The sequence below is a fragment of the Chryseobacterium sp. ERMR1:04 genome (genome assembly GCF_001297705.1).
In the GTDB taxonomy this organism is placed as follows: Bacteria; Bacteroidota; Bacteroidia; order Flavobacteriales; family Weeksellaceae; genus Chryseobacterium.
In genome coordinates this window covers 519,044-576,714 of record NZ_LIRF01000004.1, presented here as the reverse complement: position 1 = coordinate 576,714, position 57,671 = coordinate 519,044, and the positions used below count along the sequence as shown (strand labels likewise).

Genomic DNA, 57,671 nt, shown 5'->3' with positions numbered 1-57,671 from the left:
AAATTATATTGGTTTTGGGCCTACCTTCGAAGGTAATATAACGGATTATGGAGGTACTTTAGGCTTTAAAACTAAAACTCTTGATGGCTGGGCAATTGATATTAGCGCTACTACAGGAGGAAATGAAATTTTATATACCGTAAGAAATACCTTTAATCCTGAGATTGGGCTCAAGAGTCCCACCTACTTTAAGCCTGGCGGTTTTAAATTTAATAACTTGGTAGGAAATGTTGATATTACCAAACGTTTTTCTGATTTATTTGCTATTGCGGTGGGCACAGAAGCCCGAAAAGAATGGTATGAAATTTATGCAGGAGACCAAGCCTCTTACGATCCAATTCCCGGAGCTATTTCTTTCCCCGGAATGAATGCTGCATCCGCCGGAAGGTTTTCTCGTTCTAATATAGGTGTATATGCGGACGCGGCCATCGACTTTTCAGAAAGTACCACCCTGAATGCGACTGCCCGATATGAAAATTATAGTGATTTTGGAAGTGCTTTTGTGTGGAAAGGAAGCTTACGACAAGATATCATTGGTAAGAAATTGATTTTTAGAGCTTCCGCTTCTACAGGATTGAGAGCTCCAACATTGCAACAAATATATCTTTCTACCAATCAGGCTTCTTTTATCAACGGATCAGTATTTGTGGAGGGCTTATTTAGCAATGTTAGTCCAGAAGCTACCCAAGTAGGGATTCCAAAGCTGACTGCTGAGAAATCACTGAACTTTACTTCCGGATTTGGATTTCAACCCAATAAAAATTTTTCAATGACGATTGATGGATATTGGATCACTATTCGAGACAGAATTCTTTTGAGTTCCAGAATGAAAGATCTGGGAATACAGAATGTAGCTTCTGCCAGTTTCTTTATCAACGGTATCAATACACAAACTGTTGGAGCTGATATTGTAGCCAATTATAAAAATATTAGTTTAGGTAAAGGAAAGATGGCGCTTAACCTTGCTGCGAATGTAAATTATTCCAAGATCTTAAGAGAATCAAATATGCTCAATGAGCTCAATGCACACAAACAAGGAGGAGATCCTTTTTTCAATAGAATGGAAGAAGCTCTTACCACCACTTCAAGACCTGCTTTGAAAGGTGTTATTAGTATTGATTACAGTATTAAAAAATGGAGTTTTTCAGTAAACAATACGGTATTCGGGCCAGCCAAATTTGTTAATGATGGTACCTCTTCTGATGCTTATGCTTCATGGAATGCTCCTAACGAAGAGGCTATGGCTTATTTAAAGTTTAGAACTAGGATGACGACGGATTTGATGATTAATTATCATATCAATGATAAAAATACTATCAATATTGGTGTTGTGAATGCTTTTAATATCATCCCGAGTTGGAAACTCGTTAATGTATCTTCTGAAGATTATGAAAGGGCTTACAACGCGGTTACTTTCAATGGAAGATATTCTCAGTCTGCTTATGACTCTCAGCATTTTAGTATTTTTGGAACGAGATTTACTTTAGGGTATAATATAAAGTTCTAATATAGCTTATCTTTATAATTTACAGAAAACCTCTCCCAATGAATGGGGAAGTGCATTAGAAAGAGTAGCAAAGAGCAATACTTATTTCTGTGTCTATAAAATCCGAATTACATCAAGAACAAATGACTTTTCGAGAAGCAAATTATTATAAAGACAAAGCAAAACAACGCTCTAAAATAGAAGCTAAAAAAAGCGATTTAATCAATTTTGATTTAATCGCTTTTTTGTATTTAAATTGAAAAAGTGTAACCTTTTCAGTAGCCTCAAATGAATTGGGGACGTTTTAAAATTATATCTGAAAAGACATTATAAGTTTTCAATAATAAAATCGGTCATTTTCTGATACAATTGTGGTCTTGTTTGTCCACCATAAATTCCGTGGTTTTTATCAGGATAAGCCATGAAATCAAACTGTTTTTGTTTTGAATTAAAGCTTCTGAGAATTCCATAGAATTTTGAAAATGTACGTTGTCATCAGCTGTTCCGTGGATCAATAAGAATTTTCCTTTTAATAGATTGGCATATTCCGTAGGAGAGTTTTTATCATAACCATCCGGATTCTCTTGTGGAGTTCTTAAAAATCTCTCCGTATATACAGAATCGTAATACCTCCAGTTGGTTACCGGAGCCACAGCGATTCCAGCTTTGAAAACATCAGCTCCTTTTGTCATTGCTAAACTCGTCATGTAACCTCCGAAGCTCCATCCGAACATTCCGATTCTTGTTTTGTCGATGTAAGACTGGTTACCGAACCATTTTGCTGCAGTAATTTGATCTTCAATTTCATATTTGCCTAAATTCATGTAGGTTACTTTTTTGAATTTAGCGCCCTTGAAACCTGTTCCACGTCCATCAACACAAGCTACGATATATCCTTTTTGTGCTAACATTTCAAACCAAATTGCGTTTCCATTGTCCCAAGAATTAGCAACCTGCTGAGAACCTGGACCAGAATATTGGAACATGAACAATGGATATTTCTTGTTTTTATCAAAGTTTTTTGGCTTAATAATCCATGCATTCATTTGATCTCCGGCATCATTTGGAATCGTGATGAATTCTTTTTCAACAAAATTATCAGACTTTAATTTTTGAAGCTGATCATTATTATTTTGAAGTTCTTTTATCGTTTTACCGTTTCCATCTTTTAAAACAAAAGTGTTAGGTTTTGCAGCTGTAGAAGATGTTTCGATGAAATAATTGTAGTTTTTGCTAAAGTTGGCAGCATTATTTCCTTCTCCATTGGAAATTAACTGAGATTTTCCGTTTTCGATATTGATTTTAGAAACCACTTTGTTAATGCTTCCTTTTTCAGTAGTCTGAACGTAAATTTCTTTTGATTTTGGATTGAATCCATAATAATCAGTTACTTCCCAGTTTCCTTTGGTAACTTGTTTTTTTAGTTTTCCATCTTTATCATACCAATACAAATGGCGGTTTCCGTCTCTCTCAGAACCCCAAAGGAAAGAGTTGTCCTCTAAGAATTCTAATGTCGGACTATCTGTATCAATCCACTTATCATCCGTTTCTGTGAATAATTTTTGAACAGCTCCTGTTTTTGTATTGACTTTTAAAACGTCAGATGCATTTTGAATTCTTTCAGAAGTTATTAAAACAATTTCGTCAGGTTTTGCTGTCTGAACAACGTTTGGAATATAATAATGTTTGTAATTGTCTAAATTAACTGTTATTTTCTTTCCATCACTTAATTGATAAATGTGAGCCGAAACAACAGAGTTTTTTTCTCCTGCTTTTGGATATTTATAACGCATTTCCTGCGGATACAATGACTTTCCATAGATTGGAATATAGATTTCCGGAACCTCCGTTTCATCTAATTTAACGAAAACGATGGCGTCCGAATTTTTTGTCCATTCATACAATCTTGCATGACCGAATTCTTCTTCATATACCCAATCTGCTAGACCGTTTAAAATTTTATTTTTAACTCCGTGTTGAGTTATTTGTGTAATTTTTCCTGAATTTAAATCTTGATAGTATAAATTATTCTCAGAAACGAAAGCTACCTTGTTTGCGTCAGGAGAAAATCTTGGCTCCTGAACAGGTTTTCCATCATTTAAACTGATTACTTTCCCCGATTTTAAATCTTTAACATCAAATGTTCCTAAAAAAGAATGTCTGTAAATAGGCTGACTTTGCTTTAATAAAAGGATTTTAGACTCGTCATCCGAAAACTCATAGCTTCCAAATTGTCCGTCAACAATATTTCCTTCTTTTTGAGAGGTTTTGTAAGAATATTTGGCAATTCCGGTAGGTTCAATAACCAGATAATTTTCACCATTTTTCATAGATGTAATTCCGGCAATGCCTTTCCCGCGGTAATATCCTGAATATATTTTATCTAAAGTGATTTCTTGTGCTGAGTAACTTTGAAAAGCTACAGCAACGGTAAGCGTTAGTAAGAATTTTTTCATTTCAAATTTTAATCGATTTCAAATTTAATAATTCTTATCAAGATAACCATATAAAACTAAAAAACAGAGCAAAAGCCCTGTCTGTAAATGTATTTAAAAGAAATTACTCTTCAGGAGCGCATGTTGGATAGGTTGAAACTCCACATACATTGTCAAAACCTCCAATATATCCTACTGTTCTTGTACATGAAATTGGACTGATACATCTGATCATGCCAGGAAGAATTCCGCCCACTACGTCTTTAAGTTGTTCTCTTGAAATTTTCTTTAGATTTTTCATAGTAATATAATTTTTTTTGGTTTGAATTCTAAAATTAGTGAATTATTTCATATGGTAATTAAATTTCAAAAAAAAAAGCTGACATTGCTGTCAACTTTAATTCGTATAGGGTGAGGAATTATTGATTATTCCAATTATAAACGCTTTTTACATTCAATTGATTTTCACCAGATCTCCTTAAATAAATTACCCTGTCGGATTCAGGAATATATTGAAGTGAAGTCAAAATAGGATAGCCACTTTTATTTCCACTTTCGTGGTTGTTTAGGTTGATCACTTTATTTTTGTCTGTCATTGTATTGCCTACCTGGAAAGGGGTCAATCTGTTTTCTGCAATAAAAAAGTAATTTGTATTGGCTTTTGTGAAGTAGGCTACATTTCCGTACCCATTGGTTGGGGTAGAAGTTGCAGCGCCTTCAGAATTGATTGTAAACCAACGTCCACTTCCGTAAGAAATAATTGGATCTGGAAAACGGTTGGTAGGAGTAGATGGAGGCATTGTTTTGTTGACATCGTAACCATACAAATAAGTTTTCCCGTTTACAGATTGTACCAATGTAATATCTACACCGGACATGGTTGTATTGGATCTGAATTCCGGAAATTCACTCGTGGTAATATTTCCGTTTTGAAGATTGATGAATGACATATAACCAAAATCACTTTGGTTGATTCTTGCTCCCGTAAAATATCCAAAAGAAACCAAATAATCCTTATCATTAATAGAAACCGGGCTCAATGTTTTCAGGATCAATTTATCTTTTAAAGCAATATCCTGGTCTCCTTGAGCAGAAACATACACCAATTTTGAAGATTCTTTCCAACCGGTAGATTTTCTCAATATTAAAACTCTTCCTGAATTGGTAACGGCTGCGTCAGATTCCATATAGTCGGTATCTAAAGTGATTTCTTTGTCCCATTTTTTAGAAAGGGTAGAAAGATCAATCACAATATTGTCTATGGTATTCGCTGTTTTTTTAGATACAGATCTGTCGTTTACAATCGCAACGTATTTTCCGCTTTCGGAGAATCTAAGGAAAGTTGTTCCCTGTTTCATTCCACCTTCTGTGAAAAGCTTGGCAACGCTTGTTGTTGTGTAGTTTCCGTCTTTTTTATTGAAAACGTGTTGGAAAATTTCTTTTCTGTTGATTTTAGTTTCAATTTCTTCTGTATAAACGACAAACTTATCTTTATCAATTTGGATTGATCCTAAATAATTATGCAACACTCCATTTGTCTTATTTGCATAATCTTTAATGAATGTATCGATTAGGTTTCCATTTTGATCCAGCTTTCTCATCAAAATCTTTTTGTGAGGATATGAACTGTAGCCATCTTCGTTAATATCACTGAAGACATATTGGTTATAGTCGTCACAAAGAACTAGCTTAATATCTTTTTCGTATTTTGTATTGAATTCAAAAGAGTCTCCGTAAACAAATTTCTTTTGCCCAAATGCGAATGCACTGATGATGGTAAGAGAAACGATTAAAGTTTTTTTCATGGTTCTTAGTTGTAAATTATTTGCTCAAGTCCTTTTAGTTCGTTGTTTTGATCCCAAGATAATTTCATATCAACAAGATGTTCTTGCATTTCATTTAAATATTTTTCTGCTTCAGTTTTGTTTCCTAATGCAACATTCAAACGAATTAAATTCATATAAAGATACGTTCCTATTTTACCATTGTACAAGGCTTTTTTATCGTTGTAATCAATTTTTGAAAGCGTAGTTTTCCAGATTTCAACACCTTTGTTTAAGTTTTCAAAAGCAGCTTTATTAGGAGCATAATCTGGTTTCGCCTGCATCTTTTTAAGGTTTGTCGTTACGTAGATATAAGCTTTCTCCAAGTTGTCATATTCCCCTTTATTTTTTACAGTTTCTAATTTAACTGTTGAAATAATTTTTGAATAGGCAAAGTTATCTGCTAAGATGTCATTAATTCTATTAATTACTTTTTGAAGATAATTTTTTTCGTGAGCGCTTAAATTAATTTCATTGGTTGGGCTTGATGCAATTTCTTCAAAGTCTGAGAACAGATTTTTGTCGATTTTTACAGCACCATTTTGTTTTACAAGCAATTTTGTAGGTTGGCTTGCAAAAGATTTTCCTGCATTGTCTTGGAATGTTGTTCTTTCTGTATTTACAGAAATATCAATGTAATTTCCACCTCTGGAGAAACCACCGATAATAATTTGCGACGCTAATACTTTATTATCAACAATTAAAGCGTCTCTTAAATCGGGTTGATAATAAACCGGTTTTTGAGGAACGTTCAATTGCGGACGGGAAGGAATTCTCAAAACTGGTGGCAAAGCGTTCATAGCAATTTTTTCAACAGCTTTTAGCTTGTTATATTGCTCAGATTCAGTTTTATACTTTTCTGTTAGTTTTTTTACTTCTGCATCATATTCTTTTAGTCTTTCTTCATGTTGAAGTTTTGCATCTGCTACATTTTGATCGTAATTATCAACTTGTCTCTGAAAGTCTTCTTTAGCATCCTTCACCACATCTTCTTTTGTGATGTTATAGGGTGAGTTTACCAAAACCGAAAAATTTCTGTTTTGAGCTTCGATAGGGTTAGTGGGTTCTTTTAATATTTGAAAAGAAATATTTTCAGAATCAATTCTCTGAGCTTGCCCTAATACAGCCGTACAGGTTAGGAAAGTGGAAAAAATAAAATTTAATTTCATATTGTTAAAATTTTAGGTTGCAAATTTAATTTTTTTAATGAACATTATTGATTTATATATTTAATTTAATGTATATGGAATTATTACTTTAAAAATTAACAGGTAAGTGAATATTTAATAATCTTCTTATATTTTTAATAAATAGTAAGAAAATGTATGTTGTTTGGCAAAAAAATTGAATGTATTACTCTGTAAATCAAATTAAGATAATAATTATGGAAACGAATGCATATAACCAGAAATTAAACCGATACGTTTTGAGTGATCAAATTGTATATACAGGTTTTTCAAGTTTTAAAGATGCCGAAGAATGCTCACACAAAAAAAGTGGAACATTGGTTGAAGTAGGCTTTAAAGACGGAAATGATAATCCACAAATTACAGATGAAGCGGGACTTGTGGAGAAAAAACTTCATTTTTATGTAGATGCTGGTGATGAATATAAGTTTATCCATTCCTCAGATCCCGGATTTAGAAAATATGCTGAAGAATTACAGAAAATAAAGGCTCGTAATGATAAAACGAGTCCTGATGAAAGATATTTTGCCAATTTTGAAATTGAAAATATTGAAGATCCGATTATTGTTATTAAAAATGATCATTTAGAATCGGTAACTTCAAGAGAACGGTCAAAATATATGAAACACGCTAAAGTATATGAATTAGGAGTTTCTCTACCAAAATCTTAAAACCAAATATCATGAGCAAAACCAAATATTCAGATAAAGCTCAAGACAAAATAGGAGAGGTGATGCATGAATTCAAGGAAGGAAAATTAAAATCTTCTTCCGGAGAAAAAGTTACCAACAGAAAACAGGCTATAGCCATTGGTATTTCCGAAGCTAAAGAGAAAGGATTAAAAGTTCCAAAAAAGAAAAAAGATTAGCTAAAGAAAATAGGTTTGTAAAACTTACAAACCTATTTTTTATATATTTAAAGATGCTTCGACTCCGCTCGGGCATCTATAAAGCAAATATTTATCTAAAAATTACTCGTTGTAATTGTAAAGAATCCTGTAATATTCATCAGCCATTCTATCACTATTGAATTGATCTTTAACATCATTCATCGAATTGTGCTGAATTTTTCTCCATTCGTTTATATTATCATAATACGTAGGAAGAATTTCATTTTCAAGAATCTCATATAACTTATTCAGGTCATAATTATCCTGTTCATAAATGCTCATATTCAGGTAATCTGCTTTTGGAACAACAAAAGAGTTTTCTCCGTGTTTTGCAAATTCAGGAATCCATCCGTCATCTGTTGAAAGATTTACAGATCCGTTCATGGCAGCAGTCATTCCTGAAGTTCCTGAAGCTTCTCTTGGAACCCTTGGATTATTTAACCATAAATCAGAACCTTGTTTCAACGATTTACTTAATGAAAGTTCATATCCTGTAAGCACCGCCATATTTTTATGATTTTTACTTTCTTCTACCAAGGTATTAAAAGTGGAGATTGCAGAGTAATCCATTGGATAAGGTTTTCCTGCCCAGATAATTTGCACCGGATATTTTGGATTGTTTAATAATTTATAAAACCGGTCTTTATCATGTAAAAGTAAGTCTGCACGTTTGTAACCTGCAAATCTTCTGGCCCATACGATTGTGAAAATGTTGGGGTTAAATAAATTTCCTGTTTGGTCTGCTACAATTTTGAAAAGCCTTTTCTTTAAATGTTTTTTACGGTAATCAAATACAACTTCATTGTTTTCATCCTTAGAATTATAAAGCGGTTTGTCTGACCAGTATTTGAATTCCTGAGCATTGGTAATTGACGTTATTTCGCATATTCCGGGATATTTACTCCACATTGCTCTCGAAACGACACCGTGAAGTTGAGAAACTCCGTTGGCGACTTTAGCCATTTTCAAAGCACACAATGAATGATTAAAACGATCATCATCAAACCCTTCAATACTTTTTACTTCTTCCATACTGAAACCTGAGAAATACGACATGTCATAACATAACTTCAAGTTGTGCTTCTCATTTCCGGCCTCTTCAGGCGTATGTGTGGTGAAAACTAATTTTTCTTTAACCTTATGTAAGTCTCCTTTATATTTTTTCAATAAATGGAATGCGGCAGGAAGCCCGTGTGCTTCATTTAGATGGTAAGTGTCTCTTTCAATATTCATTTCATCCAACAATTTTGCCCCTCCTTTTCCTAATAAAATGTATTGTGCAAGCTTTGTAGATTCATTGGCGTCATATAGTTTATGACTGATTGTTTTTGAAATGTGATCATTTTCAGGAACATCGGTTGAAAGGAAAAACATCGGTGCGGTATGGAAAATTTCAGGATCTAAATACCAGACTTTCACCCAAACCGGTGCGCTATGGATTTCGATCTGAAATTTGATGCCTGTATCTTCAAGAAAACTATACATTTTCTTTGTCCACGTTGGTTGTAAAGTCTGATCGTGATTTCTTGCCTGATCGTAATATCCAAATTTCCAAAGAATCCCAATACCAATGAGATCTTGTTTTAGGTTGTAAGCACTTCTCATATGAGAACCCGCTAAAAATCCTAAACCGCCGGAATATATTTTTAAAACCTGCTCAAGAGCAAACTCCATGGAGAAATAGGCGACTTTTTTAGAATATTGAGGAGTAATACGGAAAGGTATTTTGAAATTTTTAAAATCCATACATCATTGTTTTATGATTGATTAAGTAAATGTATTGATTATGAAAATAAACTCTACATTAATTATATGATAAATTATTTTAAAAGTATGAGTTGGTTCGTTTTTTTCCTTACCTTTAGTTGTAAAAAATTGATAATCAGAAACTTTATTAATTAAAATGTAAGATTTATATACTGTTTAACATCATAAAAAGAGAAGTCATGAAAAAGGTATTTTCCGATGAAGATCTAATCAAGAATCTGAGCTTATATTACCTGAATCGACATTTGAAAAAAAAGCCGATGGCGAAGTATCACCGTACGATAGATGAATCGCCGCTTCATGACCGGGAAAAATATAAGAAGAAAGCTGAGATCTTACTTCTTAATTCTTTCATGCATCATTTCCCTGAAGTTAAATTTGAAAATCTTACCTGCGAAAGTCCAGACTTTATCGCCAAATTCAACGATAAAAAAATAGGAATTGAATTAACAGAAGTTATCAATCATCTTGAAATGAAGAAGATGGAGAGTAATTTAAACAAGATGTTCCGTCAGGCAGAAATATTATTAGAACAGGAAGACACTACGAAATATCGTGGTGTTTATTTTTTAGAATTCCTGCCCAATATAAAATTCGATAATCTGGAAGAACAGCAGGAAAATATTTTTAGTATTTATAAAAGTATTAAAAAAAATAAACCGAGTGGATGTGTGAAAAGTGTCAGAAAATCTTTTCATCGCAGGAATGTTTTCATTACCCACGAATACAGTATGAACTTGTTTGATGAGCTTTGTTCTGAGAAAATATTAGAATCGATTGAAAAGAAAAACGAAAAGTTTCCTTATTACGATACTTCTGTGGATGAATGTTGGTTGGTGATTGTATCGGATATGAATTCTATCGCTTCGCGCTACACTTTTATTCAGGATAAAGAACATTTAAATGAAGTGAAAAGCCCTTTTCATAAGATTTTTCACCTTGAGAATCTTTGCGGAAATATTACGAGTATAAAATAAATTTTATTATTTTCTTTTTTAAAGTGTGATAATTTTTAATTTTTCACACATAAATGTATTATTTGTTTTGAATATTGTTATTCGTGTTAGAAAAATGTTTATATTTGATATCCATGATGTTACATTCTTTTAATTAATAACCATTTGAAAACAATATATGAAAAAAACTCTACTCATTCTTCTCTTATTGATATCGCAAACATTTTTTTCTCAAGCAGATTGTACATCTGCCTTGTCGGTTTGTGGTAACTCGAGCATAACGTATTCTCCTTCAGGAATTGGCGCAGTCAATGAAAGTTTAGGAGGATGTTTGACAACCGGCGAGCATAATTCGATATGGTATAAACTTACGATTGCCACGGGTGGAACACTTACTTTTGATTTGGTTCCTAATGATCCTGCTGCAGATTATGATTGGGCAGTTTATGGGCCTAATGTTACCTGCGGAAGTTTAGGATCACCGATACGCTGTAATGCTGCAACTGTTGTTGGGGTTGGCGCTTCTACCGGATTAAATATGACAAGCACTCTTTTAAGTGCTGCTGGAGGTTCGTATACACCTTATTGTAAATATTTAGATGTTTTGCCAGGCCAAACTTATTATTTATATATAGATAACTGGGTGGATACTATTAATCCTACTATGGCTCCGTTTTCTTTAACTTGGGGAGGAACAGCTACTTTAGCTTCTCCGTTTACAGACCCAGCAATACAGCCTCATCCCTTTGTACCTCCTGGAATACCTGCAGCGAATCCTGCAAATCCAAGAGAAGTAATTGTATGTAATAATCCTGCAATTTTTGATTTTAGTAGCTTATCAGCGGGTATTCTTAATAATAATCCGAATTTCCTCATAAGTTATCATACATCACAAAATGACGCGCTTTCGGGAGCCAGTCCTATTTTGGCGCCACAGACTGTAAATACAACAACAACTTACTATTATAGTATTCATTATCTGGATCCTACAAACCCTAATAATCCTATTAACTCATGTAGGCAGGTGGGTACTTTTAAGTTTAAGATGGGAAATATTACAGGTCTTAATGTTAATTTATTTGCGTGTAATAACAACAATGCGGGCGTGGGAACTTTTAATCTTACAACAGCAGTGGTCTTTGGTGATCCTGCAGCAATAAAGAAATATTATCCTACTATCACTGACCTTAATGCAGGAACCAATGAGATTTTGAATCCAACAGCTTATATAGCAGCAGAAGGTACAGTTCATGTGAAGATAATATCTCCGTTTGGCTGTATAGGAACGGCAATAATTACGTTGAAATTTTTCCCTGTTGTCGTTGTAAATGATGCAACGTTGAGATCTTGCTTTATTGAAACAAACCCTTCAACAGCGTTGTTTAACCTTACCATAGCTTCGGTAACAACACAAGCAGGAACTACAAAAAAATATTATCCTTCATTAGCAGATGCATTAAGTGGAACCAATGAAATCGTGGCTCCTTTAACGTATGTTGCACCCAATGGGGTCGTTTATATAAAAGTAACCAACGGAAGTGGATGTTTTGCTATTGCTAAAGTGACCTTAACGGTAATAGCTCCGGTTTTCTCTACTGTTTTAAAAGATAAAACAATTTGTATGGAAGATAAAACGACGCTGGATGCCGGACCTGGATTTAGCTCTTATCTGTGGAGTACAGGTGCTACTACACAATCTATTACTAATGTTGGAGTGGGTACCTATTGGGTAAAACTAAAAACAGGAGATTGTATCGCCACACAAACTGTAAAAGTATATTCTTCTGAGCAGCCTGTTGTTTCCAGCATTGATATCTCAACAACTACTGTTACGGTGTATGTTATAGGCGGAACTCCTCCATATAAATATTCAATGGATAAAATTACTTGGCAGGATTCTAATGTTTTCACGAATGTTTCAAGAGGGAATCATATAGTGTATGTAAAAGATGTTTATGATTGCGAGCCAATTGAAATTACGATCGTTGTACCCAATTTAATCAACGTTATTACCCCAAATGGTGACGGTGTGAATGATGTGATAGACTATTCTGCATTAGCAGGAAAACAAAATCTGGTATTCAATATTTTTGACAGATATGGAGCCAAAATCTTCCAGGCAGATAAATTTAACGGATATAAATGGGACGGAACCACAAATGGTGGTAAAAAAGTTCCTACCGGAAACTACTGGTATTCCGTATCATGGAATGAAACCGATAAAAAGAATACGCCATTCAAATATACAGGATGGGTAATGGTGAAAAACAGAGAATAATTTAAACAACAATAAATAATAAAACCATCTTGAAAGAGATGGTTTTATGTTTTTGGAACTTTATTAAGTAAAAGCATTTGCGTAGGTTACGACCTCTATTTAAAATTAATTAAAAGCTTTTGTATCTTTAAAATAATCAGAGAGATAAATTATTTTTCCATTCTCTGAAAATTGGATGACAGTGCATATACTATTTTCATAAATATCTTTACCTACCATATTTCCGTAAGAAATCGTTTGATAAAAATATTTTTGATCTCCTAAAGGAAATATTTCAGAAACCTGCCATTCAATCTTTTCATAACGTCTGAAAATAGCTCTGAATAAGGCTAAAATTCTATTCTTACCAGAAATTTCATTAGAAGGTGGAATCCAGATTGTACTTTCGTCAGTGAACCATTTTTCAAGATGTTCAATGTTTAATGAATTCAAATCCTTCATAAAGTCACTTACTTTACAAATCATAACCGCAATTTAGACTTATATACGGTAAAAACGCTAAATTGGTTTTTTATTTTTATAGTATGAAAGACCTATTTATAAAACGTTTTGAGTATTACAAATCACTTGGCGACAAAACCTTTGAGCAGATTTCTGATGAGTAAATCTTTTGGAAATACAATGATGAAAGTAATTCAATCGCCATTATTGTAAAACACATTGCAGGAAATATGCTGTCGCGATGGACGAATTTTTTAACTGAAGATGGCGAAAAAAGCTGGCGTAATCGGGACGAAGAATTCGTGAATACTTTTACAACTAAAAAAGAAGTTATCGATTTTTGGGGAGAAGGTTGGAAGTGCTTTTTTGATGCTTTAAATCAAATTAATGATGATAATTTATATGCTACCCTGTATATAAGAAATGAACCTCAATTGGTGATAGACGCTGTTTTTCGTCAATTAGCCCATTATCCTTATCATATTGGTCAAATCGTTTTTATTGCTAAAATGATGAAAAATGAGGGTTGGAAAACACTTTCTATCGCCAGAAATGCTTCGCAAGAGTTTAATTCTGAGATGAAAACTCAATTTTCTGAGACCGATTTTAATTCGAATTCTTCACCGGTCTGCTTTCAAAATAGCCCGGAAGTTCGAGACGATTATAAACTATAGACCGAATCAATTTAGTATTCATATTTAAATTATTATCTTTGCACCCATAAAAATCAGGAGTAAAAAATGTCTCATTTTCATAGAACTGCCGCTTTTCATACACTCGGCTGCAAATTAAATTTTGCGGAAACATCTACTATTGCCCGCCAATTAACAGATGCAGGTTATGATAAAGTAAGCTTTGACGAAAAAGCAGATATTTATGTAATCAATACTTGCTCAGTAACTGAGAATGCAGATCGTGAGTGTAAACTTCACGTAAAGAGAGCGATGAAAGCCAATCCGGAAGGGTTGGTCGTAATTGTTGGATGTTATGCACAGTTGAAACCTGAAGAAATTTCGCAGATTAACGGAGTTGATTTGGTTCTTGGAGCCAAAGAAAAATTCAATATTCTAAGCTATCTTGATGATTTAGAGAAATCAGAAAGTGAGGGTATCGTTCATTCTTGTGAAATTGAAGAAACTGATTTTTTTATCGGAAGTTACTCAATCGGAGACAGAACCAGAGCTTTTTTAAAAGTTCAGGATGGCTGCGATTATAAATGTACGTATTGTACAATTCCACTAGCCAGAGGGATTTCCCGCTCAGATACCATCGAAAATGTTCTGAAAAACGCTAAAGAAATCGCCGGAAGAGATATCAAAGAAATTGTTTTAACCGGTGTGAATATTGGTGATTACGGTAAAGGTGAATTCGGAAACAAAAGACACGAACATACTTTTCTGGATTTAATTTCTGAACTTGATCAAGTAGAAGGGATCGAAAGAATCCGTATTTCTTCCATCGAACCGAATCTTTTAAAGGATGAAAGTATCGAATTGGTTTCTAAGAGTAAAAGTTTTGTTCCGCATTTTCATATTCCGTTACAATCGGGGTGCGATGATTTGTTGAAGAAAATGAAACGTCGTTATTTAACGAAGTTATACAATGACAGAGTCAATAAAATTCGTGAGGTAATGCCTGACGCAGCTATTGGCGTGGATGTGATTGTTGGATTCCCTGGAGAAACGGAGGAAAGATTTATGGAAACCTATAATTTTCTAAATAATCTTCCTATTACTTACTTACATGTTTTTACGTATTCTGAAAGAGAAAATACGGAAGCAGTAGGTATGGAAGGGGTAGTTCCGATCCCTGAAAGAAAAAAACGAAACAAAATGCTTAGAATTCTTTCTGAAAAGAAAAAAATGGCATTTTATCAAACCCAATTGGGAAAAACGCTTCCAGTACTTTGGGAGCACGAAAATAAAGACGGCAAAATGTATGGCTTCACAGAAAATTATGTGAGAGTTCAAAAAGATTTTGACCAAGCATCTGTAAACCAGATCGAATTTCTAAATTTAGAAAAAATCCTGTCAGATGGCACAGTTTCTGTGCAATCTTCTTATGAAAGTTTTTTAGCAAAAGCATAGTCTTTTTTGCTAAATTTCCACTAAATTTATTTTAAACTTTTAAATACTACATTCTATGAGAGATAAGTTTTTATCTTGGGGAATTGTATTAGTAACTGTTGCATGGATTGTAGCTTTACTAATCAGAGCAGATTATTGGATCCCCGTTCTATTATCTGCTTTCTACGCATTGGGCGTATATAACGCCTATCAGTCGAAACACGCTATTTTAAGGAACTTTCCTGTGGTTGGGTACTTCAGGTATTTCTTTGAAAGTATTTCGCCAGAAATGCAACAATATTTCATCGAAAGAGAAACAGATGGGAAACCATTTCCAAGAAATCAACGTTCTGCAGTTTACAGACGTGCAAAAAACCTGAGCGATACGGTGCCTTTTGGAACTCAATTAGAAGTTAATCATAGAAAATATGAAGGGATTAAGCATTCTATTTATGCTAAATCTCCTTCAGAAGAATTGCCGAGAGTTTGGGTAGGAGGGGAGCAATGTTCTCAACCTTATCATGCTTCATTGTTTAATATTTCTGCAATGAGTTTTGGTGCATTGAGCGACAGGGCGCAGATTTCGTTAAACAAAGGCGCTAAAAAAGGGAATTTTTATCACAATACAGGAGAAGGAGGAGTTTCTCCGCATCACTTGGAAGGAGGTGATCTTTGCTGGCAAATTGGAACGGGATATTTTGGATGTAGAGATGACGAAGGAAAATTTAACCCTGAATTATTTACAAAATACGCCACGCTTCCCAATGTAAAAATGATTGAGATTAAATTATCTCAAGGGGCAAAACCAGGTCATGGTGGGGTTTTACCAGGAGTAAAAAATACACCGGAAATTGCTAAAATTCGTCACGTCACTCCTGGAATGACCATTATTTCTCCACCTTCGCATTCTGCTTTTTCTAATGCAGCAGGATTGTTGAGGTTCGTACAGCAATTGAGAGAACTTTCGGGAGGGAAACCTGTTGGATTTAAATTGTGTATCGGAGATACCAAAGAGTTTGACGATATCTGTGTTCAGATGAATGTATTAAAAATCTACCCTGATTTTATTACAATTGATGGAGCAGAAGGAGGAACAGGAGCAGCACCACCGGAATTTTCTGATGGAGTAGGAATGCCTCTAGAACCAGCTTTGATCTTTGTCAACAGAACATTGAATAGCTATAATGTTAGAGATAAACTGAGAGTAATTGCCAGCGGAAAAGTCTTAACAAGTTTAGATATCCTGAGAGCCGTTGCAATGGGTGCAGATATGTGTAATAATGCAAGAGGATTTATGTTCTCTTTAGGCTGTATTCAGGCTTTGAGATGTAATAACAACAAATGTCCAACAGGAGTTGCGACACAGGATAAAATGCTAATTAAAGGGCTTGATGTTACCGATAAGGCAGAAAGAGTGTACCATTTTCATAAAAATACATTGCACACTTGTAATGAATTGATTGCAGCGGCAGGAAGAAGTTCTTATGAAGAAGTAGATGCTACAATGTTTATGAGAGGTGATGAGTTTGACCATTTGGCAGACCTTTATTTCCCTGATATTTTAGGGAATGTGAAACAGAAAGCAAGGTCATAAACTCGAATTTCAAAATAACAAAAGCCTCAATTAAAATTGAGGCTTTTGTCGTTATATTTTAATATGAATTAGTCTTGATCGGCAGGTCTTGCCTTTGTTCCATAAACTTGGAAGTTGAAAACAAAAGTTCTATTTCTAAAGCCAGTACTATAATAATTAGCATCTCTCGCATAAGCAGCTCTTGATGGTACAATGATTACACCTTGTAAGTTGTATGGACTTCCATTAGGAATATCAAATGCTTTGAATTTCTGTAAACCTTCTTTAAAACCTTCAATTTCATAATAATTTCTTTGTTTTGCTGCGTCAGTTGTAGCCTTGTTCAAAACAGTATTTGTCACATAATAAAAATACATTGGATCAGTGATAGGAGAACCTCCACCATCAATTGTATTGATGAAATCTGATGCTCCAATAAATGCTACGTTTCCATCTGTATTTGCGGCAAGATAAGTTCTAGCTCTCATCATTACTCTAAGGATGTCAGAAGAGCCAATAGTCGTTCCAGGATTAGGCTGAGCTCCAGTTCTTGTAATATAAACTACACCTGAAGGAAGTTTAACGGGAGCAGGAACTAATGCACTTAGTTTTGTCTGATGATCATCGGCTGTATCTGTAGCACTGAAGGCCTTTATATTTCCTTGGGTATCCAAATAATTAGCATCTAAAAACTTATCGATAGATTGATCATCATAAGTATTTTGTACTGCGATGTCTTCTGGTTCTACATAAGTTGCCACATCATCATCCTTTTTACATGCAGAAAAGCATAAAGATCCCATAAGGATATATAAAAATATTTTTTTCATTTCAAAAACTTTGATTACTTTACAAATAATATAACGACAAAAGTATAAAAAATTATGAGAATAGATAAATTTTTATGGAGCATTCGTTTTTATAAGACGAGAACCATTGCTACTGAGGAGATTAAGAAAAATAGAGTTTCCATTGGCGAATCGGTTGTAAAGTCTTCTAAAGAGGTGAAGGAGGGTGATGTCATTAAGATCCGTAAAAATCAAATTGATTACAAGATTAAAGTCATTCAGATCCCTAAAAGCAGAATGGGTGCAAAGCTGGTTCCTCTTCATATCAAAGACGTGACTGATAAGGAGCAATATGAAACACTCAAATTGCGTAAAATGACCCAAGACTACTATAGAATTAGGGGAGAAGGAAGACCCACCAAAAAAGACAGACGAGACATGGATGAATATGCAGGAAATGATATCGCTGCAGATTTTACAGACTGGGATGACTTTTTTGGTGAGAAAGAGGACTCAAATGATGATGAGAAAATTGAAAAAGATTTATAAATACAATTTTTCAATAATTTCATTAACGATATCTTCCGGTTCTCTGGAATCTGTATTTACATTAAACTGTGCTTTGCTATAGAATTCGTTTCTTTCGAATAAATGCTTAGCAATAAATTCAGGAAGGTTTTCATCCGAAATGTTGGCTATTATCGGCCTTTTCTCTTTTGTTTTGAAATCCTTTCTGATAAAGTTTTAATAGAAGCTCTTAAAAAAACACTTTTAGAGTTCATATTTATAATCTCCATGTTATTATAATAAACAGGAGTTCCCCCACCAAGGCTTAAAATAAGATTTTCTTCAGTAGCCAATAGCTCTTCCAAAGTTTCCCTTTCTAGCTTTCTAAAGTAAATTTCACCCTTTTTTTCGAAAATTTCGGGAATGGTTAATTTATTTCGCCTAGAAATCTCTTTATCTAGGTCAATTAATTTAAAATTTATTTTTTCGCTTAATATTTTGGAAATGTGAGATTTGCCACTCCCCATGTACCCTACCAATGAAATAATCATGAATTTTTTTTAAACAAATTTGCGAAAAAGTTTTGAGATAATGAAAAAAGTCCTATCTTTGCACCACTGAAAACGAGGAACAATACACAACTGCAAATCGTTATCAAAGTGACCGACTCGGTAGCTCAGCTGGTAGAGCAATACACTTTTAATGTATGGGTCCTGGGTTCGAATCCCAGCCGGGTCACAAGCGAAAAAATGATTACTAGATTTTTGTAATTCTTTTTAGCCTGCGTGGTGAAATTGGTAGACACGCCATCTTGAGGGGGTGGTTTCCAACGGATGTGCTGGTTCGAATCCAGTCGCAGGCACTGCAAAAAAAAATGAAATTTTATTTGAGTATGTAAAATATTTTTTATACCTTTGCAATCTCAAATTTAGTGACCGACTCGGTAGCTCAGCTGGTAGAGCAATACACTTTTAATGTATGGGTCCTGGGTTCGAATCCCAGCCGGGTCACAAGTTTACTGAAAAGTAAATTTTTTTCATATTAATATTTTGTGATTTGGTGTTCAAAGGCTTCCTAACGGTAGCCTTTGATTTTTTATGTCTATCCTATTCTAAATGCATATTGTCGATCAATCTCACACCATCTACCATTACCACGATAAAAGCTCTGAATTTTCTGTCTTTATAAAAGAAATCAGTTTCCTTTAGTGTTTCTTCATCTGCGATAAGAAAGTATTCCAATTGCATTCCTTGTTGATGATCTAACATATCCTGAACTCTTACTTTGATTTCCGGAATGGTTACCACTCTGAACCACTCATTCACTTTCGTTAATATCTCGTAAATAACTTTTGAAGCTTCTCTTCGGTCTTCATGGAGTCTTTGGTTTCTTGAACTTAATGCTAATCCATTTTCTGCTCTATAAATAGGAACTCCTTTTATTTTTACCGTAAGATGCTTTTTTTCTACCATTTTTTTAATAATAGCTAATTGCTGAAAATCTTTTTCACCAAAATAAGCATTGTCGGGCTTTACTTGTTTGAAGAGCTCTTCAACGACTGTTCCAACACCGTCAAAATGACCCGGTCTGGACTTTCCTTCCATTTCATTCTCTAAACCTCCAAAATCATAGTGTTGGCTTACTGCTTTTTCCGGGTAAATATCTTCTACATTGGGGATGTAAACAGCGTCAACCAGTCCTGAATTCTTTAAAATTAAGAGATCTCTATTCACATCTCTAGGATATTTTTCAAGATCTTCGGGATTATTAAACTGCGTTGGGTTTACAAAAATTGAAGAAATTACTAGATCATTTTCTTTTTTTGCAGCCTCATACAGAGATAGATGGCCCTTGTGTAAGGCTCCCATTGTTGGGGCAAAACCTATTCTTTTGCCCATTTCTTTCTGTCTTTCAATGAAATCCTGAAGTGTTTTTTTGTTTTTTAAAACTTCCATAGTTTATTTTAATAGCAATTCAAAAATACTAAAAATATCACATAATAAAGTGCGGTATTAGCAATTTGGAAAAGGTAATTTTCGTAAAAAAATGTTAATTAAAATAATGTTGGATGTTTTTTTGTAATTTTGCGCATTAAGCATTTTTAAAAAAAATTAGATAGAAGTTTATGCCGAATCAAAAAATACTGTACATTACTACAGAGATGTATCCATATCAAGAAGACACTAATATGGCTACAGTGGTAAACAAAATGGCACTTAAGATGCACAATGAAGGCAATGATGTAAGAGTTTTTATGCCAAGATTTGGACAAATAAGTGAGAGAAAATTCCAGCTTCACGAGGTTATTCGCCTTTCTGGAATGAATATTATTATTAATGATCTAGATCAGCCTCTAATTATTAAAGTAGCATCTCTTCCGGGGGAAAGATTGCAGGTTTACTTTATAGACAATGAAGAATACTTCAAAAGAAAACAATATTACTTTGATGATGAAGGAGTTCCTTTCGACGATAATGACGAAAGAGCAATCTTCTTTGCCAGAGGAGTAATTGAGACGATTAAAAAGTTGAATTGGGTACCTGATGTTATTCATCTTAACGGATGGATGGCTTCTTTCGTTCCAATTTATCTTAAAACGTACTACGAATCAGATACTTATTTCAAAGATGCGAAAATTGTTCTTTCATTATATAATGAAAAGGATGCTGCATTTGATAAAAAAATAACTGAAAAATTGAAATTTGACAATATTTCAGGATTAAAAGCGTTAGATAATCCGAGTGTTCAAAGTTTTGTAATTGAAAGTATGAACTATGTAGACGCAGTCGTAAAAGGAGATGAATTCCTAGATGGAGACTTAGATAAAGCCTTCAACGAAACTACAACTACAAAATCTGAATATCTCGATGTGGATTCTATAAACCAACTTTATTAAAAAACACATTTTAATGACTTATAGTATTAAAAAAGCTTTCGCCATAATTTCTTTGGCGATTTTTGGAAGTGTATTGCTTTATAATTGCGAACCCGATCCGGATTCTTTAGGTGAACAATTATTCTTAGACGGAGCTGCACATGGGGAAGAGGTATCTTATCCTCTTATTGCCTATAACATTAATAATAATGATAGTATTAGAAGTGATGCTGCCAAATTAGGACTAGCCACTTTGGGAGGCGTACAAGATGCCCAGTTCGGCAAGCAGAAAGCTTCTTATTATACACAGTTAAGATTGCCAAGTTATAATCCTGATTTTGGAACTAATGCAGCGATAGACTCTGTTGTTTTGGTGATTAAACCTACTTACGCTTCAGATTCTATTACAACAACGACCAATGAAAGCTATACATATCCAGATGGAAATGTGCCCGCTAAAAAGGTGGTAAATACTTACCCTGCCATCAAATATGGAAGAACAAAAGCTCCTAAACTTACGATAAAAGTAAATGAGGTTACTGAATTCTTAAATGGGGCTGCTGATATTGCTTACTCAAATAAAGTTTATGGTTCTGGAGAGGAACTAGGAAGAAAAGATTTCACAGGAACGGTGAATTCTGTAACGATTACTAAAACTTCAGATGCATCTTCATTGTTTACATCAGCGGTAGGATTTAGAATTCCTTTATCAGCAAGTTTCTTCAAGACTAAAATTCTTGATAAGAAAGGTCAGCCAGAGCTTAGTGATGTATCGAATTTTATTAGACATTTCAAAGGATTGAAACTTTCTGTTGAAGAAAGTGATGCCTATTTGACTCAGTTTTCTCCTAATGATATGGAGTTAGTGATGTACTATAAAAATGATAAAAATGATAATGGTACTATAACAAGACCACAAACAACATATACATTTGCTCTAGGTTCAGCGAACGCTCACATTGGAAATTATGAATATGACAGATTTGGAACACCTTCTAAAGCTGCAATTGACGGAAGTAATCAAAATACAGGAGACGAAAGATTATACGCTCAGGGTATGGGTGGTCCTTCAATAGGGGTTAAACTTCCTCTTGTTGAAACAATTAACGAGCTTAAAAAGAAATATAAAAATAATAAAGCAGCTATTATCAGTGCGAAAATCAGAGTATATACTGATGATGTTAATTGGACGAATCAATATGCAAAGCCTAAAAATTTCACAATTGTTCAGAGGGATAAAGATGCAAATGGTGTTACTACAGCATTTACAACAGATTTAGTTAATTTGACAGCATCTAACAATTTTGCACTTTACAGAGCTTATAATTTAGATAAGAATCCTAGCTATTATGAATTTACGGTTACAAAATCTGTAAAAGATATTGTTGAGGCAGCTGACGGTACTCTTACTGATGAAGCTATTGCTAATAAATATTTTAAGATTGATTTAGGTAACTTTTTAACTAATACAGCAGGTAGTTTAGCTGGATATCAATATACATCAAGACCATATGCTGTGGACAGAGCGGTATTTATAGGGTCTAAATCGACAGATGCTCATAGAATGCAATTAATAATTATTTACGGAACAAAATAAAAACTAAAAAACACTTGATAAAATTATGTGCGGAATAGTAGGATATACAGGTTTTCAAGACGCTTACGAAATAGTAATCAATGGTCTTAGAAGATTAGAATATAGGGGGTATGATAGTGCAGGGATTGTTCTTGAAGATAAAAATAACAAGCTTGAAGTTGAAAAAACAAAAGGTAAAGTAGAAGATCTTGTTAATATTGCTAGCCATTTAAAAGGAACTGCTACAATAGGAATGGGACATACACGTTGGGCTACTCATGGTGTTCCAAGTGATAGAAACTCTCATCCGCATTTATCTAATAATAATAAGATTGCAATTATTCATAATGGTATCATTGAAAATTATGATACCATAAAAAAAATGCTTACTGGAAAAGGATTTACATTCAAATCAGAAACAGATACTGAAGTATTGGTCAATCTTATCCAGTATTTTATGGATCTTAATATTGAAATGGATTTCCCAACAGCAGTAAGATATGCTCTTAATGAGGTGTACGGTGCCTATGCAATTACAGTAATGCATGAAGACTATCCAGGAGTATTGGTAGTTGGAAGATTAGGTTCTCCATTAGCTATTGGTATTGGTGAAAAAGAATACTTTATTGCATCTGATGCTTCTCCTTTTGTGGAGTTTACCAAAGAAGCAATTTATTTAGAAGAAGGCCATATGGCGACTATTTCATTGGAAAATGGAGTAGATATCAGAACTATTAATGATAATTCTAAAATTGAGCCTGAAATTCAGAAACTTAAATTGAGTTTAGAGCAGATTGAGAAAGGTGGTTACGAGCACTTTATGCTGAAAGAAATTTTTGAGCAACCAAAATCTGTACATGATACAATGAGAGGTAGATTGATTCTTGATGAAGGAGTAATCAAAATGGCTGGAATTTGGGATCATGTTGAGAAGTTCAAAAATGCAAACAGAATTATCATCATTGCTTGCGGAACATCTTGGCATGCAGGACTTATTGGTGAATATCTTATCGAGGAATACGCGAGAATTCCAGTAGAAGTAGAATACGCATCAGAATTCAGATATAGAAATCCTATTATTACGGATAAAGATGTTGTAATTGCTATTTCTCAATCGGGAGAAACTGCTGATACAATGGCAGCATTAAAATTAGCTAAAGAAAGAGGTGCATTTATATATGGTATATGTAATGTGGTAGATTCATCTATTGCTAGAATTACAGATGCAGGTTCATATACTCACGCAGGACCTGAGATTGGGGTAGCTTCTACAAAAGCATTTACAGCTCAGCTTACCATTCTTAGTTTAATTGCACTTAAACTGGGTAAACATAATGGTAACTTAGGAAATGCTGAATTTATGAGCTTAATTGCTGAATTAGATGCTATTCCTAAGAAAATAGAAGATGTCCTTAATGCTACTCATGAATTAACTCAGAGTATTGCAAAAGATTTCGTAGATGCTACAAACTTCTTATACTTAGGAAGAGGATATAACTATCCTGCAGCTCTTGAAGGTGCATTAAAACTAAAAGAAATCTCTTATATACATGCTGAGGGATATCCTGCTGCAGAAATGAAGCACGGTCCTATTGCATTAATTGATGAAAATATGCCAATTGTTATCATTGCTCCTAAAAAAGGGCACTATGATAAGATTGTAAGTAATGTTCAGGAAATTAAGGCAAGAAAAGGAAAAATTATTGCAGTAGTAAATAGAGGAGATACACAGGTAAGCGAAATGGCAGACTATGTTATTGAGATCCCTGAGACTTCGGAATGTTTCTCTCCAATTGTTGCATCAGTGCCTTTACAGCTTTTAGCATATTATATCGCTGTGTATAGAGGTGCCAATGTAGATCAGCCGAGAAACCTTGCGAAATCTGTAACTGTAGAATAAAACATACTCGTAAATAGAGTAAATTTAGATTTCTTTCGTTATTTCAAAAAAAATCTTAAAAGTTTCTTAAAAAAATTATATATTTACGGCTTAATTATAAAAATTAACATGAAAAGGATATTTCTTTTATTATTGTCTGCGTCGGTAGCGTCGGTATCTTGTTCAGGTGGTGGAAGCTCTTCTGTAGGGAAGCCAGGAACAAAAGGAGAGTTGATACCAAGAGAAAAAACAAAATCATTTGTTGCGGAAAGACCATACGGAATGGTAGCAATTCCTGCAGGATCATTTGTTGCTGGTTTAGCAGATCAGGATCCAACAAATACTCCTGAGAAAGCAGCATTGAAAACGGTTACTGTTTCTTCTTTCTTCATGGATGAAGCTGAAACTACTAATGCAGAATACAGGGTGTTTATCAACTATGTAAGAGATTCAATTGCTAGAACTTTACTTGCTGAAGCTGCTGGAGAAGGCGGTGAAGGTGGTCGTAAAGGAGCAAGCATAGGAGATTACGCATACCTTGCTAAAAAAGAAGAAAACTTAACGCCTTATCAAGAGTATTTAGAGGGACAAGGAGGTAGAGAAGAAGGTGGATTTGATGTAAATAAGAGATTAGACTGGAAAATTCCTTTACATTGGAGTACAACAAAATATCCTGATGTAGAATATGCAGAAGTGTTAGAATCTTTGTATTTACCAGCTTCATCAAGAATGGGTAACGAAAGAATCCTAGATGTTAGTAAATTAAAATATAATTATCAGTGGGAAGATATGGATGCTGCACTTGCTGAAAAAGAAAGAGGGGTAAACTTCCTTAAAAATTCCAGTATTGCCATCTATCCAGATACTACAGTTTGGGTAAAAGATTTCCACTTTGCTTATAATGAGCCATTATTTGAACAATATTTTTGGCATAAAGCTTATAAAGATTATCCTGTTGTTGGGGTAACTTGGGACCAAGCAAGAGCGTATTGTACTTTCAGATCTAAATTGAAAACTGATTACAACGAAAGCTTAAAAAGAAAAAAACAAAGACCATTGAGATTCCGTCTTCCTACAGAAATCGAATGGGAATATGCAGCTAGAGGTGGTATGCAAAATGCTACTTACCCTTGGGGTGGTCCATATTTAATGGATGATAGAGGTTGCTACTTAGCAAACTTTAAACCGAAAAGAGGTAACTACATGGAGGACGAGAAAAAAGGTACTTATACATATACTGCTCCAGTAAAGAAGTTTAAGAAGAATGGATATGGGTTGTTTGATATGGCTGGAAACGTTTCTGAATGGACATTGTCTGCTTATAACAATTCTTCATACGGTTTCTCTTCTACTTTAAATCCTTCTACTAAAAATAAAACTGATAATAATAAATCTGTAAGAGGTGGTTCTTGGAAAGACGTAGGTTACATGCTTATGACTGGTGCAAGAGATTGGGAAAGAAAAGATTCAGCGAGAAGTTATATCGGATTTAGAACGGTACAGGATATTCCTGAAGCTGCTGTTAAGCCGAGAAAAGTTAACAGATAATCAATAATTATCGGACATTTATTTTTTCAATAACAATTTTATTTAACATTAAAAAAAACTAACTTATATGTTTAAGACTAAAGATGCTTGGATGAATTTCTTTTATTCGTTCGGTGCTGCAATTGTAATTCTTGGAGCTTGGCTTAAAATTACTCACATCTCATTTGGACCAATCAATGGTAACATTGCTCTTACGGTAGGGCTTATTACAGAGGCAATTATCTTTATTATTTTCGCTTTTGACCCTCCAAAATCTGAAGAGTCTTATGCTTGGGAAAATGTATATCCTGAATTATTGGATAAACATGCAAACCCTAACCCAATACATTCAAATGTTTCTTCTAAAAACGGAGCAGCTGCTCAATTTGCAGAATTAGAGAATTCTCTTTCTACAAAATTGGACAAGATGCTTGCTGATGCAAAATTAGATGTTCAACTATTTGACAGATTAAGAACAGGTATTGATAAGTTTTCAAATTCTGTAGATCAGATCAACCAAACTGTTGACGTTTCTGCTTCTACTCATAAATATAATGATCAATTAAACAAAGCCGCTACACACATGGAAAGCATGAATGCTCTATATGTAATGCAATTGGAAAGCGGTAAAAGACAATCAGAATTTGCTAATAAATATGTAGCAGATATGCAAAAGTCTGCTGAGCAATCAGAAAAATTCAATCAAGAGCTACAAGGTTTAACATCTAACTTAAATAACTTAAACAGAGTTTATGGTGGTATGTTAACTGCGATGAAGTCTTAATTCCCAACCCATTTTTAATATTTAATTTTTAATCCAAAACAAAAAGAAAAAGAATGGCAACAGGAAAACAGACGCCTCGTCAGAAGATGATCAACCTTATGTATTTGGTGTTCATCGCTATGATGGCCCTAAATATTGATGCAGAAATCATCAGATCATTTTATGACTCTACAAAAGCCCTTAACGAAACTAGAACTTTAACTGAGAGAAAGAACGAGAAAATTTTCGAAAGAACTCTAGAGGCTAAAGCACAACAAGTACCAGATACTTATGCAACGCCTTGGGAAGAGTATAAAGTATTGAAAGCTAAAGTTGATGTATTAGTTAAATCAGCTGAAGATATTAAAGATGTCCTTAAAAAGCAATCTGAATTTCATGAAAAAGATCCTGTTACAGGAAAAGAGATTGATGTAAGCGAAAATTTTGCAGCCCTTAATAATAATGAAGCAACGATGGGTTACTTCTTTAAAGATGGAGATGAAAACTCTCCTAGTAAAGGCGCTTTAGAATTAAAAGCTAAAATGGATGATGTAAGAAATTATATTTCTGCAACATTTGGGAAAAATACTCAATTACAGGATTTAGTAGATAGAGCGAATAAGTCTATCATTGCTGAATATCCTCAGGGTAAATCTCCAAACGGTAAAACATGGTTCCAGAATAAATTCTTTCACCAGTCACTTATCGCTGCAATATCAAATCTTGGGATTATTCAGAATGATGCAAGAAACGTACAGTCTGATGCATTAGCATTATTACTTCAAGAGAAAGTAGATGCTAGTATTAAGTTTAATAACTATGAAGCAATTGTTTCAGCACCTACAGATATTCAATCTGGTAAAAAAGGAGAAGCGGTTATTATGCTTGGAAGTTATTCAAACAGTAATAAGATTAAAATTAACGGAGTAAGCAGACAGGAAAATGGTAAAGGATACATTCCTTTAAATACTGGAGGTCTTGGTGAGCATAAGCTTAACGGATCTATTACATTAACAGATGCTACAGGAAAAGCTCAAAACTTCCCTTTCACGCATACTTATAATGTAATCGCTGGTCCACAAGAAGTAAAACTTGAAAAAGGATTATTACTTTCTGCTGATAAGATGAACGTGATGTATAGAGGACTTGAGAACCCTGTTTCAGGATCAATCTTAGGTGCGGACAATTCTAAACTTTCATTATCTGCTCCAGGTGCTGTTGTAAAAGGTACAGGTCCAGGAAAATGGATTGTGACTCCTACTACAGGAACTACTGTTAAATTAACATTATCAGGTCAAAACCCTAGTGGACAGACAGTTTCTCAGGTATTTGAGTACAGAATTAAAAATGTACCGCCGCCACAAGGACAAATTAGAGGTCAGAATGTATTGGCAATGCCAGCTACTTCAATAGCTAATCAGTCTATACAGGCAGTAATACCAGATTTCGACTTCCCAGTTTCATTTACGGTGAATCAGTTTATGGTTAAAGTTCCTGGTAGAGCGGCATTGTTAGTAAAAGGTAATAGTTTAGATGACGCTGCTGGATTAACGAAAAACTTGAGAGCGGGAGAGTCAGTATTTATTTTTGATATTAAAGCAACTGCTTCAGGTTTAGGAAACCAACAAGTCAAAAATATCTCTTCTATCTTAATTAATGTTCAGTAAGATTAATAAGTTAAAATAACATTATGAAAAAACATATAAGCACTTTTTTAGTATTAGTTTCGGGGTTTGCATTTTCCCAAACTATTCTAAACGCTTCTTCTCCAGAGGAGTTTAGACAGATGAGAGCTGAGAATAAACAAAAAGTTGGAGATACTATCGTTGATAAAACAGTTAAGCCTTTGGAATATGGTTTTGTTGATGATAAAGATATCTTGAAAAGTATGTTTGTTTGGGAGATTATTGATATGAATGATAAGATCAACCAGCCATACTATTATGATAATCCGGATGGTTTGTTGGCTACTCAAACAAGATCTCTATATCAATTATTACTTGATGCAGCTATTACTGGAAAAATTAAGGAGGTATATGATGATGAGAACTTTGTAACTAAACTTTCTCCTGAAGGAATTCAGAAAAGATTAGAAAGCGTAAGAATCTCTGATGCAGCTATTGATATTCTTAACTCAGGAAGACAACTTACTGAGCAAGAGAAGAAAGAATATACAGATATCTTTAAAACGACTACAGATAAAGTTAAGGTTCTTAAAATTATGGGTATGTGGTTTATCGATAAAAGAGATGGTCAAATGAAATACAGACCTCTTGGTATCGCTGCAATGGGTCCAGATCCTGCTGTACAAGGTAGAACAGGACCAGACGGACAACCGTTATCTGGAGCTGATGAACTTATTGATTTGTTCTGGGTATATTACCCTAGCGCAAGAGATGTATTGGCAAACAATTTTGTTTACAATAGAAAAAATTCATCTGCAGACTTATCTTTTGATGATTTATTGAATGCTAGAAGGTTTTCTTCAGTTATTTATAAGTCTTCAGGCGGTTTAGGAGATGGAGTTATCAAAGACTATCTTCCTAGAAATGCTGAAGAGCAGATCGAAGAAAGCGACAAAATTAAGGAGCAAATTCTTCAAATGGAAAATGATATGTGGAATTACTAAATTTCACTTGATATTTATAGAAAACCTGAGTATTTTTACTCAGGTTTTTTTATTATGAAAAATGTAGATTATATTATTGTAGGAGATGGATATGCGGGGTTGTTTTTCGCTCATCAATTGATAAAGAACAACAAGTCTTTTGTTCTGTTTTCGGAGGGGAAAAAGAGTGCTTCTCAGGTTTCTGCAGGGATTATAAATCCTGTGGTGCTTAAGAAGTTTACCACTTTCTGGAAAGCTCAGGAACAAATAGACTTCCTTAAAAATGCTCTTCAAGAAATTGAATCATATACGGGTAGAAATTATTTGATAGAAGCGTCTATCCACAGAATTTTTCATGATGAGAATGAACAGAAGCTTTGGCTTAAAAAATCTGGGAATGAAGATTTATTGCATTTTTTAGATAAAGATTTTAAGCATTTAGAGGTGGTAAACAATTCTTTTAATACAGGAAAAGTAAATCAGTCTGCAAGGCTTGATGTGAATAGTTTTTTCGCAGATTTGTTTACTTATTTCGAGAATAATTCTCAACTGATAAAAGAAAAATTTGATTATAGTAAATTACATACATCCGAAAATACATATCAGGATATCAGGTATCAAAATATCCTTTTTTGTGAGGGAATGGGAGTGAAGGACAATCCGTTTTTTTCTGATATTGCTGTGATTCCTAATAAAGGACATCATATTAAAGTAAAACTTTCAACTCCGATTCCGGAGAATATTACCATTAAAAAGAAACATTTTCTATTTCCAACCTATAACGGATTGTATTTTTATGGTGGAACTTATGACAGAGAACAGTTGCATCATCATATTGACGATTCTGCCGTTGAGCAATTGGTTAAAGGATTATCAGAATTTTATCCTTATGACTTTGAGGTTAAGGAAGTGAATTTTGGATTTAGACCTACCGTAAAAGACAGAAGGCCCATTATCGGGCGACACCATGAAAATAAAAACTTATACGTTTTTAATGGCCTTGGAGCGCGCGGAATTTTGAACGGATGTTTCTTTTCAAAGCGTTTGTATGAGTTGATAGAAAATGATATTCCTTTGGACGAAGAAGTCTCTTTGGATCGGTTTAAATAAAAATACGGTTCATTTCTTATAAGATATAAAAAGAGCAAAGATTTATTTCAAATCTTTGCTCTTCTAGTAAAAAGTTAAAAATGGAAAATTGTATTGTTAAAAAAGTGACAGGGGAAAAAAGTAGACTACGTAATACATGAAAAAAAAACGTCCCCTGCCAACAAAAACACAATTATAAAATTATAGGTGGGCTTCCCATTATTTTTCAAATGAATAATAAGAAAGCTTAATTATTTTTCTTTAATGAATAGGATAGGAGGCGAATATTTTTTTCCATTTGGTAATGGTGTTTCTACTCATTTTTAGATCTCTTGCCAGCTCAGAATTATTCAGTCTGTTTTTCTTTTGATGTTTTAAAATTTCAAGTACTGTTTCTTTATCATAAGAGCGGTGGGATTGGTTAAAGATTTGGGTTTCTTTATCCTCTGTTCCAAATATTTTTTTATTGATATTAAGAATATCCAGGCTCGATAATTCTTTCTTATTGAGTATACTTTTACATTCTTCCTCTTTTTCAGGATACTTCATTTGAATCATATCATTAAAGATCCTTTTATAATCCGGAGATTTTGATTGTTGGGCTTTTAAACAAGATATCATAAGTGTACTATTTTTAATTATCATCGGTTTTTTTGTATTTGGCGATCCATTTATAGAGCGTAGTTTTGGGTATTTTATACTCTTTTATAATTTGAATCTTGGTTTTCTTTTGTGTATCAATCATTTCTATAACGAAATCAACAATTTCTTTGGTGTAGATGTTTTTTCTAAACTGTGGTAAACTGGTTTTTTCTATTTTAGATTGATTAGATTTGATGGATGCCTGTGGTGAATACAGAATGAGATGCTGCGAATAAAGTCTGAAAAAATCATATTCCAGAAGTTTACTCCATTTTAATAAATAATGAGAATTCAAAGAATCGCTTAGATACATTTCATTAATGAGTTCTTCATCACAGTTTAAAAAATTACAAATTCTGGACATGTTAATATCACATTCTGTAACTCTTTTTTTTATTAGGGATCCTATATGTATGTCTTTTAAATTTTGCATTGCTGTTTGTCTTGGTAGGTTCTTTCGAAAAATAAATGAGGGATTTTTTCAAAAGAATAAAAAGATGCTAAGTTGTTTGGGGCTTACATGCCTGCAAATCTATAGCAGATGGGTTAAAAATAACGTACTGTAATTATACTTCAAAATTCTACTGTGTTGTGATTCAGTTTTTTATTTTTTATTTTGAGTTAAAATGGAGTAGCCTTTTAATGGTTTTTTAAGTTAAAATAAGTTGATTTAAGTAAAAATTACAGTATAATTTAAAATGTAGTGAATGATATTTTAGTGATTACCATTCTGTTCAATCTTCTTTATTTATCTGATTTTGTATTTTTCTATTTTTATAGAGCGTTTTTATATTCTTTAAAAGTCTTATAAAATGCTGTGTTATTTTTTTCATTTGTCTCGTGTTTTATCTCAGAGGATAACGTGGTTTTTGTATAAATAATATGGAAACAGTTGTATTGGTTAGCCAATAGCGCTCATCATCGGAATATGTAGTCAATTATTTTTTTTAATGAGTCAATAAATTCGCTCTGCAAAATATACAGAGCGAATTGCTAGCACAAACACTAAACTACTACGTATGTATTTTTATTATTTACTAATTTTGGTATTAGGGCTTATAGTGCAGCTCCTACACAAAATAGGATAGGGCTTCCACTAGGATAGTCATGTGTATTCCAAACACCCCCAGGACGAGGGTAACTAAGCCCACCAGTTTGCGTTCCATTAATTTCTACTTCATCAAACCAATCTCCTCCTATTATATAAGTACCATTAGTATTACTTATAGCGTATCTACTACTGGTAACAGTATTGGAGGTGATGCTATAATCATTACCCTCGTTGCAGATGAGCTGCATTTTAGGATTTACCGTTACTCCATTTCTTTTAAAAGTATATTTGTACTTCTCATCATTATGGATGGCTGGATGAAAAACTTTAAGATTGGTTATAGCACTGCTGAATTTAATGGTTAATTTACAGCTAGTAGGATAACTAACTATTGGTAATCCATAAGGGTCTGTACCACCAACTATAGTTTTGTTTGACATAAGAAATAGGAAGCTTCTATTTACTATATTATTTGCATTGTTACACTCTTTGTAGGAATATGAAGCAACATGTGCATTAGAAGCATTACTGTACGTAGCCGTAACATTTTTTCCATTTATTACAAAATTTTGACTTCCACTAAATTGAGGATTGAGTGTGGTACCAGTACATGTAGGGGTATTATCAATTGCTGGTATCCCTTGAGCCACATTTCTAGTGAAGGTACAAGTTTGTCCACCAATATTAATATTAAACGTAGCAGTTCCTGTATCAGAAGGCGTTCCTGTAATGGTATAGGTAAGGGTTCCGTTTCCGTTGGCAAAGTTTCCGGCATCTAAAGTGGCCGTTAATCCTGTAATCCCTGTAGAAGCTACGGCTTGCGCTGCATAAGCACTTCCGTTTACGCCAGTATATGGTATTGTGGTTGAAACTCCGGAAGCAGAAACTCCGCTCGTTAATGTTCCGTTATGGGTTACTCCGGCACAATCCAAAGCTAATGAGCTTGTTGAACATTTAGAAACCCATTGTGAAGCATCCCAATGTTCCATACAGTGGGTTGTTGTATTATAGACCATTAACCCTGCTGTTTTAGGATTTAAGGCATCTCTCTGCGCTGTAGATAATCTTGGCGGAAGGAAACCTTTATCTGTTGCAAAAAGATCTAATACGGCGCTTGATGAAGGATTGATAATACCAATTCCTACACTCGATCCAAAAGGGTTAAGTATTAATGGGAGGCCAGTTCCGCTTTTGTCAAGACTTGTAATATACGATCCATACGGGGAATCATTAAAAGTTCCGATATCCAATGCGTGATTAGCACTTCCGTCTATTCTTAGGGTCGCGCTGGTGGAAGAGGGTTGGGCATTCACTCCTTTTACAACCATTTTGTTGGAAGGAGTAGTGGTACCAATTCCTATCGCATGAGTCACGGTATTGATAGATAACGTAGAACCATCTACCGAAAATGCATTGGGAGCAGTTCCTGTAAAAGCTAAAGTTCTGCCGGTTTGTGATACCGTACGGTTGGAGGTAAGGTTTCCATTTACCGTGTATATATTGGTGTTCTTTCCGGAACTTCCCTGGTTTATTTTAGTCCATACGGTACCATCAAAATAATAATACCCAACGGCGTCTATATTAATGGCTGTTCCTGTCTGGGCGCCACTCCCTACATTATTCACATAGATTAACGTAGAGGTTACCACGCCTGTCATAGATTGCGCTTTTTGCCTGTCTACTCTTGGAATAAGCAAACCTTCGGCGGTAGAAAGAATACCGGTAGGATTTTTTGCTGTAATATCATAGGTTGCTTTAGGGGAAGCGGTATTGACACCGACTTGCGCGCAAGCAAAGCTAAATGATATGAGTGCTGATATGATAATAATTTTTTTTTTCATGTCCTTGATTTTAAAAATTCTTCACTCTTTACATAAGATTTCTGACGCATCAGGATAGAGGGGGAGATCCAGATGATTAAAAAGTGAATGATAACGGATCTATTTAAAAAATAGGGTTGGAAGATGTACTGCTTCTTACTGATAGTTTACCCATGTGCTTCCGTTCCAGTATTGCATAATATTTACAGTAGCATTGTAAATCATCAGGCCTTCCGGTTTAGGATTAATAGCATCTCTTTGGGCAGTTGTTAATCGGGGCGGAAGAAATCCTTTATCAGTAGCCGCCAATTCCAGTATGGCACTTGAAGTAGGGTTAATAGTACCAATACCTACATTTGATCCTAAAGGGTTAAGAATCAAAGGTAAGCTTTCATCTGACTTGTCGTTACTGCTGATATAAGATCCATAAGGAGAATCTGCAAATGTTCCGAAATCTAATGCATGATTCGAACTTCCATCAATTCTTAATGTTGCATTTTTATAATCGGGTTGGGCGTTTACTCCTTTTATGACTAATTTATTGGTGGGAGTGGTGGTCCCGATCCCCACTCGGTGATTGGCGGCGTCTACCGAAAAAGTGGAGCCGTCTACAGAAAATAAATTGGCTATAGTTCCTGTAAAAGCCAAGGTTTTATCTGCCTGAGATACGGTACGGTTTTCAGAAAGTGCTCCATCTTGATTATAAATGTTGGTGTCTTGGGAAGCGCCCGCTGCATTTAATTTTATCCATACACTTCCGTCGTAATAGTAATATCCTGGAGCGTCTATGTTAATGGCTGTTCCTGTCTGATCTCCGGTAGAACTCGTGTTTACGTAGATCAACGTAGACGTTTCAACATTGGTCATAGATTGTGCCCGCTGTCGGTCTACTCTGGGAATCAGAATTCCTTCGGCAGAAGTTGTTGTTCCTGTAGAGTTTTTAGCGATAATATCAAAAGTAGCTTTAGGGTCTGGTGTATTAACACCAACTTGGGAATAGGCAAATCCTGAGCTCAGCATTGCCAATAAGATGAATGTGTTTTTTTTCATTTGTTAACTTCTGTTTTTGTTTTTAATTTTTTCTTTTCCTTAGGTGTGTGTTTAGAATCGTATTTCAGAGAAATAACCGGTTTTTTCATCGAAATAATAATGGAATTTCATTAAAGAAATTCTTTTGCAAACCTATTGAGACCAAAGAATATATAAGCTACTACGTGTATACTACTATGATGATCTGTAATTGTTTATCGGCTTTTTTAAGTAGAAATGCAGTAGAAAAAGAAATGGTTTTTGTTTGTTTTTGGATTAATTTTTAAACGAAAACAACCTGATTGATGTAAAAAGTACAAGCTTTATAAAGAAATTGGAAGAGACAATTTATAATACTCAAGAAATAGAGGCGTTTTTTATGGTTTCAAATATTCTTTTTGCAAATAAAAAAGACCCAAGATTTATAAAAAACCTTGGGTCACACACTGAATGATGAAAAAAAATAAAATTTTTATAGATGATCTGCCATCGTAGAAAGATCTTTGTGAACTTTACGTTAGAAAAACATGAGTATTAAAAACGGACATTCAAAACTTTTTTATCAATTATTAAAAATTCTTTCTCTACATAGAATTAATGGCCAGATTACTTCTGTCCTAAGCGTCTATTATCCAATAATAAAATCAAGAATTCGACTTTTCTTTTTTTAGAGCCACAACGCTGGTGGCATGAGCAGAATCTAAATTCATCACTTTTCCTGTTTCAGGAGAAAGAGTGGTATCATCTACACATTTGCTCCAGTTTCCATTTTTTTTATAGAATCTCACGCAATCATTGGTACTGTCATAGATAATAGTTCCGGGGGCCACGCTGCCTCCTCGTGGATTGGTAAAATTATTTACATTCGCATTGGTAGGAAGTACCAAACCATGGTTGTTGGTTTGACCGTTATTGATATCTAAAGCGCCTCGAGGGCTTAAAGTACCCATTCCTACATCTCCTAAATCGGTAACTGCTATATCGTTTGCTTCCTGAGTTGCTGTTGGCGCCATATTGATGTTGTTATCTCTTGCTCCATCAATCTGAAAAACGGTTTGCGGGGTAGCTGTTCCAAAACCTACATGTTGACTGCTTGAAACAAACATTCCCGGTTTTGCAGGATTATAGTAAAAGGTTCCGGGAGCATTAGCACCAATTGCTAGCCCATCCAATCCATATGTATCTCCTGCTTCGGTATTATGACGTATATAATAACCGTAGGCTGCGTTATCTTCACTGAATCTTATTTCACCTCCTGACCCATCCGCATTGGCATTGGAATGGATTCTTAATAGAGGATTGGCAACAGTTCCTTCCTGAGTACTGGGTCCACCTAGTCTCAATTCGTTACCTACAATTTGAACATCCGAAATAGGTGCTTTGGTTCCCATACCAATTCTGTTATGGGATGCGTCTACAGAAAATGTGGCATCATCTATCGAAAATGAGTTGATGCTTGTTCCTTTGAACGCCAATGTTTTATCGTCTTGTGATATGGTTCTGTTTTCAGAAAGTGCTGCGTTGGTGTTATACATGTTGGCATTGCCGGATTTCAACTTTATCCATTCGGTATTGTTATAATAATAATATCCTATTTCGTCAATGCCGGTAGCTATTCCTACCTGGGAGCCAGTGCTGATGTCATTGATGAAAATAATTGTTGAAAGAGGAATATTAAGCATATTTTGAGCTCTTTGTCTATCTACTCTTGGTATTAGTAATCCCTCTACATTTCTAGGGCTGACGTTAGTAGGTCCACCTTTTAAATATTTTGCTTTGATATCCACTGTTGCTTCTGGATTCGGCGTATTAAAACCTACCTGTGAAAAAGCAAAAGACGAAGATACTAATGCTAAAAGAAATACATTTTTTTTCATTTTGTTTGATTTATTTTTCTTGTGTGACTAGAATTTTAGCTCAAAAAGCGATTTTTTTTGTTCGAAATAAGTATGAAATAGTACTGAGAAAAATTCTGGTGCAAATCTACTTAGAAGTAGCCCTTTATAAGCTACTACGTGTCTACTACCATCGTAACAATAAGGCTTTGCGATGTATTTTAAGTGGAAATGCAGTAGGTTGAATTTGGGGTAGTAGTACCTTTTTTAAGGAAACTAATGGTTTTGAAAATAAACAGAGCTTGTAAAAATTACAAGCTCTGTTGAAAACGGAAAATAAATAGGTTGTTGATAACAGGAAAAGTGGAGTTATTGCTCCATCATCCATTTATTAATATCGATATCGGAAGGAAGCTGTAATTTTTTTCGAAGTCTGTATTTTCTGGTTTCTACTGTACGGAGACTTATATTCTCGAAATCCATGATTTCTTTGCTTGAAAAATTTAATTTTAATAAAGCACAAAATTTAAGCTCATTTGAGGTAAGACTGGGATATTGAGTTGATATTTTGTCATAAAAATCAGGATACACTTCCTTGAAGCGCGTGAGAAAAAGAGGATTTCCTTTTTTAGCAAGTTGTATGGTTTCTTCAAATGCAGGGTTCAGTTTTTTCTTTAGCTGGTTTGTTTCCAGCGATTTTTCAATGATGACTTCGTCTTTACGCTTTTGTTTTTTAAGATAGGCTGTACTGATAAAGTATCCGACGATAATAAAACCGATGATAATCAATAGTATTAAAAGGTAAAGTTTAGATTTTTCAGTTTTTTCATGTTGGTCTTTTTCATGAATCACCTTTTCTACCTGAATATGCATTACTTCTTTTTCCTCTTTGGTAATGCTGTCGTTTATTTGGGTGTATTTTTTGAGATATTCGTTGGCTTTATCATCGTTTTTCAAAGAGATATAGGTTTCTGAGATCTGTTTGTAGGCCGTTCTTTTATCCGACTTACTTTTCATTTTTTCAAAAATGTCCAGCGATTGCATGTAGTAGTCCAATGCTTTATTATACTCTTTTTTTTCGGTGTATAATCTTCCGTAGCTCAATAGTATTTTCCCTTTTTCATAAACAGAATATTGGTCTACTATAGCCATTGCTTTGTCTAAATAATATAGAGTAGAATCGGGTTTCTTTTCTTGTAAATTTCGATTAGCGATCGTAACATAAATAAGAGGTTCCGGAGATATAGAGAGAATTTTTCTTTCCATACTTCTCATAGAATCCGGCATTTTTAATGCCTCAAAACAAGCCATTTTCCAAGAATAGCAGAGGTAAAGACGTTTTTTTCGCTTTTGGGTATCCGAAATTTCCCATGCATATTCAAGAGATTTATTAAAGTTTTGCAGAGATTGCTCGTACAATGCCAATTCAGAGTAATTTCTGGCGTAGGCTCCATAGAATTTAGACTTTAATTCTGCATTTCTTATCTCGCTGATATCTTTTTCTGCTTTATTGAGAAAGACCAAACTTTCTTGGTAATTATTTACTACAGCCAAATAATTGGCAATGTTAATATAGGCAGCTACAGCACCTTCTTTATTATTTTGTTGCTGATACTGGGAGAGAGCTTTCTTATTAAAGTCAATAAGTTCCTGTATTTTTCCCTCAGCTCTGTACTTTTCGGTTATATTTTCTAGCTCGTCGAGACTATAGGTCTGAGATTTAAATTGAGAAATGATGAGTACAAATAAAAGATATACTACTTTTCTGAATTTTTTTTGAAACATACACTGTATTTTATGTAACGAAGATAAATATTTTATATAAAACATAAGTTTTGTTGTGCACAAAAAAAACGTCCTATAAACAGGACGTTTTCATATTTATTTTTTTTATTGGTGTGTTATTCTTTTTTTATCTACTTACCATGAGCAACGCCTAAGCATTACATTCTGGCCGGTGAATTTATAATAGGTAAAGATCATAGCTATTTATACTTTAAAATAAGAGACTTTTTTTTTGATTCCAAAAAATTGAAAAGTAGTGAGCTCACTTGCGTTCCCCCACTACTAAACCCTTATTATAAACAAAACTTTTTAAATGTTAAAAGCAGAAGTAGATAATCATATAAAATGGGATGAATTTCTATAATCAATATGGTCCTTCTGCTTTAGCTTCACTTTACTTAATAATATAATTATTAAAAAAGTAAACATTTAAATAATCAAATATCCTTATTATATTCTCTGCATTAATTTTTAATTTTAAAAAATAGTGAGTGTTTTGTTGGGACTACACTCACCATATAAATCCTTATTAGGGAACAAATTTGTGTTTTTAAATACTAACTTGAGAATGAGTTGCAAATGTATAGTCAATTGTAGAGAAATACGTTACTGCAAATCTACTGTTGTAGTTTATCTGGTTGGTCTTTAGTTTTTTAAATTGCAATAAGTAGTATGTATGACGTAGTGAGTAAGTGAGGGGTGTAGAGTTATTCATCTTAAAATATAAGAACCGTCACATTATTTCATGTAAAGGTTCTTATGATAAGGTTTCGATGTCTAAAATTACAGTTCCATCATCCATTTATTAAGATCTATGTCTGAAGGCAGATCAAGCTTCTTCCTCAATCTGTATTTTCTAGATTCAATGGTACGGATTGATATATTTTTATATTGGGCAATGGTTTTGGTGGAGAGGTTGAGCCTTAAAAAAGCTGAAAATTTAATGTCATTGGCCGAAAGATTAGGATATTTCGTGGTCAAAGTATTATAAAAATCAGGATACACTTCTTTAAAACGGGTAAGAAAGAACGGGTCATTCGCCATGGCCAATTTAGAGAGTTCTTCAAAAGCTTCGTTGAGTTTACTTTTTAGCTCATCTGTTTCGTGTAACGTTTCAATAATGATTTCTTCGGCTTGTTTCTGTTTCTTAATATATCTCCTTGTAAGGATGATAACAATAATAATGCATGCAGCTATTAATGCGGATATTAAAATTAAATACTTCGTTCTTTCATTTTTCTCTCTCTCGTTTTCGGTATGGATTATCTTATCCACAGGTATTCTCAATGCTTCCCGTTCAGATTCATTGATGCTGTCTGAGATCGCAGCATATTTCTCCAGATATTCATTTTTTTTCTCGGGATTACTGAGGGATCCGTAAGCGTCTGAAATTAATTTATATACATTCTTAATATCATTTTTACGTGATATCTGGTGTAAAATAGACAACGATTGAAGATAATATTCCAACGCTTTTTCATGCTCTTTCTTTTGGGTATATAGCTTTCCGAAAGCAAGCAACGTCATAGATTTTTGATAATGGCTAAAATCTCCGGAGAGCTGGCTTGCCTTATTCAGGTAGTATTCCGCGGAATCTGTTTTTTTATTTTTTAGAAATATTTCGGCAGTATAAACGTAGGTGAGGGGCTGAATGGCTAGTTCCATTCTTTTTTTTACGGTATTTCTAATAGAGTCTGCCTCACCAAGCTCTTCAAAATTGGTTAATTTCCAGGTATAAAAAAAATACAGCATTTTTTCTCTTTCTTTTTTATCAGGAATTTGGTTCGCAAAATAAATGGAAGTATTCAGGCTGCTGTTGGATTGGTCTAGAAGTCCTATAGATGCATAGTTTCTGGCATATTCTCCATACATTTTAGCGCATAATTTACTGTTCTTTATCTGTCGTAAGATCTCTTCTGCATCCTCCAGATATTTCAAGCTTTCTTTATATCTGTGAAGATTCCAAAACAGTCCGCCCATATTAATGTATGAGGCCGCGATGCCATCTTTATTATTTTGTTTTTTATAGTCTTTTAATGCGTTTAGATTAAGTTCAATACTTTTCTTGATATTGCCCTCCGTTCTGTATTTCTCTGTAAGGCTGTCGAGCTCTTTTATAGAATGTATTTGCGCTTTATAATTAGTTATAAATAGCAGGATTAAAATGGATAATGTTTTTTTGTGGGAATATTTTAAAAACATAATTTGTGGTTTTTACGATACAAAAGTAGTTTTTATAGTATATTATTGTATAGTTTATAGACGTAAATTATTATTATTTATTTGTTCTTAATATAAATTAAATTGTTTTTAGCTGGTTTTTAGAACATTCTTTTACATTAAGATAAATATAAATGCGAATCACTCAAAGTTAAAATGAGTTTTTAGGGATGTATTCGGACATGAAAAATATATAGAATAATACATAAATTGATTTTTTGTGTCGTTCTTCAATTAAAAAAAGAGCGCAAATAGGCAATGTAAAAAAAGTACGAGTTTTCTTCATTGTATACTATTTACGCCCTTACCCCACTTTATAACTAATTAATATATTTTGTATGAGATTGGTGTAAGATTTAAAATAATGGCATTTACATTCGATCAAGACTCATTAAGACAAAAAATAGAAATATTGTTTATAACTAACTTTTTCTAGATATTTTTCTATTTGAGAAAAGGTACAGAATGAAACACAAGCCAAGAATCAATATATCCTATTTTAAGGTGTAATGGCATATAATTAATTTGTGTTTTTTTTAAGACTAACTGCTAGGTCTTAAAAGAATGCAAATGCCTGTTTGCAAAATGTTTTTTCCATTTAGTAACTGTATTTCTGCTTAGCTTAAAATGATTAGCCAGCTGTGTATTATTTAAGTTGTTCTTTTGTTGATAATCGAGGATTTCTATAATGGTATTTTCGTCATAAGAACGATGCATTTGGTTGAAAATAAGAGTTTCTTTATCCTTAATTCCGAAAATAATATTGTTCAGATTAATGACATCCAGCATAGAAAGATCAGATTTCTGTAATATATTTTTACATTCCTCTTTTTTATGAGGATGGTTTTTGTTAATAAGATCTATATAGATTTTTTTGTAGTTGGGTGTTGCTCTTTGCATTTTTTCTTTTGTTTTAGTGGTGAGATTCTTTTTCATTTTATTTTCCATCTTTTCCATCTTTTTCTTGCTTTCTGTATTTTACAGTCCATCGATGAAGGGTTGTTTTTGGAATGCCGTATTGATTAATTACTTCATTCATGTTTTTTTCTCCAGATTGTATCAGCTCTATTAAAAAATCAATAACTTCTTTTGTATAAATATTTTTTCTAAATTGGGGTAAGCTGCTTGTTTTCTCTTTGTCTGAGCTATAGGCATTGCTAGGCGGAGAAAAAAGAATGAGATGCTGAGAATATATTCTGAAAAAATCATATTCTAAAAGCTTACTCCATTTCAAAAGAACGGAACACTCTAAACTTGCGGATTCATACATTTCCTCAATTTCTTCTTCCGTACAGCTGAAAAAATTACAAAGTCTGGAAATGTCCATTTCTGATTCTATAACTCTCTGTCTAATTAAGTTTCCTACATTGATATTTTTAAAAGACTTCATAACATTTTATTTAGAGTTAATACTTTTTTTTACGGGGGCGTGATCTCTAAACAAAGCTATAGCGTAAGGGCTTAAAATGGTGATGGAAGGCTGTTAATTGGTGTTAATGAAGGAGGTATTATATAGGATGAAATGTTAATTTAGTTTTTGTAACTTCTTTATTTTTATAGGTTTATATTTTGGCACATGTTACTTTTTTTTCAATATTAAATTTTTGCTGTATCACCTATGGTTAAAGCTTTTTTTTTATTATTTCTCTTAAATTAGAGTAATTTGTTTAAGTTTAATGATTATATAAGTCTAACAATTTAAGAATGGGTATTGAAATAAAATTAAATTTTTATTCTCCATAAATGTTATTTTGTGATATTTTATAAATTGATAAATAATACCTAATGGTTAAAATTCTTATTTTGAAAAATTAATTAAATCAAGAGGATTTTAGTCACTTTTTTTTTCTAATTTCGAGTATGTATCGCGTTATAATATTTACTCTGGTATCCTTTTTATTTTTGTCTTCCTGCCATTCTAAGGTTGAAGATGATTACTTTTATATACTTGACAAAGAGTATACTGCGACTCAGAATGATAAAAATAAGATTCATAGTTTATATCTTAAGGAAAATGAGAAATACAAAGAAACTCAGGACTTAAAATATCTTATAAGCAGTAAATACATAGAGCAGTTTTTGTATTTAGAGGATAGATCAAAAAGGATATCGCTTATTTACGAATTATTACGAATTAATAATAAAGAATATAAATATATAACCACTGCTTGTAATTTTTACTTAGCGCTTGAATTTCAAGAAACATCTCCAAAACTATCTTTACAGTTTTTAAATAGAGCTATATATATAGAAGATAGATCTGAAAAAAAACTTTTTTTACCTCATCTATATCATTTAAAAGGTAAATGGTATTATAGTCAGAAAAATTATTCTCAGGCGAAACTCTATTTCAAAAAAGCATTAAATACTTTTAGTAAGGAAGATATTTTGCATATTGCATCTATGTATAATAATTTTGCTTTGTGTGATTCTATGATGGGAAGCTTAGATTTAAGCATTAAACAAACTCAGTATGCAATTCAAATTTTACAAAAAAAGAATAACCTGAATGAACAGGAAACTGCTTTCTTGTATCTAATGAAAGGGAATTTAGGAGCCTATTATTTAAATAAAAAGGAATATCAATTAGCAGAAAAGTTTTTAACAGAGGAGCTTGAGTTTTATAAAAAAACAGATAAATATATTTTGGATATTGCTCGTAATGCAGATGAGTTATTTAAATTGTACCGTATTACAAATCAGCAGGATAAAGAAAAAAAACTAGTTGACCTCCTTGTAACGATTGTTCCTAAAATGACCGATTTGAGCTATAAGATTGAGGTTTGTGAATTTTTACTGGATTATTACATTAAGAATGGTGATTTGCGAGGTATTGAATTGCAATCTGCTGAGCTTTTAAAAATGACTAAAAAGAATCAAGAAGATACAGTTAGAGATTTAGATAGTGTTTCGGATATATTGAATGGCTATATACTCAAAAATATTAACCAAGAATATGACTATAAAATTTCAGAACACAGAAAAAAGAATGTGTTGCTTGTTGTGTTGGTGGTTTTTGTCATCTTGGTTTGTATACGAACCATTTTGCAAATAAGAAAAAAAAATAAACTGGAAAGAGAGCTGTTGGAAATACAAAACAGCATTCTTGAAAACAGTAAAGAAAATCTTGAAAAAGATATACAGCTTCAGAAAGGTAAAATTAAAAATCTTCACCTTAACCTTAATTTGAAGATTGAGACGGAAAAAGCATTTTTGGAAAATCTGAAAAAAATGAAAAAATCTAAAAATGCAAACCCGGAAGATACGCTGAAAGATCTCTTTTTTCAAACAAATAATCTACTTCAGATAGATCAAAAAAATCATGACTTTATTGATGAAAGCTCTGGGGAGACAAAAGAATTTATGAAAAAGCTTGCTGAAAGATTTACTTTTTTAACTGAATCTGAATTGAAATTATGTGTTTATTTCAGGCTAAACTTGTCTTCAAAAGAAGTGTCTTTACTCGAAAATATTAGACCGGGAAGTGTTCGCGTGTATAAAACTAAACTAAAATATAAAATAGGATTGGATAAAGAAACAGACCTTAGTGCTTTCTTGAATTCAATAAAATAATACCACAAACTGTAATAAATACATGCGAAATATGTACCTTCAAGCTAGAATTTAAAGCCATGAATGAAAACGTTTTAGGTATTGTTGCAGGAGTGCTTACTTCCGTTGCTATGATTCCTCAACTGATAAAAGTTTTGAGAGAGAAAAATGTAGATGATCTTTCATGGGTAATGCTTTTGGTGCTTATTACCGGAGTTTCATTATGGATTTGGTATGGTGTCCTTAAAAATGAATGGCCCATTATTCTTTCGAATGCATTTTCTGTCTTGATGAATCTCAGCCTTCTTATATGTTATGTAGTTTACAAAAAATCTTAATCTATTTTTTAGATTTCTAGAATCCATTTTTTTAAATCTGTATCAGCAGAAAGTTGGAGTTTCTTTTTAAGTCGATATTTCTTTGTTTCCACGGCGCGAACGGTGATATTTTCATATTGTGCTATTTCTTTGCTTGAAATATCGAGTCTCAGATAGGCACAAATCTTAATATCATGATCTGTAAGGTTAGGCTGTTGAGAGATTAAACTGTCATAAAATTCTTTATATACTTCTTTAAAGCGGGTTACAAAAAACGGATCATTATCTCTTGCTAATTGTGCCACCTCATCAAAAGAAAGATTGATTTTCTTTTTCAGTTCATCGGTTTCCAAAGATTTTTCTTCAATCATTTCTTCACTTTCCTTATGTTTCTGGATGTATTTTTTTCGAATGAAATAACCGATTCCTAAAAATAGGATGATAATCGTTAAGATAATCAGATAGAATTTATTCTTTTCATCTTCTTTTTCCTGAAGAGATTTTTCAACCGCAATATTGAGGGCTTTCTTTTCATCACCAGCGATTTTATCGCTTAAAAGGGAGTATTTAGTATAGTATTCTACCGATTTTTCTTTATTATCAAGGAAATTGTATGTTCTGGAAATAGCTTTATAAGCTTCTTGTATGTCTGAGCTGCTTTTCATTTTTTCAGAAACAGCGAGCGATTGCAGGTAATAATCCAGTGCTTTTTCATATTCTTTCTTTTCGGTATACAGATTTCCGAATGTGAGTAGGGCCATTGCTTTTTGTCGGATAGGATATTTTCCTGTGGATGCTAATGGAAGGGCTTTGTTAAGATAAAATTCGGCAGAATCAAGATGTATTTTTCTGGATACATACTGATCTGCAATTTTCACAAACAGTAATGGTTCTGAGGAGATCTTTAAACATTTTCTCTGCATCATATGCATAGAATCCAGCTCATTCATATTATCAAAATTATCCCATTTCCATGCATAATTATAATATAAATAATAATCTCTTTGTTTTTGGTTAGAGATTTTCCAGGCGTAGCCAATGGCTTTGTCGAAAATAAGATTAGACTGTTTCAGTAGCTTCAGCAGCGCATAATTTCGTCCATATTCACTGTATAATCTTGATCTTAGAATGGGATCTTTTGTTTTTTTAATTTCCTTTTCGGCCTTATCAAGGTATTCCAAACTTTCTTTATGTCTGTTGAGTGTACAGAGTAAATTGGCAATATTAATATGAGCTCTTACGGTGCCTTCAGCATTTTTTTCATCCTCATATTTTTTAAGGGCGTTTACATTAAACTTCATGGCACCTTCCAGATCACCTGTGTTTTTGTATTGGCGGGTGATGGTGTCAAGTTCTGATAAAGGATGTGTCTGAGAATGATATTGTGAAAACAATACTATGGAGAGAAGATAAAATGTTTTTACTATAAAATTATTTTGGAACATCATCATATTTATGGTAAACAAAAATACATATTTAGGAAAGCTCTTTGTTGAAAAGTCGGTAAAAAGTAAATTAAATTTAATAATTCGATAAAAAATATTCATAAAAATGAGCTCTTTTTTATACATCAATCTTACTACGGTGTCTTTGCTTGTGTTTGATATTTAGACAGTTGTGTTTCTGTAGTAGAGTTGTAGTAGCAGTTGTCTCTGTTATCCGCAATACATTTGCAGTGAAAAATTTATTAAGAACCATCAGAAAGTAAAAACACGTTTTCTGAGTACGATTCTAAAAACACACATCAACACAATTAACAACATTTAAACAGTACGAAATGAATAAGTATGTTATTTTATTAGCCATCATATGTTCAGGTTTTACTTTTGGGCAAGTGGGTATCAATACGCCTGAGCCGAAGGCAACATTGGATATTAATGCTAAAGAGTCAGTAGGAACATTCACAACTCCGGAAGGATTGCTCATCCCAAGAGTAGATAGAGAAAGGGCGCAGTCTATGACCGGGGTAGAAACTTCCACCATGATTTATGTAAATAATATTGGCACCGGAACTTTAGCCGGAACGGCGGTGAATATTGATGCGACAGGCTATTATTACTTCAATGGCAGCCTTTGGATGAAAGTTGATTCAGATACCAATATTTATAATTCGGATGGAGCTCTTACAGGAAATCGTATCGTAGATCAGGGAGATAAAACGTTAGCCTTTACAGGAGCTGCGGTGAATGCGTTTTCTGTGGATGGAACTACTTTTTCTGTCAACGCAGCGAATGACAGAGTGGGAATAGGAACAGTAGCTCCCACGCAGAATTTAGATATCGAGGGAACATTAAGGATTAGCCAGACTCCTGCGGAAAATAAACCACAGGTATTAAGTACAGCCAGACCTCTATATGTAAATACAACAAGCGGATTGGTTACCACCGCGCCACAAGGATTTTCAACAACATCGGGAGGATACAGAGCAGGACAAAATTATACCATTGCTACTTTGCCAAATACCAATACAATCGTAAGAGTGCGCTTTGTTTGCTATGTAGATGATAGCAGTACTGCAGATAACAATGAACCTGAAGCTTATACGTATGGAGATTTTACCATAATAGGTTTTGGAACGGGAAATCGCATACAGTTTATTGATGTAAATATAAAAGACAGTGAAGGAAATCCTAAAACGCTGATTACTAATGGAGCGACAGCTATGAGTTGGGATAATAATTCGCAGGGACAGACTTCATTACATCTAAATCAGACAACGGGAGAGTTTACCATCCAAAATTCCACCAATGCTATGACGTATTTTTTTGACACTCTTGGAGGAACTTAATCGTATTGAAAGGTATTCAGACCTACCATCAATAATTAAAAAATACAGAAATCACAATAATCCAACACAAAGAAAATGAATAATATAGTTAATGCATTTTTGCTTCTTATGGTTAATTCTTTTGCCTTTGCGCAAATTGGAGTTAATATAACTGAACCAAAAGCAACCTTCGATATCAATGCAAAAAATACCACCGGAACTTCAGGGCTAGCAGAAGGTCTGCTCATACCAAGGGTTGATAGGCAGAGAGCACAATCTATGACTCAGATACCCGTATCTACTTTATTATATATAAATGATATAACAACCGGAACACAAATAGGAACGACCATCAACATAGATGAAGTAGGATATTATTCTTTTGATGGCGGCGCTTGGGTAAAAATTAACGCTGATCATACAATGTATACTACCGATGGTGTTCTTACAGATAACCGTATACTGAGCCAAGGGGCTAATAAATTATCATTTACAGCAAATACGAACAATGCGTTTTCAGTAGATGGAGCCACATTTTCTATAGATGCAGAAAATAATAGAGTAGGAATAGGAACTTCAGCGCCTACCCAAACGTTGGATCTGGAAGGAACATTAGGATTCAGTCAGACAGTTGCAGCTAATAGACCAACATCTGTTAGAGTTGCAAACCCAATTTACATACATCCTACCACCGGTTTATTAACAACTGCGCCAAAGGGATCTACTACAGTTTCAGGTGGATTACGACCGGGGCAAAATTACACCATTGCATCTTTACCCATTTCAAATACCATTGCGAGAGTGCGTTTTGTATGTTATGTGGATAACAGCAGCAATTCAAATAATGGAATAGGGGGATCCTATACTTATGGAGATTTTACGGTAATAGGTACAGGAACTTCAAATCCTATTCATTTTATTGATGTCAATATAAAAGGGAGTAGCGGAAATTCGAAACCATTGAATGTGAATACTCCAACCGCTGTGGGCTGGGATAATGTGATGCAGGGCAATTCATCTATCAGATTAAATCAATCAACAGGGGCTCTCACGCTGTCCAATACGCAGCAGGTAATGTCTTATTTTTTTGAAATTATCGGAGGAACATAAAATATGAAAAAAAGACATTTGACTCATAATATCCTATTGTTCGTATTGTCACATTTTTTACTAAACCTGATTTGTTTTAATTGATTTATTCTAAATAATAACTCCACTATTTATGGATGGTTTAATTGTTTTTTATTTACTTCATGACTACTTCTTTGTTGGGTGTAATATTCTGGTAATTAAGATTTAATGAAATTGCGGTAGAATTGCAGTACTCATTTTATCGTGTATTGGTTCTACATTTGCAACATGATTCAATGTAAATATTAATTTAATCTGTTGTTAGATTTTGATTAATATTTTTCCGAATTCTGTGATAATACAAAATACAAATTTAATATAAAAACGAAAGGTCTGTTAAGATTACAATAACAATAAAGATCTTTAAAAAAAGCTCCTAAACATAAAGAATACGGTTGGTGTAAAATTTCAATAGATTCTTAATGCCACAGGAGCAAACACTAAATGCTAAGACAAATGAAAAACAGGATTACTTTACTACTTGCCATTAGCGTGGCTGGTATTGCTCAAGCGCAAGTTGGGTTTAATACATCAACACCCAAAGCTACCCTAGATATTGTTGCCAAAACAGCAACGGGTACCTCTACAAGTCCGGAAGGATTATTAGTTCCAAGAGTAGACAGACAAAAAGCGCAATCTATGACTGGGGTTACAGCTTCTACAATGATCTATGTAAATAGTATTGCTACCGGAGCAGCAGCAGGAACTGCCATTAATATCAATGCAGTAGGATATTATTATTTTGACGGATCAGCCTGGATTAAAATAAATACAGGAAACTCTGCTGATACCAATATCTACAATAAAAACGGAAGCCTTACTGAAAATCGTATTGTAACGCAGGATGCCAATACATTAGCGTTTAATTCTACAGCGGTAAATGGATTCTCGGTTGATGGAACTACGTTGTCTGTAGATGCGGCTAATAATAGATTAGGAATCGGTACTGCAGCGCCAAACTCAACATTACAGGTTTTAGGAGGAGAAATGAGAGTGGGAGGTCCTGCTTCACAAACAGGTTCTATTGCAAATCCTGTGTTAAGAATTCATTCAAATGCCAATACTGACGGTTCAGGAGGAGAGTTGAGGTTTAGTGAAAATGCTTCGGATTTTGGATATTATTTAAGACATAATACAGATCCTGGAGTTAAATATGGCTATGATGGTTTAGCGATAGGAGCTGCTCAGACAGGGAAATATGATTATAGTCCTGCTAGACCGGGAGTGTTCATTTCAGATAGTCAAAATGTAGGGTTGGGAACTGCTACCCCTCAGCAAATGTTTCATGTAGATGGAAGCAGAGATAATAATATCAATACAACACCTACAGATGCTCAGCAGTCAAATGATGTGGTAATCAGAAGTAATGGAAACATGGGAATTGGAACTGTTAATCCAAACAATAAGTTAGATTTAGGAACATCTCAGGGGAAAAAGTTAGCAATATGGAACAATGTGGCAGGAGATGATTTCTACGGATTGGGTGCTGCGCAAAATGTAATGCAGCTTTTTGTAGGAGTTCCAACGGATGGAAATGCATTGATGACATTGAATAAGAACGGAAGAGTGGGAGTGGGAACAGTTAATCCACAAGCTAATTTTCATACAATCGGAACAAGAAGATTTGAAAATGCAACTACGGGATCTGTGGCGGTAGGATCTGTACTGACAGCAACGGATACAAATGGTACAGCAGAATGGAAATCACCTGCAACAACAGTTGCACTTGGAGGAACAGAAACAGGTACTATAGGAGTGGATATACCTTTTCAAACAGACGGAACGATGAAATATACCGGACGCTTTGTTACATTACCTCCCGGAAAATGGATCGTTACCATTACGCAGCTTGCACAGACTTCAGGAAATCTAAATGCTGATGATTGGATGTTTGTAAGAAGTACATTCTCTGAACAGAATTTGGCTGTGGGTGCTGCGGGAGTGCAGTCTCCAAATGTGAATGGCGGACCTAGCTTAATGAGTTTCCGAGTACAAGGACCAGGAAGTGCTGGGTCTCCTCAACAGTTTGATGTATTTCAGGGAAGTATTTTTATCAATAATAATACGAATGCTAATAAAACATATCGATACATTGTTGGAGGTACGGTAAAAGGAGGCGGTAATACTCCTGCAGGTACAGTAATAAAAAGCTTTGGAGGAACATGGTCTGAAAGTTCAGTCTATGCTACGGCAATTAATTAACAAGGAAATAATACATAACACAGATTTTGAAAAAAAATAATTGTTCCCTCAATTAGAATCATTAAAACACAAAAAAAATGAAGTAGGTTCAGATGCAGTTGAAAAAAAACAAGAGTCACTTTACGGAATGTAGAGTGACTCTTTTGTGAAAACTAATCTATTCCTGCTATTCAGGATTAACTAAAGTAGATGTTGCATTCAACGAGGTATTGTAGAAAATGGGGTCGCTTATCGTTTTAATGGTTTTATAATGTTGTTTTTTGATATATTTTCGCTAATTTTAGATTGATAGGTTAATTTGATACCTATCAACATAATCAATACCTAAAAATTTATATAACAAATACTTAAAAAATGGAAAACAAGTTTACTTTACTCTTAGCTTTTTTTACAGGAAGTGTATATTTTGCACAGGTTGGTATTAATACTATTGCTCCTGCAGCTACATTGGATATTACTGCACAAAGTCCTAGTGGAACTTCTGGTACGCCAGAAGGATTACTGATTCCAAGAGTGGATAGGCAGAAAGCACAGTCGATGACAGGAGTTGCTGTTTCTACGATGGTTTTTGTTGCCAACGTTTCTAACGGAACGCAAACAGGAACTGCTTTAAATATCGATGAGAGGGGATATTACTATTTTGATGGAAATGTTTGGATTAAAATTAAAACAGGAAATTCTCCCGACGTCAATATTTATACAGCTAATGGCAGTCTTGCCGATGATCGTGTTGTGACGCAGGAGGCAAATACCTTAGCTTTTAATTCTTCAGTGGTAAATGGATTTTCGGTAGGTGGTAACACATTTTCGGTAGACACCTTAAATGAAAAGGTAGGAATTGGAACTATTGCCCCTAATTCTAGTTTACAGGTTCTAGGCGGCGAAATGAGAGTAGGAGGCCCTGCTTCGCAAACAGGCTCTATTCCTAATCCGATACTGAGAATTCATTCCAATGCTAATGAAGATGGCTCTGGAGGTGAATTAAAATTCAGTGAGAATGATACAAACTATGGATACTATTTAAGACATAATACAGAAGATGGAAATATTTACGGGTTTGATGGTTTGGCAATCGGATCTGTTCAGCCTGGTAAAAATGATTACAATCCTGCAAGACCTGGCGTATTTGTATCTGCTGACCAAAGAGTAGGTTTTGGAACTGCTACTCCTCAACAAATGTTGCATGTAGATGGGAATAGAGATAATAATATAAATAGTGCTCCTACTGCTGCACAAGAGTTGAATGACGTCGTGATTAGGGCTGATGGAAATGTGGGAATTGGGACTATAGATCCACAAGCTCACCTTCATGTGGTTGGTACAAGAAGATTTCAGGATGCTGCGGGGCTTGTAACAGTTGGATCTGTGTTAATGGCTACAGATACTAATGGTACCGCAGAATGGAAAACACCTTCAACTACGGTAATACTTGGAGGTACCGAATCAGGAACAATAGGATTGGATATTCCATTTCAGAAAGATGGAGCCCTAAAATATACAGGGCGTTTTATTACATTACCTCCCGGTAAATGGATCATTACCATTACTCAGCTTGCACAGACTTCCGGAGCTTTAAATAATGATGACTGGATGTTTGTGAGGAGTACATTTTCAGAACAGAACTTAGCTATTGGGGATGCCGGAGCACAGTCTTCTAACGTGAATGGCGGACCTACTTTAATGAGCTTTCGAGTACGGGGACCGGGATCTGCAGGATCTTCTCAGCAGTTTGATGTATTTCAGGGAAGTATTTTTATCAATAATAATACGGGTGCAGATAAGAAGTATAGTTATATTGTTGGAAATACCGAAAAAGGAGGAAACAGTACGCCTGCAGGTACCGTAATAAAAAGCTTTGGGGGAACGTGGTCTGAAAGTTCAGTCTATGCTACAGCCATTAATTAGGAAAATAGATTTTGAGAAAAAATTGTTGATCCCTGATGAGAATGATTAAAACACGAAAGAAAAATGAAGATGAGGTTTAGAATAAAATGAGAGTCACCTTACGAAATGTAAAGTGACTCCTTTATGATGATGTGTTTTATAAAAAAGAATTTATTTCTGCCATACAAATTTGGCTAAGGGAGCCATTTTGGCTTTATTAAGGCTTAATGTATTGCCGTTGACCGTATAATTATCAGCTGCTAATAATGCTTTTGTGAATAATTGTTCAGTTTCAAGATCTTCGCAGGCCATCATGGTAGACATACCTTGGTTGAATTTAATGCGCATCATTTCGGGTTTGATCTCAAAGGTTCCTCCAATCCCATTGCAGCTACCGTTTCCTTCGTATCTCATCTCTTTCATATGTAATGAAAAATGAGGATTGCTTTTCGGATCCTTGAGGGCAATCGGTCTACCGTTAAGTTCTACCAATTTCCAAGTTTTTCCAGTAATATCATTAGATGTGGAAGGTGGTGTATTGGGTTTGCTCATGCATGATGCCAGGAGCATGACAAAAAATAAGCTGGCAAAATGAGTATATAAAGTTTTCATGGTTATTGTTTTTAGGAGTGAAGATTTTTAATAAGATGCCATTTTCGTAGAAGCAGGTTGTTTATTATCCTTTTTGTGATGGAACAATACCATGTCTACATTTTTCTTCAGAAAAGTAATATTTCCTTTGATGTTGGAATATAGATATTCTGTGTTGGATGCTGTATAGTGAGGAAGGTCTTCATTCTTTTTTAATTCATACGTTTTACCATCGAGGTGTATCGTGATGGTGTTGTTAGAATTATTCAGGGCAACTTCCATTTGTTCGCCATAATTATCTGTGAAGACATCTTTAATAATATCATCGGCTTCCACAGGTGCATTACTTGTAATAATTTCAGGGTCTTTTGAAGAGTGCCTACACGCTGTTAAGGTAAAGGCAATACTGCCTAAAATGAGGAGGTGTAATAATTTTTTCATAGTGATAAGTGATTATGTGTTTCATGAATTAAGTGCTAAAGTTGTATAAATTTACGTATATTTTTAATTCTAATGTGTTAATTTTGTATAAATTAAATAATAATTTTTATTTTAAGTGTTTTCAAAGCAGATTAAGTAGAGATATAATTTATCAGAAAAAATGGAGTTATTCTGTATTCTTATTTTTTTATTTCAGAACCATTTTATTGATTATAAAAAACGAGTACGGGCTTTCTGCTTACTGCAGGGCAATAGGTAAATTCTTTAATATCTTGAGGGCTGTTCTTTACTATCTTTTTTTTGCATTTTTTGTTAACTGAATACAATAGATTTTTCTCATTCCGGATTTTAAGTATTCTTTAGAATTAGATCAATAAGTATAAGAAATGCTAAAAAATAGAAAAACTTGTATTGTACGAAAGATGTTCAGATTAAAGTTTTAATTCTTCATGTTGATATATATGATATTCTGGATAGTTTGTGATTAAGATTATTTTATTAATAATAATCAAGGGTAATTGTTAAATAAATATTAAAGATATTTCTCCGTTGTGAATTTTAATTTGATGTGAAAATCCCTGTTTTTATCAAAGAATCCTATTCATCGGTTTTCATGTTATTTAAAGGAGAGTTAAATTTTGTTAATCCGTTATGTTTATATCTAAATCTAAGTGTACCTTTGCCACTTCAAAATGAGAAACTATATAGTATACTTTTTGACAGGCTTATTTCTCCTTTTTATTGTAGGAAGCAAAATTCAGGTCAACACTTTACGAAACGATTATTCGGGTCTGGTTTCTCATCATATGCCCAAAAGAGCCAATCGTTTAAATCAGACGTACGAGAAACTTTCTGTTAAACAACAGATGGATGATGTCGGAAATTATTCTTTAGAATTTGATGAGAATGACTTTCAGTTGTCAGATACGGTGCAGGCATTTGTTGTTTTTGCAAGCGTTTTTGGGTTATTACTTATTTTTGGTTTACAGTTCCGTGAACGTCTTAAACCTGCATTAGATAATATCTTATCTGAAGCTTTATCCGTAAAAAAATACATTCTAATACGTTCTATTAGAATATAATACTCCTTTTTATCGATTTATTTTCTGCTCTTCATTTTGGGTGGGAAATATTCTGCGTTGTGTTTGTTGGTAAGCTACACAATATAACTACTCATTACCACCTCTTATTTTCTATTAAAACATTAACGATTTATATAAACTCTAGTATTATGATGAAAAGAGTTGTCTCGAGCCTCGCGCTTGGCAGTCTTTTGTTGTTCGCAAGCTGTAACAGCAAAAAAGAAGAAAAAGAAGAAGCTACAATTTATCCGGTGACCAACCCTATGAAAATGGATACGGTGATCAATAAAGAATTTGTAGCACAGATTCAATCTGTAAAGAATATTGAACTTCGTGCACAGGAAAAAGGTTTTCTTGAGAAGATCTTTGTAGACGAAGGGCAGTTTGTGCATCAAGGGCAGACGCTGTTCCGAATTATGCCCAAATTGTATCAGGCAGAATTACTAAAGTCACAAGCTGAAGTAGCACAGGCTACTATCGAATTGAAAAACGCAAGTACATTAGCCAATAACAACATTGTTTCTAAAAACGAAAAAGCAATGGCAAAAGCAAAACTCGATGCTGCCAACGCTGAAATGAAATTGGCTCAGATCCACTTGTCATTCACAGACATTAAAGCTCCGTTCTCAGGGATTATCAACAGGATTCCATTGAAATTAGGAAGCTTGATTGATGAAGGAGATTTATTAACCTCACTTTCTGATAACAATGAGATCTATACCTACTTCAATGTGTCAGAACCTGAATATCTGAATTATCAGACGCATGTGAATGATAGAGGAAGCAATCAGGTAACATTAATTATGGCAAATGGTGAAGCTTTTCCTCAAAAAGGAGAAATTCAAACCATTGAAGGGGAATTTGATAATGAAACAGGAAACATCGCTTTCAGAGCAAAATTTCCTAACACTAGTAAACTGTTGAGAAACGGACAAACTGGGAAAATCAGAATGACCTTGCCTCTTCAGAATGCTTTAATTATTCCACAAAAAGCAACTTACGAAATTCAGGATCAGAAATACGTTTTTGTAGTAGATAAAAACGGGGTCGTGAAGTCCAGAAATATTAAAGTAGCCTATGAGCTGCCTGATCTATATGTGATCGCTTCCGGAATTTCAGGATCAGATAAAATTCTACTGGAAGGTGTTCAGAAAGTAAAAGATGATCAAAAAGTTCAGGTAAAATTCCAGGATCCGAAAAAGGTTCTTCAATCATTGAAATTAAAAGCAGAATAGAAGAGTATGTTTAAGAAATTCATTCGCAGACCTGTTCTGTCTATCGTAATCTCATTGATTATCGTATTTATGGGAGTCTTGTCGCTGGTAAAACTTCCGGTGACGCAGTTCCCTTCAATTTCTCCGCCGAAAGTAAATATTACTGCAGAGTATCCTGGAGCCAACAACGAATTGTTGATCAAATCCGTAGTTATTCCTTTGGAAAGAGGGTTAAACGGGGTTCCGGGGATGAAGTATATGACTTCTGATGCGGGAAATGATGGGGAAGCTTCTATTCAGATTGTATTTGATTTGGGTACAGATCCAAACGTTGCAGCCGTTAACGTTCAAAACCGTGTATCATCGGTTGTTAATAAGTTGCCGCCTTTGGTAGTACGTGAAGGGGTGAAAATTACCCGTGAAGAACCCAACATGTTGATGTATATCAACTTGTATAGTGATGATCCTAAAGCTGACCAGAAATTCCTTTTCAACTATGCAGATATTAACGTAATGTCTGAATTGAGAAGGGTAGGTGGAGTAGGATTTGCCGATATCTTGGGAACTCGTGAATATGCAATGCGTGTTTGGTTAAAGCCTGATAGATTAACGTCTTACAATATTTCATCTGATGAGGTAATGGAAGCGCTGAATCAACAGAGTTTGGAAGCATCTCCCGGTAAAACAGGAGAAAGTTCCGGTAAACGTTCTCAATCATTTGAATATATTTTAAAATATCCGGGTCGTTTTAATAATGAAAAAGACTACGGAAATATTATCCTTAAAGCAAAACCGGGAGGAGAATTCGTAAGATTGAAAGATGTTGCGGATATAGAATTCGGTTCTTCCATGTATGATATCTATTCTACATTAAACGGAAAACCTTCTGCAGCGATCACAGTTAAGCAATCATACGGTTCCAACGCAAGTGACGTTATCAAAAATGTAAAAGCTTTGATGGCAGATCTTCAGAAAAATAACTTCCCGAAAGGAATGCATTACGATATCAGTTATGACGTTTCCAGATTCTTGGATGCATCCATCGAAAAAGTAATTCATACGTTATTTGAAGCCTTTATTTTGGTGGCAATCGTGGTATTCCTTTTCTTGGGAGACTGGCGTTCTACCTTAATTCCGGCGATTGCGGTTCCCGTTTCATTAATCGGTACGTTTGCGGTAATGTCCGCCTTTGGAATTACCCTGAATATGATTTCGCTTTTTGCCCTCGTAATGGCCATTGGGGTTGTCGTCGATGATGCAATCGTGGTTATTGAAGCCGTCCACGCCAAGATGGAAGAGAAAGGTCTCTCGCCATTAAAAGCTACGGAAGAAGCGATGCATGAGATCAGTGGAGCAATTATTGCGATCACTTTGGTAATGGCATCTGTATTTATTCCGATTGCCTTTATGTCTGGTCCGGTTGGGGTATTCTACCGTCAGTTCTCTATTACAATGGCTTCTGCAATTATCCTTTCTGGAGTGGTAGCATTAACGTTGACGCCTGCTTTATGTGCTTTAATCTTAAAAAATCACCACGGAAAACCTAAAAAGAAAACACCTATCAGTGTTTTCTTAGATAAATTCAACAATTTATT

At 34.1% G+C, this 57,671-nt stretch carries 45 protein-coding genes, 3 tRNA genes and 2 pseudogenes (2 of these 50 running past the window's edge); 29 read left to right on the top strand and 21 right to left on the bottom strand.

Translation table 11 applies throughout. The annotated features are described in order from the left end of the window. On the top strand, nt 1-1,507 hold the 3' portion of the coding sequence (locus tag AMQ68_RS10080) for a TonB-dependent siderophore receptor (protein WP_054510498.1). 968 nt of this gene lie to the left of the window's left edge; the window shows 1,507 of its 2,475 coding nt (coding positions 969-2,475); its start codon lies beyond the left edge, outside the window; it ends in the stop codon at nt 1,505-1,507. Nucleotides 1,508-1,813: 306 nt separating this feature from the next. Here AMQ68_RS10080 and AMQ68_RS10075 read toward each other — a convergent pair. The 4 genes and pseudogenes from AMQ68_RS10075 to AMQ68_RS10065 all read right to left on the bottom strand — a co-directional run bounded on the left by AMQ68_RS10075 (nt 1,814) and on the right by AMQ68_RS10065 (nt 6,913). Then, a pseudogene (locus AMQ68_RS10075) lies at nt 1,814-3,816 on the bottom strand (S9 family peptidase). 229 nt (nt 3,817-4,045) lie between these two features. Continuing rightward, a complete protein-coding gene (locus AMQ68_RS25315) occupies nt 4,046-4,222 on the bottom strand; it encodes a hypothetical protein (RefSeq protein ID WP_160317986.1) in 177 nt (58 codons plus the stop codon). Between the two features lie 118 nt (nt 4,223-4,340). Beyond that, nucleotides 4,341-5,726: a hypothetical protein gene (locus AMQ68_RS10070; protein WP_054510497.1), complete on the bottom strand. Its 1,386-nt coding sequence runs from the start codon at nt 5,724-5,726 to the stop codon at nt 4,341-4,343. A 5-nt stretch (nt 5,727-5,731) separates the two neighbouring features. Beyond that, nucleotides 5,732-6,913, bottom strand: coding sequence for a hypothetical protein (locus AMQ68_RS10065; RefSeq protein ID WP_054510496.1), 1,182 nt, complete (start codon nt 6,911-6,913; stop codon nt 5,732-5,734). Nucleotides 6,914-7,128: 215 nt separating this feature from the next. Here AMQ68_RS10065 and AMQ68_RS10060 point away from each other — a divergent pair, with 215 nt between their 5' ends. Together AMQ68_RS10060 and AMQ68_RS10055 are read left to right on the top strand one after the other, a co-directional pair. Next, nucleotides 7,129-7,602, top strand: a complete 474-nt coding sequence (locus tag AMQ68_RS10060) for a hypothetical protein (RefSeq protein ID WP_054510495.1) — start codon at nt 7,129-7,131, stop codon at nt 7,600-7,602. Nucleotides 7,603-7,613: 11 nt separating this feature from the next. Continuing rightward, nucleotides 7,614-7,799, top strand: coding sequence for a DUF6496 domain-containing protein (locus tag AMQ68_RS10055; protein WP_054510494.1), 186 nt, complete (start codon nt 7,614-7,616; stop codon nt 7,797-7,799). 102 nt (nt 7,800-7,901) lie between these two features. Here AMQ68_RS10055 and glgP read toward each other — a convergent pair whose 3' ends face one another. Further along, the gene (glgP, locus tag AMQ68_RS10050; RefSeq protein WP_054510493.1) at nt 7,902-9,566 is read right to left on the bottom strand and encodes an alpha-glucan family phosphorylase; all 1,665 of its coding nucleotides are present in this window, start codon (nt 9,564-9,566) and stop codon (nt 7,902-7,904) included. 200 nt (nt 9,567-9,766) lie between these two features. On the opposite strand from glgP, the gene AMQ68_RS10045 reads away from it, so the two are divergent. Next, on the top strand, nt 9,767-10,564 hold the full coding sequence (locus AMQ68_RS10045; RefSeq protein WP_054510492.1) for a hypothetical protein: 798 nt from the start codon (nt 9,767-9,769) through the stop codon (nt 10,562-10,564). 157 nt (nt 10,565-10,721) lie between these two features. Continuing rightward, entirely contained in the window at nt 10,722-12,821 is a 2,100-nt protein-coding gene (locus AMQ68_RS10040) for a gliding motility-associated C-terminal domain-containing protein (RefSeq protein WP_054510491.1), read from the top strand. Nucleotides 12,822-12,926: 105 nt separating this feature from the next. Here AMQ68_RS10040 and AMQ68_RS10035 read toward each other — a convergent pair whose 3' ends face one another. Next, entirely contained in the window at nt 12,927-13,286 is a 360-nt protein-coding gene (locus tag AMQ68_RS10035; protein WP_082384013.1) for a nuclear transport factor 2 family protein, read from the bottom strand. Nucleotides 13,287-13,426: 140 nt separating this feature from the next. Between AMQ68_RS10035 and AMQ68_RS10030 the strand changes: the two genes are divergently transcribed. The 3 genes from AMQ68_RS10030 (at nt 13,427) to AMQ68_RS10020 (ending at nt 16,922) form a co-directional block, all read left to right on the top strand. Next, complete coding sequence (locus AMQ68_RS10030; RefSeq protein WP_369678635.1) at nt 13,427-13,936, top strand: DUF1572 family protein; 510 nt, start codon at nt 13,427-13,429, stop codon at nt 13,934-13,936. Nucleotides 13,937-14,002: 66 nt separating this feature from the next. Beyond that, nucleotides 14,003-15,349 carry a tRNA (N(6)-L-threonylcarbamoyladenosine(37)-C(2))-methylthiotransferase MtaB gene (gene mtaB / locus AMQ68_RS10025; protein WP_054510489.1) on the top strand — a complete coding sequence of 449 codons (1,347 nt, stop codon included), beginning with the start codon at nt 14,003-14,005 and terminating at the stop codon, nt 15,347-15,349. Nucleotides 15,350-15,404: 55 nt separating this feature from the next. After that, nucleotides 15,405-16,922, top strand: coding sequence for an FMN-binding glutamate synthase family protein (locus tag AMQ68_RS10020; RefSeq protein WP_054510488.1), 1,518 nt, complete (start codon nt 15,405-15,407; stop codon nt 16,920-16,922). A 68-nt stretch (nt 16,923-16,990) separates the two neighbouring features. On the opposite strand, the gene AMQ68_RS10015 is transcribed toward AMQ68_RS10020, so the two are convergent. Then, nucleotides 16,991-17,731, bottom strand: coding sequence for a hypothetical protein (locus AMQ68_RS10015; RefSeq protein ID WP_054510487.1), 741 nt, complete (start codon nt 17,729-17,731; stop codon nt 16,991-16,993). A gap of 54 nt (nt 17,732-17,785) precedes the next feature. Here AMQ68_RS10015 and AMQ68_RS10010 point away from each other — a divergent pair, with 54 nt between their 5' ends. Further along, a complete protein-coding gene (locus tag AMQ68_RS10010) occupies nt 17,786-18,238 on the top strand; it encodes an RNA-binding S4 domain-containing protein (protein ID WP_054510486.1) in 453 nt (150 codons plus the stop codon). Here the strand turns inward: AMQ68_RS10010 and AMQ68_RS10005 are convergent. Further along, nucleotides 18,233-18,747: pseudogene (locus AMQ68_RS10005) on the bottom strand (shikimate kinase). The gene AMQ68_RS10010 and the pseudogene AMQ68_RS10005 overlap by 6 nt on opposite strands. 114 nt (nt 18,748-18,861) lie before the next feature. On the opposite strand from AMQ68_RS10005, the gene AMQ68_RS10000 reads away from it, so the two are divergent. From AMQ68_RS10000 to AMQ68_RS09990, 3 genes are all read left to right on the top strand, one after another. After that, nucleotides 18,862-18,934 (top strand) — tRNA-Lys (locus tag AMQ68_RS10000). Between the two features lie 41 nt (nt 18,935-18,975). After that, a tRNA-Leu gene (locus AMQ68_RS09995) sits at nt 18,976-19,058 on the top strand. A 75-nt stretch (nt 19,059-19,133) separates the two neighbouring features. Further along, nucleotides 19,134-19,206, top strand: a tRNA-Lys gene (locus AMQ68_RS09990). 96 nt (nt 19,207-19,302) lie between these two features. On the opposite strand, the gene panC is transcribed toward AMQ68_RS09990, so the two are convergent. Next, on the bottom strand, nt 19,303-20,151 hold the full coding sequence (gene panC / locus AMQ68_RS09985; protein WP_054510485.1) for a pantoate--beta-alanine ligase: 849 nt from the start codon (nt 20,149-20,151) through the stop codon (nt 19,303-19,305). A gap of 170 nt (nt 20,152-20,321) precedes the next feature. On the opposite strand from panC, the gene AMQ68_RS09980 reads away from it, so the two are divergent. The 8 genes from AMQ68_RS09980 (at nt 20,322) to AMQ68_RS09945 (ending at nt 30,534) form a co-directional block, all read left to right on the top strand. Further along, a complete protein-coding gene (locus AMQ68_RS09980) occupies nt 20,322-21,092 on the top strand; it encodes a glycogen/starch synthase (RefSeq protein WP_054510484.1) in 771 nt (256 codons plus the stop codon). Between the two features lie 13 nt (nt 21,093-21,105). Beyond that, nucleotides 21,106-22,668 carry a DUF4270 family protein gene (locus AMQ68_RS09975; RefSeq protein ID WP_054510483.1) on the top strand — a complete coding sequence of 521 codons (1,563 nt, stop codon included), beginning with the start codon at nt 21,106-21,108 and terminating at the stop codon, nt 22,666-22,668. 25 nt (nt 22,669-22,693) lie between these two features. Then, nucleotides 22,694-24,547 carry a glutamine--fructose-6-phosphate transaminase (isomerizing) gene (glmS, locus tag AMQ68_RS09970; protein ID WP_054510482.1) on the top strand — a complete coding sequence of 618 codons (1,854 nt, stop codon included), beginning with the start codon at nt 22,694-22,696 and terminating at the stop codon, nt 24,545-24,547. 108 nt (nt 24,548-24,655) lie between these two features. Then, nucleotides 24,656-26,074, top strand: a complete 1,419-nt coding sequence (gldK, locus tag AMQ68_RS09965) for a gliding motility lipoprotein GldK (protein ID WP_054510481.1) — start codon at nt 24,656-24,658, stop codon at nt 26,072-26,074. Between the two features lie 67 nt (nt 26,075-26,141). Next, nucleotides 26,142-26,837 carry a gliding motility protein GldL gene (gldL, locus tag AMQ68_RS09960; protein WP_054510480.1) on the top strand — a complete coding sequence of 232 codons (696 nt, stop codon included), beginning with the start codon at nt 26,142-26,144 and terminating at the stop codon, nt 26,835-26,837. A gap of 53 nt (nt 26,838-26,890) precedes the next feature. Further along, nucleotides 26,891-28,483: a GldM family protein gene (locus tag AMQ68_RS09955; RefSeq protein WP_054510479.1), complete on the top strand. Its 1,593-nt coding sequence runs from the start codon at nt 26,891-26,893 to the stop codon at nt 28,481-28,483. A gap of 23 nt (nt 28,484-28,506) precedes the next feature. Continuing rightward, complete coding sequence (gene gldN / locus AMQ68_RS09950) at nt 28,507-29,445, top strand: gliding motility protein GldN (protein ID WP_054510478.1); 939 nt, start codon at nt 28,507-28,509, stop codon at nt 29,443-29,445. A 54-nt stretch (nt 29,446-29,499) separates the two neighbouring features. Beyond that, on the top strand, nt 29,500-30,534 hold the full coding sequence (locus tag AMQ68_RS09945; protein ID WP_054510477.1) for an FAD-binding oxidoreductase: 1,035 nt from the start codon (nt 29,500-29,502) through the stop codon (nt 30,532-30,534). 240 nt (nt 30,535-30,774) lie between these two features. Here the strand turns inward: AMQ68_RS09945 and AMQ68_RS09940 are convergent, their stop codons facing one another. The 9 genes from AMQ68_RS09940 to AMQ68_RS09900 all read right to left on the bottom strand — a co-directional run bounded on the left by AMQ68_RS09940 (nt 30,775) and on the right by AMQ68_RS09900 (nt 42,285). Further along, nucleotides 30,775-31,134: a transposase gene (locus AMQ68_RS09940; protein WP_054510593.1), complete on the bottom strand. Its 360-nt coding sequence runs from the start codon at nt 31,132-31,134 to the stop codon at nt 30,775-30,777. Nucleotides 31,135-31,147: 13 nt separating this feature from the next. Then, entirely contained in the window at nt 31,148-31,588 is a 441-nt protein-coding gene (locus AMQ68_RS09935) for a transposase (RefSeq protein ID WP_054510476.1), read from the bottom strand. Between the two features lie 623 nt (nt 31,589-32,211). Continuing rightward, entirely contained in the window at nt 32,212-34,047 is a 1,836-nt protein-coding gene (locus tag AMQ68_RS09930; protein WP_054510475.1) for a hypothetical protein, read from the bottom strand. Nucleotides 34,048-34,182: 135 nt separating this feature from the next. Next, nucleotides 34,183-35,076: a hypothetical protein gene (locus AMQ68_RS09925; protein ID WP_054510474.1), complete on the bottom strand. Its 894-nt coding sequence runs from the start codon at nt 35,074-35,076 to the stop codon at nt 34,183-34,185. Between the two features lie 623 nt (nt 35,077-35,699). Beyond that, nucleotides 35,700-36,932, bottom strand: coding sequence for a hypothetical protein (locus tag AMQ68_RS09920; protein ID WP_054510473.1), 1,233 nt, complete (start codon nt 36,930-36,932; stop codon nt 35,700-35,702). Between the two features lie 327 nt (nt 36,933-37,259). After that, a complete protein-coding gene (locus tag AMQ68_RS09915) occupies nt 37,260-38,675 on the bottom strand; it encodes a tetratricopeptide repeat protein (RefSeq protein ID WP_054510472.1) in 1,416 nt (471 codons plus the stop codon). A gap of 783 nt (nt 38,676-39,458) precedes the next feature. After that, nucleotides 39,459-40,877, bottom strand: coding sequence for a hypothetical protein (locus AMQ68_RS09910; RefSeq protein ID WP_054510471.1), 1,419 nt, complete (start codon nt 40,875-40,877; stop codon nt 39,459-39,461). 567 nt (nt 40,878-41,444) lie between these two features. After that, nucleotides 41,445-41,831: a helix-turn-helix domain-containing protein gene (locus AMQ68_RS09905; RefSeq protein WP_241775095.1), complete on the bottom strand. Its 387-nt coding sequence runs from the start codon at nt 41,829-41,831 to the stop codon at nt 41,445-41,447. Nucleotide 41,832: 1 nt separating this feature from the next. Next, complete coding sequence (locus AMQ68_RS09900; protein WP_054510470.1) at nt 41,833-42,285, bottom strand: hypothetical protein; 453 nt, start codon at nt 42,283-42,285, stop codon at nt 41,833-41,835. A gap of 470 nt (nt 42,286-42,755) precedes the next feature. On the opposite strand from AMQ68_RS09900, the gene AMQ68_RS09895 reads away from it, so the two are divergent. Further along, nucleotides 42,756-44,468 (top strand): tetratricopeptide repeat protein, encoded by a 1,713-nt coding sequence (locus tag AMQ68_RS09895; RefSeq protein WP_123905658.1) that lies wholly within the window; start codon nt 42,756-42,758, stop codon nt 44,466-44,468. Between the two features lie 59 nt (nt 44,469-44,527). Continuing rightward, nucleotides 44,528-44,785 (top strand): SemiSWEET transporter, encoded by a 258-nt coding sequence (locus AMQ68_RS09890; protein ID WP_054510468.1) that lies wholly within the window; start codon nt 44,528-44,530, stop codon nt 44,783-44,785. Between the two features lie 8 nt (nt 44,786-44,793). Here the strand turns inward: AMQ68_RS09890 and AMQ68_RS09885 are convergent, their stop codons facing one another. Continuing rightward, nucleotides 44,794-46,215, bottom strand: coding sequence for a tetratricopeptide repeat protein (locus tag AMQ68_RS09885; RefSeq protein ID WP_160317985.1), 1,422 nt, complete (start codon nt 46,213-46,215; stop codon nt 44,794-44,796). A 326-nt stretch (nt 46,216-46,541) separates the two neighbouring features. Here AMQ68_RS09885 and AMQ68_RS09880 point away from each other — a divergent pair, with 326 nt between their 5' ends. From AMQ68_RS09880 to AMQ68_RS09865, 4 genes are all read left to right on the top strand, one after another. Continuing rightward, nucleotides 46,542-47,552 (top strand): hypothetical protein, encoded by a 1,011-nt coding sequence (locus AMQ68_RS09880; protein ID WP_054510466.1) that lies wholly within the window; start codon nt 46,542-46,544, stop codon nt 47,550-47,552. 75 nt (nt 47,553-47,627) lie between these two features. Continuing rightward, the gene (locus AMQ68_RS09875; RefSeq protein WP_123905656.1) at nt 47,628-48,641 is read left to right on the top strand and encodes a hypothetical protein; all 1,014 of its coding nucleotides are present in this window, start codon (nt 47,628-47,630) and stop codon (nt 48,639-48,641) included. Between the two features lie 477 nt (nt 48,642-49,118). Next, a complete protein-coding gene (locus tag AMQ68_RS09870; RefSeq protein WP_123905655.1) occupies nt 49,119-50,864 on the top strand; it encodes a hypothetical protein in 1,746 nt (581 codons plus the stop codon). A 354-nt stretch (nt 50,865-51,218) separates the two neighbouring features. Continuing rightward, complete coding sequence (locus AMQ68_RS09865) at nt 51,219-52,769, top strand: hypothetical protein (protein WP_054510463.1); 1,551 nt, start codon at nt 51,219-51,221, stop codon at nt 52,767-52,769. A gap of 150 nt (nt 52,770-52,919) precedes the next feature. Here AMQ68_RS09865 and AMQ68_RS09860 read toward each other — a convergent pair whose 3' ends face one another. Both AMQ68_RS09860 and AMQ68_RS09855 read right to left on the bottom strand, forming a co-directional pair. Then, nucleotides 52,920-53,360, bottom strand: a complete 441-nt coding sequence (locus AMQ68_RS09860) for an META domain-containing protein (protein WP_054510462.1) — start codon at nt 53,358-53,360, stop codon at nt 52,920-52,922. A 27-nt stretch (nt 53,361-53,387) separates the two neighbouring features. Next, nucleotides 53,388-53,780 (bottom strand): hypothetical protein, encoded by a 393-nt coding sequence (locus AMQ68_RS09855; RefSeq protein WP_054510461.1) that lies wholly within the window; start codon nt 53,778-53,780, stop codon nt 53,388-53,390. Nucleotides 53,781-54,472: 692 nt separating this feature from the next. On the opposite strand from AMQ68_RS09855, the gene AMQ68_RS09850 reads away from it, so the two are divergent. The 3 genes from AMQ68_RS09850 to AMQ68_RS09840 form a co-directional block, all read left to right on the top strand. Further along, nucleotides 54,473-54,862 (top strand): hypothetical protein, encoded by a 390-nt coding sequence (locus AMQ68_RS09850; RefSeq protein WP_054510460.1) that lies wholly within the window; start codon nt 54,473-54,475, stop codon nt 54,860-54,862. Nucleotides 54,863-55,014: 152 nt separating this feature from the next. Then, nucleotides 55,015-56,097: an efflux RND transporter periplasmic adaptor subunit gene (locus AMQ68_RS09845; RefSeq protein WP_054510459.1), complete on the top strand. Its 1,083-nt coding sequence runs from the start codon at nt 55,015-55,017 to the stop codon at nt 56,095-56,097. A 6-nt stretch (nt 56,098-56,103) separates the two neighbouring features. Next, nucleotides 56,104-57,671, top strand: partial view of an efflux RND transporter permease subunit gene (locus tag AMQ68_RS09840; protein WP_054510458.1) — the start only. It continues 1,624 nt past the right edge of the window; the window shows 1,568 of its 3,192 coding nt (coding positions 1-1,568); it begins with the start codon at nt 56,104-56,106; its stop codon lies beyond the right edge, outside the window.

Bases quoted from the DNA above. Each gene is read 5' to 3' on its own strand.
- AMQ68_RS25315 (WP_160317986.1), bottom strand. From the start codon at position 4,222: ATGAAAAATCTAAAGAAAATTTCAAGAGAACAACTTAAAGACGTAGTG.
- AMQ68_RS10070 (WP_054510497.1), bottom strand. From the start codon at position 5,726: ATGAAAAAAACTTTAATCGTTTCTCTTACCATCATCAGTGCATTCGCA.
- AMQ68_RS10065 (WP_054510496.1), bottom strand. From the start codon at position 6,913: ATGAAATTAAATTTTATTTTTTCCACTTTCCTAACCTGTACGGCTGTA.
- AMQ68_RS10060 (WP_054510495.1), top strand. From the start codon at position 7,129: ATGGAAACGAATGCATATAACCAGAAATTAAACCGATACGTTTTGAGT.
- AMQ68_RS10055 (WP_054510494.1), top strand. From the start codon at position 7,614: ATGAGCAAAACCAAATATTCAGATAAAGCTCAAGACAAAATAGGAGAG.
- glgP (WP_054510493.1), bottom strand. From the start codon at position 9,566: ATGGATTTTAAAAATTTCAAAATACCTTTCCGTATTACTCCTCAATAT.
- AMQ68_RS10045 (WP_054510492.1), top strand. From the start codon at position 9,767: ATGAAAAAGGTATTTTCCGATGAAGATCTAATCAAGAATCTGAGCTTA.
- AMQ68_RS10040 (WP_054510491.1), top strand. From the start codon at position 10,722: ATGAAAAAAACTCTACTCATTCTTCTCTTATTGATATCGCAAACATTT.
- AMQ68_RS10035 (WP_082384013.1), bottom strand. From the start codon at position 13,286: ATGATTTGTAAAGTAAGTGACTTTATGAAGGATTTGAATTCATTAAAC.
- mtaB (WP_054510489.1), top strand. From the start codon at position 14,003: ATGTCTCATTTTCATAGAACTGCCGCTTTTCATACACTCGGCTGCAAA.
- AMQ68_RS10020 (WP_054510488.1), top strand. From the start codon at position 15,405: ATGAGAGATAAGTTTTTATCTTGGGGAATTGTATTAGTAACTGTTGCA.
- AMQ68_RS10015 (WP_054510487.1), bottom strand. From the start codon at position 17,731: ATGAAAAAAATATTTTTATATATCCTTATGGGATCTTTATGCTTTTCT.
- AMQ68_RS10010 (WP_054510486.1), top strand. From the start codon at position 17,786: ATGAGAATAGATAAATTTTTATGGAGCATTCGTTTTTATAAGACGAGA.
- panC (WP_054510485.1), bottom strand. From the start codon at position 20,151: ATGGAAGTTTTAAAAAACAAAAAAACACTTCAGGATTTCATTGAAAGA.
- AMQ68_RS09980 (WP_054510484.1), top strand. From the start codon at position 20,322: ATGCCGAATCAAAAAATACTGTACATTACTACAGAGATGTATCCATAT.
- AMQ68_RS09975 (WP_054510483.1), top strand. From the start codon at position 21,106: ATGACTTATAGTATTAAAAAAGCTTTCGCCATAATTTCTTTGGCGATT.
- glmS (WP_054510482.1), top strand. From the start codon at position 22,694: ATGTGCGGAATAGTAGGATATACAGGTTTTCAAGACGCTTACGAAATA.
- gldK (WP_054510481.1), top strand. From the start codon at position 24,656: ATGAAAAGGATATTTCTTTTATTATTGTCTGCGTCGGTAGCGTCGGTA.
- gldL (WP_054510480.1), top strand. From the start codon at position 26,142: ATGTTTAAGACTAAAGATGCTTGGATGAATTTCTTTTATTCGTTCGGT.
- AMQ68_RS09955 (WP_054510479.1), top strand. From the start codon at position 26,891: ATGGCAACAGGAAAACAGACGCCTCGTCAGAAGATGATCAACCTTATG.
- gldN (WP_054510478.1), top strand. From the start codon at position 28,507: ATGAAAAAACATATAAGCACTTTTTTAGTATTAGTTTCGGGGTTTGCA.
- AMQ68_RS09945 (WP_054510477.1), top strand. From the start codon at position 29,500: ATGAAAAATGTAGATTATATTATTGTAGGAGATGGATATGCGGGGTTG.
- AMQ68_RS09940 (WP_054510593.1), bottom strand. From the start codon at position 31,134: ATGATATCTTGTTTAAAAGCCCAACAATCAAAATCTCCGGATTATAAA.
- AMQ68_RS09935 (WP_054510476.1), bottom strand. From the start codon at position 31,588: ATGCAAAATTTAAAAGACATACATATAGGATCCCTAATAAAAAAAAGA.
- AMQ68_RS09930 (WP_054510475.1), bottom strand. From the start codon at position 34,047: ATGAAAAAAAAAATTATTATCATATCAGCACTCATATCATTTAGCTTT.
- AMQ68_RS09925 (WP_054510474.1), bottom strand. From the start codon at position 35,076: ATGAAAAAAAACACATTCATCTTATTGGCAATGCTGAGCTCAGGATTT.
- AMQ68_RS09920 (WP_054510473.1), bottom strand. From the start codon at position 36,932: ATGAAAAAAAATGTATTTCTTTTAGCATTAGTATCTTCGTCTTTTGCT.
- AMQ68_RS09915 (WP_054510472.1), bottom strand. From the start codon at position 38,675: ATGTTTCAAAAAAAATTCAGAAAAGTAGTATATCTTTTATTTGTACTC.
- AMQ68_RS09910 (WP_054510471.1), bottom strand. From the start codon at position 40,877: ATGTTTTTAAAATATTCCCACAAAAAAACATTATCCATTTTAATCCTG.
- AMQ68_RS09905 (WP_241775095.1), bottom strand. From the start codon at position 41,831: ATGAAAAAGAATCTCACCACTAAAACAAAAGAAAAAATGCAAAGAGCA.
- AMQ68_RS09900 (WP_054510470.1), bottom strand. From the start codon at position 42,285: ATGAAGTCTTTTAAAAATATCAATGTAGGAAACTTAATTAGACAGAGA.
- AMQ68_RS09895 (WP_123905658.1), top strand. From the start codon at position 42,756: ATGTATCGCGTTATAATATTTACTCTGGTATCCTTTTTATTTTTGTCT.
- AMQ68_RS09890 (WP_054510468.1), top strand. From the start codon at position 44,528: ATGAATGAAAACGTTTTAGGTATTGTTGCAGGAGTGCTTACTTCCGTT.
- AMQ68_RS09885 (WP_160317985.1), bottom strand. From the start codon at position 46,215: ATGATGATGTTCCAAAATAATTTTATAGTAAAAACATTTTATCTTCTC.
- AMQ68_RS09880 (WP_054510466.1), top strand. From the start codon at position 46,542: ATGAATAAGTATGTTATTTTATTAGCCATCATATGTTCAGGTTTTACT.
- AMQ68_RS09875 (WP_123905656.1), top strand. From the start codon at position 47,628: ATGAATAATATAGTTAATGCATTTTTGCTTCTTATGGTTAATTCTTTT.
- AMQ68_RS09870 (WP_123905655.1), top strand. From the start codon at position 49,119: ATGAAAAACAGGATTACTTTACTACTTGCCATTAGCGTGGCTGGTATT.
- AMQ68_RS09865 (WP_054510463.1), top strand. From the start codon at position 51,219: ATGGAAAACAAGTTTACTTTACTCTTAGCTTTTTTTACAGGAAGTGTA.
- AMQ68_RS09860 (WP_054510462.1), bottom strand. From the start codon at position 53,360: ATGAAAACTTTATATACTCATTTTGCCAGCTTATTTTTTGTCATGCTC.
- AMQ68_RS09855 (WP_054510461.1), bottom strand. From the start codon at position 53,780: ATGAAAAAATTATTACACCTCCTCATTTTAGGCAGTATTGCCTTTACC.
- AMQ68_RS09850 (WP_054510460.1), top strand. From the start codon at position 54,473: ATGAGAAACTATATAGTATACTTTTTGACAGGCTTATTTCTCCTTTTT.
- AMQ68_RS09845 (WP_054510459.1), top strand. From the start codon at position 55,015: ATGAAAAGAGTTGTCTCGAGCCTCGCGCTTGGCAGTCTTTTGTTGTTC.